The 54930-nt window shown below is 46.1% G+C and carries 68 protein-coding genes and 4 tRNA genes (2 of these 72 running past the window's edge); 63 read left to right on the top strand and 9 right to left on the bottom strand.

Annotated features, from left to right (window positions below; translation table 11 throughout):
- The 4 genes from IPJ70_02865 to IPJ70_02850 form a co-directional block, all read left to right on the top strand.
- Positions 1 to 252 carry the 3' portion of a hypothetical protein gene (locus IPJ70_02865; GenBank protein QQR82200.1) on the top strand. 303 nt of this gene lie to the left of the window's left edge, so only the last 252 of its 555 coding nucleotides appear in the window; its start codon lies beyond the left edge, outside the window; it ends in the stop codon at positions 250 to 252.
- Between the two features lie 2 nt (positions 253 to 254).
- Entirely contained in the window at positions 255 to 572 is a 318-nt protein-coding gene (locus IPJ70_02860) for a hypothetical protein (protein ID QQR82199.1), read from the top strand.
- A 42-nt stretch (positions 573 to 614) separates the two neighbouring features.
- Positions 615 to 932 (top strand): hypothetical protein, encoded by a 318-nt coding sequence (locus IPJ70_02855; GenBank protein ID QQR82198.1) that lies wholly within the window; start codon positions 615 to 617, stop codon positions 930 to 932.
- Positions 918 to 989 (top strand) — tRNA-Arg (locus IPJ70_02850). The genes IPJ70_02855 and IPJ70_02850 overlap by 15 nt, the downstream gene beginning before the upstream one ends.
- A gap of 306 nt (positions 990 to 1295) precedes the next feature.
- Here IPJ70_02850 and IPJ70_02845 read toward each other — a convergent pair.
- Positions 1296 to 1368 (bottom strand) — tRNA-Val (locus IPJ70_02845).
- A gap of 141 nt (positions 1369 to 1509) precedes the next feature.
- On the opposite strand from IPJ70_02845, the gene IPJ70_02840 reads away from it, so the two are divergent.
- The 12 genes from IPJ70_02840 to IPJ70_02785 all read left to right on the top strand — a co-directional run bounded on the left by IPJ70_02840 (position 1510) and on the right by IPJ70_02785 (position 8515).
- Positions 1510 to 1779: an acylphosphatase gene (locus IPJ70_02840; GenBank protein ID QQR82197.1), complete on the top strand. Its 270-nt coding sequence runs from the start codon at positions 1510 to 1512 to the stop codon at positions 1777 to 1779.
- Positions 1780 to 1883: 104 nt separating this feature from the next.
- Positions 1884 to 2609, top strand: a complete 726-nt coding sequence (locus IPJ70_02835) for an RluA family pseudouridine synthase (GenBank protein ID QQR82196.1) — start codon at positions 1884 to 1886, stop codon at positions 2607 to 2609.
- Between the two features lie 354 nt (positions 2610 to 2963).
- Positions 2964 to 3416, top strand: coding sequence for a hypothetical protein (locus IPJ70_02830; protein QQR82195.1), 453 nt, complete (start codon positions 2964 to 2966; stop codon positions 3414 to 3416).
- A gap of 89 nt (positions 3417 to 3505) precedes the next feature.
- Positions 3506 to 3949, top strand: a complete 444-nt coding sequence (gene rplS, locus IPJ70_02825; protein ID QQR82194.1) for a 50S ribosomal protein L19 — start codon at positions 3506 to 3508, stop codon at positions 3947 to 3949.
- A 220-nt stretch (positions 3950 to 4169) separates the two neighbouring features.
- Positions 4170 to 4409: a hypothetical protein gene (locus IPJ70_02820; GenBank protein QQR82193.1), complete on the top strand. Its 240-nt coding sequence runs from the start codon at positions 4170 to 4172 to the stop codon at positions 4407 to 4409.
- Positions 4410 to 4499: 90 nt separating this feature from the next.
- Positions 4500 to 4583: transfer RNA gene (locus tag IPJ70_02815), tRNA-Leu, on the top strand.
- Between the two features lie 478 nt (positions 4584 to 5061).
- Positions 5062 to 6144 carry a DUF2914 domain-containing protein gene (locus IPJ70_02810; protein ID QQR82192.1) on the top strand — a complete coding sequence of 361 codons (1083 nt, stop codon included), beginning with the start codon at positions 5062 to 5064 and terminating at the stop codon, positions 6142 to 6144.
- Positions 6145 to 6193: 49 nt separating this feature from the next.
- Positions 6194 to 6264, top strand: a tRNA-His gene (locus IPJ70_02805).
- A gap of 98 nt (positions 6265 to 6362) precedes the next feature.
- Positions 6363 to 6812 carry a hypothetical protein gene (locus tag IPJ70_02800; protein ID QQR82191.1) on the top strand — a complete coding sequence of 150 codons (450 nt, stop codon included), beginning with the start codon at positions 6363 to 6365 and terminating at the stop codon, positions 6810 to 6812.
- Positions 6813 to 6979: 167 nt separating this feature from the next.
- Positions 6980 to 7717 (top strand): inositol monophosphatase, encoded by a 738-nt coding sequence (locus IPJ70_02795; GenBank protein QQR82190.1) that lies wholly within the window; start codon positions 6980 to 6982, stop codon positions 7715 to 7717.
- Positions 7718 to 7747: 30 nt separating this feature from the next.
- Positions 7748 to 8146 carry a hypothetical protein gene (locus IPJ70_02790; GenBank protein QQR82189.1) on the top strand — a complete coding sequence of 133 codons (399 nt, stop codon included), beginning with the start codon at positions 7748 to 7750 and terminating at the stop codon, positions 8144 to 8146.
- A 48-nt stretch (positions 8147 to 8194) separates the two neighbouring features.
- Positions 8195 to 8515, top strand: coding sequence for a hypothetical protein (locus IPJ70_02785; protein ID QQR82188.1), 321 nt, complete (start codon positions 8195 to 8197; stop codon positions 8513 to 8515).
- Positions 8516 to 8558: 43 nt separating this feature from the next.
- Here the strand turns inward: IPJ70_02785 and IPJ70_02780 are convergent, their stop codons facing one another.
- The gene (locus tag IPJ70_02780; protein ID QQR82187.1) at positions 8559 to 8981 is read right to left on the bottom strand and encodes a hypothetical protein; all 423 of its coding nucleotides are present in this window, start codon (positions 8979 to 8981) and stop codon (positions 8559 to 8561) included.
- A 65-nt stretch (positions 8982 to 9046) separates the two neighbouring features.
- On the bottom strand, positions 9047 to 9595 hold the full coding sequence (locus IPJ70_02775) for an ATP-binding protein (GenBank protein QQR82186.1): 549 nt from the start codon (positions 9593 to 9595) through the stop codon (positions 9047 to 9049).
- Between the two features lie 273 nt (positions 9596 to 9868).
- Here IPJ70_02775 and IPJ70_02770 point away from each other — a divergent pair, with 273 nt between their 5' ends.
- From IPJ70_02770 to IPJ70_02740, 7 genes are all read left to right on the top strand, one after another.
- The gene (locus IPJ70_02770) at positions 9869 to 10393 is read left to right on the top strand and encodes a GrpB family protein (GenBank protein QQR82185.1); all 525 of its coding nucleotides are present in this window, start codon (positions 9869 to 9871) and stop codon (positions 10391 to 10393) included.
- An 81-nt stretch (positions 10394 to 10474) separates the two neighbouring features.
- Complete coding sequence (mltG, locus tag IPJ70_02765; GenBank protein ID QQR82184.1) at positions 10475 to 11470, top strand: endolytic transglycosylase MltG; 996 nt, start codon at positions 10475 to 10477, stop codon at positions 11468 to 11470.
- Between the two features lie 79 nt (positions 11471 to 11549).
- Positions 11550 to 13457, top strand: coding sequence for a cadmium-translocating P-type ATPase (gene cadA / locus IPJ70_02760; GenBank protein ID QQR82183.1), 1908 nt, complete (start codon positions 11550 to 11552; stop codon positions 13455 to 13457).
- A 39-nt stretch (positions 13458 to 13496) separates the two neighbouring features.
- Positions 13497 to 14012 (top strand): hypothetical protein, encoded by a 516-nt coding sequence (locus IPJ70_02755; protein ID QQR82182.1) that lies wholly within the window; start codon positions 13497 to 13499, stop codon positions 14010 to 14012.
- A gap of 264 nt (positions 14013 to 14276) precedes the next feature.
- Positions 14277 to 14693, top strand: coding sequence for an NUDIX domain-containing protein (locus tag IPJ70_02750; protein QQR82181.1), 417 nt, complete (start codon positions 14277 to 14279; stop codon positions 14691 to 14693).
- Position 14694: 1 nt separating this feature from the next.
- Positions 14695 to 15366: an SDR family NAD(P)-dependent oxidoreductase gene (locus IPJ70_02745; protein ID QQR82180.1), complete on the top strand. Its 672-nt coding sequence runs from the start codon at positions 14695 to 14697 to the stop codon at positions 15364 to 15366.
- Positions 15367 to 15395: 29 nt separating this feature from the next.
- Positions 15396 to 15743 (top strand): hypothetical protein, encoded by a 348-nt coding sequence (locus IPJ70_02740; GenBank protein ID QQR82179.1) that lies wholly within the window; start codon positions 15396 to 15398, stop codon positions 15741 to 15743.
- Between the two features lie 59 nt (positions 15744 to 15802).
- Here IPJ70_02740 and IPJ70_02735 read toward each other — a convergent pair whose 3' ends face one another.
- The gene (locus IPJ70_02735) at positions 15803 to 16285 is read right to left on the bottom strand and encodes a hypothetical protein (protein QQR82178.1); all 483 of its coding nucleotides are present in this window, start codon (positions 16283 to 16285) and stop codon (positions 15803 to 15805) included.
- A 114-nt stretch (positions 16286 to 16399) separates the two neighbouring features.
- Here IPJ70_02735 and IPJ70_02730 point away from each other — a divergent pair, with 114 nt between their 5' ends.
- The 3 genes from IPJ70_02730 to IPJ70_02720 all read left to right on the top strand — a co-directional run bounded on the left by IPJ70_02730 (position 16400) and on the right by IPJ70_02720 (position 17793).
- Positions 16400 to 16594: a hypothetical protein gene (locus tag IPJ70_02730; GenBank protein QQR82177.1), complete on the top strand. Its 195-nt coding sequence runs from the start codon at positions 16400 to 16402 to the stop codon at positions 16592 to 16594.
- The gene (locus IPJ70_02725) at positions 16594 to 17166 is read left to right on the top strand and encodes a LexA family transcriptional regulator (GenBank protein QQR82176.1); all 573 of its coding nucleotides are present in this window, start codon (positions 16594 to 16596) and stop codon (positions 17164 to 17166) included. Before IPJ70_02730 ends, IPJ70_02725 begins: the two co-directional genes overlap by 1 nt.
- Before the next feature lie 90 nt (positions 17167 to 17256).
- The gene (locus tag IPJ70_02720; GenBank protein QQR82175.1) at positions 17257 to 17793 is read left to right on the top strand and encodes a hypothetical protein; all 537 of its coding nucleotides are present in this window, start codon (positions 17257 to 17259) and stop codon (positions 17791 to 17793) included.
- 98 nt (positions 17794 to 17891) lie between these two features.
- Here the strand turns inward: IPJ70_02720 and IPJ70_02715 are convergent, their stop codons facing one another.
- Positions 17892 to 18272, bottom strand: a complete 381-nt coding sequence (locus tag IPJ70_02715) for a hypothetical protein (GenBank protein QQR82174.1) — start codon at positions 18270 to 18272, stop codon at positions 17892 to 17894.
- On the opposite strand from IPJ70_02715, the gene IPJ70_02710 reads away from it, so the two are divergent.
- The 11 genes from IPJ70_02710 (at position 18258) to IPJ70_02660 (ending at position 30204) form a co-directional block, all read left to right on the top strand.
- Positions 18258 to 18770, top strand: coding sequence for a permease (locus IPJ70_02710; GenBank protein QQR82173.1), 513 nt, complete (start codon positions 18258 to 18260; stop codon positions 18768 to 18770). The genes IPJ70_02715 and IPJ70_02710 overlap by 15 nt on opposite strands.
- Positions 18771 to 18878: 108 nt before the next feature.
- Positions 18879 to 19436 carry a disulfide bond formation protein B gene (locus IPJ70_02705; GenBank protein ID QQR82172.1) on the top strand — a complete coding sequence of 186 codons (558 nt, stop codon included), beginning with the start codon at positions 18879 to 18881 and terminating at the stop codon, positions 19434 to 19436.
- An 85-nt stretch (positions 19437 to 19521) separates the two neighbouring features.
- Entirely contained in the window at positions 19522 to 20367 is an 846-nt protein-coding gene (locus IPJ70_02700) for an SIMPL domain-containing protein (GenBank protein QQR82171.1), read from the top strand.
- Positions 20368 to 20617: 250 nt separating this feature from the next.
- A complete protein-coding gene (locus tag IPJ70_02695; GenBank protein QQR82170.1) occupies positions 20618 to 22366 on the top strand; it encodes a type II/IV secretion system protein in 1749 nt (582 codons plus the stop codon).
- 146 nt (positions 22367 to 22512) lie between these two features.
- Positions 22513 to 23781, top strand: coding sequence for a type II secretion system F family protein (locus tag IPJ70_02690; protein QQR82169.1), 1269 nt, complete (start codon positions 22513 to 22515; stop codon positions 23779 to 23781).
- A gap of 10 nt (positions 23782 to 23791) precedes the next feature.
- On the top strand, positions 23792 to 25639 hold the full coding sequence (locus IPJ70_02685) for a prepilin-type N-terminal cleavage/methylation domain-containing protein (GenBank protein ID QQR82168.1): 1848 nt from the start codon (positions 23792 to 23794) through the stop codon (positions 25637 to 25639).
- A gap of 59 nt (positions 25640 to 25698) precedes the next feature.
- Positions 25699 to 26340 (top strand): prepilin-type N-terminal cleavage/methylation domain-containing protein, encoded by a 642-nt coding sequence (locus IPJ70_02680; protein QQR82167.1) that lies wholly within the window; start codon positions 25699 to 25701, stop codon positions 26338 to 26340.
- A 49-nt stretch (positions 26341 to 26389) separates the two neighbouring features.
- Positions 26390 to 27790 (top strand): hypothetical protein, encoded by a 1401-nt coding sequence (locus tag IPJ70_02675; protein ID QQR82166.1) that lies wholly within the window; start codon positions 26390 to 26392, stop codon positions 27788 to 27790.
- 30 nt (positions 27791 to 27820) lie between these two features.
- A complete protein-coding gene (locus IPJ70_02670) occupies positions 27821 to 28576 on the top strand; it encodes a triosephosphate isomerase (GenBank protein QQR82165.1) in 756 nt (251 codons plus the stop codon).
- 9 nt (positions 28577 to 28585) lie between these two features.
- Positions 28586 to 29710 carry a phosphoglycerate kinase gene (gene pgk / locus IPJ70_02665; protein QQR82164.1) on the top strand — a complete coding sequence of 375 codons (1125 nt, stop codon included), beginning with the start codon at positions 28586 to 28588 and terminating at the stop codon, positions 29708 to 29710.
- 119 nt (positions 29711 to 29829) lie between these two features.
- The gene (locus IPJ70_02660; GenBank protein ID QQR82163.1) at positions 29830 to 30204 is read left to right on the top strand and encodes a hypothetical protein; all 375 of its coding nucleotides are present in this window, start codon (positions 29830 to 29832) and stop codon (positions 30202 to 30204) included.
- A 93-nt stretch (positions 30205 to 30297) separates the two neighbouring features.
- On the opposite strand, the gene IPJ70_02655 is transcribed toward IPJ70_02660, so the two are convergent.
- On the bottom strand, positions 30298 to 30702 hold the full coding sequence (locus tag IPJ70_02655; protein ID QQR82162.1) for an HIT family protein: 405 nt from the start codon (positions 30700 to 30702) through the stop codon (positions 30298 to 30300).
- A 111-nt stretch (positions 30703 to 30813) separates the two neighbouring features.
- Between IPJ70_02655 and IPJ70_02650 the strand changes: the two genes are divergently transcribed.
- From IPJ70_02650 to IPJ70_02610, 9 genes are all read left to right on the top strand, one after another.
- The gene (locus IPJ70_02650) at positions 30814 to 31221 is read left to right on the top strand and encodes a helix-turn-helix domain-containing protein (GenBank protein QQR82161.1); all 408 of its coding nucleotides are present in this window, start codon (positions 30814 to 30816) and stop codon (positions 31219 to 31221) included.
- 59 nt (positions 31222 to 31280) lie between these two features.
- Positions 31281 to 33005: a single-stranded-DNA-specific exonuclease RecJ gene (gene recJ / locus IPJ70_02645; protein ID QQR82160.1), complete on the top strand. Its 1725-nt coding sequence runs from the start codon at positions 31281 to 31283 to the stop codon at positions 33003 to 33005.
- An 80-nt stretch (positions 33006 to 33085) separates the two neighbouring features.
- Complete coding sequence (locus IPJ70_02640) at positions 33086 to 33676, top strand: hypothetical protein (protein ID QQR82159.1); 591 nt, start codon at positions 33086 to 33088, stop codon at positions 33674 to 33676.
- 108 nt (positions 33677 to 33784) lie between these two features.
- The gene (locus IPJ70_02635) at positions 33785 to 34207 is read left to right on the top strand and encodes a ribonuclease HI family protein (protein QQR82158.1); all 423 of its coding nucleotides are present in this window, start codon (positions 33785 to 33787) and stop codon (positions 34205 to 34207) included.
- A 96-nt stretch (positions 34208 to 34303) separates the two neighbouring features.
- Positions 34304 to 34597 carry an MscL family protein gene (locus IPJ70_02630; GenBank protein QQR82157.1) on the top strand — a complete coding sequence of 98 codons (294 nt, stop codon included), beginning with the start codon at positions 34304 to 34306 and terminating at the stop codon, positions 34595 to 34597.
- Positions 34598 to 34752: 155 nt separating this feature from the next.
- Positions 34753 to 35259 carry a hypothetical protein gene (locus tag IPJ70_02625; protein QQR82156.1) on the top strand — a complete coding sequence of 169 codons (507 nt, stop codon included), beginning with the start codon at positions 34753 to 34755 and terminating at the stop codon, positions 35257 to 35259.
- Between the two features lie 118 nt (positions 35260 to 35377).
- Positions 35378 to 35890 (top strand): hypothetical protein, encoded by a 513-nt coding sequence (locus IPJ70_02620; protein ID QQR82155.1) that lies wholly within the window; start codon positions 35378 to 35380, stop codon positions 35888 to 35890.
- Between the two features lie 670 nt (positions 35891 to 36560).
- The gene (locus tag IPJ70_02615) at positions 36561 to 36959 is read left to right on the top strand and encodes a hypothetical protein (GenBank protein QQR82154.1); all 399 of its coding nucleotides are present in this window, start codon (positions 36561 to 36563) and stop codon (positions 36957 to 36959) included.
- Between the two features lie 80 nt (positions 36960 to 37039).
- Positions 37040 to 38518, top strand: a complete 1479-nt coding sequence (locus IPJ70_02610; protein ID QQR82153.1) for a ComEC family competence protein — start codon at positions 37040 to 37042, stop codon at positions 38516 to 38518.
- A gap of 59 nt (positions 38519 to 38577) precedes the next feature.
- Here the strand turns inward: IPJ70_02610 and IPJ70_02605 are convergent, their stop codons facing one another.
- The gene (locus IPJ70_02605; protein QQR82152.1) at positions 38578 to 39177 is read right to left on the bottom strand and encodes a hypothetical protein; all 600 of its coding nucleotides are present in this window, start codon (positions 39175 to 39177) and stop codon (positions 38578 to 38580) included.
- Between the two features lie 262 nt (positions 39178 to 39439).
- On the opposite strand from IPJ70_02605, the gene IPJ70_02600 reads away from it, so the two are divergent.
- From IPJ70_02600 to IPJ70_02545, 12 genes are all read left to right on the top strand, one after another.
- A complete protein-coding gene (locus IPJ70_02600) occupies positions 39440 to 40030 on the top strand; it encodes a cell wall hydrolase (protein ID QQR82151.1) in 591 nt (196 codons plus the stop codon).
- A 195-nt stretch (positions 40031 to 40225) separates the two neighbouring features.
- Complete coding sequence (locus IPJ70_02595; GenBank protein ID QQR82150.1) at positions 40226 to 40597, top strand: hypothetical protein; 372 nt, start codon at positions 40226 to 40228, stop codon at positions 40595 to 40597.
- A gap of 21 nt (positions 40598 to 40618) precedes the next feature.
- Positions 40619 to 41191 (top strand): hypothetical protein, encoded by a 573-nt coding sequence (locus IPJ70_02590; GenBank protein QQR82149.1) that lies wholly within the window; start codon positions 40619 to 40621, stop codon positions 41189 to 41191.
- Between the two features lie 183 nt (positions 41192 to 41374).
- The gene (locus IPJ70_02585) at positions 41375 to 41908 is read left to right on the top strand and encodes a hypothetical protein (GenBank protein QQR82148.1); all 534 of its coding nucleotides are present in this window, start codon (positions 41375 to 41377) and stop codon (positions 41906 to 41908) included.
- 85 nt (positions 41909 to 41993) lie between these two features.
- Entirely contained in the window at positions 41994 to 42218 is a 225-nt protein-coding gene (locus IPJ70_02580; protein QQR82147.1) for a hypothetical protein, read from the top strand.
- A gap of 237 nt (positions 42219 to 42455) precedes the next feature.
- Positions 42456 to 42659: a hypothetical protein gene (locus IPJ70_02575; GenBank protein QQR82146.1), complete on the top strand. Its 204-nt coding sequence runs from the start codon at positions 42456 to 42458 to the stop codon at positions 42657 to 42659.
- Between the two features lie 219 nt (positions 42660 to 42878).
- A complete protein-coding gene (locus tag IPJ70_02570; GenBank protein ID QQR82145.1) occupies positions 42879 to 43154 on the top strand; it encodes a hypothetical protein in 276 nt (91 codons plus the stop codon).
- 259 nt (positions 43155 to 43413) lie between these two features.
- Positions 43414 to 43962: a hypothetical protein gene (locus tag IPJ70_02565; protein QQR82144.1), complete on the top strand. Its 549-nt coding sequence runs from the start codon at positions 43414 to 43416 to the stop codon at positions 43960 to 43962.
- A 35-nt stretch (positions 43963 to 43997) separates the two neighbouring features.
- Complete coding sequence (locus IPJ70_02560) at positions 43998 to 45095, top strand: hypothetical protein (protein ID QQR82143.1); 1098 nt, start codon at positions 43998 to 44000, stop codon at positions 45093 to 45095.
- Between the two features lie 69 nt (positions 45096 to 45164).
- Positions 45165 to 46988: an OmpA family protein gene (locus IPJ70_02555; protein QQR82142.1), complete on the top strand. Its 1824-nt coding sequence runs from the start codon at positions 45165 to 45167 to the stop codon at positions 46986 to 46988.
- A 250-nt stretch (positions 46989 to 47238) separates the two neighbouring features.
- Positions 47239 to 48030 (top strand): nitrate ABC transporter permease, encoded by a 792-nt coding sequence (locus tag IPJ70_02550; GenBank protein ID QQR82141.1) that lies wholly within the window; start codon positions 47239 to 47241, stop codon positions 48028 to 48030.
- A gap of 2 nt (positions 48031 to 48032) precedes the next feature.
- Positions 48033 to 48866, top strand: coding sequence for an ATP-binding cassette domain-containing protein (locus tag IPJ70_02545; protein ID QQR82140.1), 834 nt, complete (start codon positions 48033 to 48035; stop codon positions 48864 to 48866).
- A gap of 71 nt (positions 48867 to 48937) precedes the next feature.
- On the opposite strand, the gene IPJ70_02540 is transcribed toward IPJ70_02545, so the two are convergent.
- Positions 48938 to 49219 (bottom strand): hypothetical protein, encoded by a 282-nt coding sequence (locus tag IPJ70_02540; protein ID QQR82139.1) that lies wholly within the window; start codon positions 49217 to 49219, stop codon positions 48938 to 48940.
- A gap of 58 nt (positions 49220 to 49277) precedes the next feature.
- On the opposite strand from IPJ70_02540, the gene IPJ70_02535 reads away from it, so the two are divergent.
- Together IPJ70_02535 and IPJ70_02530 are read left to right on the top strand one after the other, a co-directional pair.
- Entirely contained in the window at positions 49278 to 50144 is an 867-nt protein-coding gene (locus IPJ70_02535) for an MBL fold metallo-hydrolase (GenBank protein QQR82138.1), read from the top strand.
- A 195-nt stretch (positions 50145 to 50339) separates the two neighbouring features.
- Positions 50340 to 53039, top strand: coding sequence for a PD40 domain-containing protein (locus IPJ70_02530; GenBank protein ID QQR82137.1), 2700 nt, complete (start codon positions 50340 to 50342; stop codon positions 53037 to 53039).
- 142 nt (positions 53040 to 53181) lie between these two features.
- Here IPJ70_02530 and IPJ70_02525 read toward each other — a convergent pair whose 3' ends face one another.
- On the bottom strand, positions 53182 to 53436 hold the full coding sequence (locus tag IPJ70_02525; GenBank protein ID QQR82136.1) for a 50S ribosomal protein L28: 255 nt from the start codon (positions 53434 to 53436) through the stop codon (positions 53182 to 53184).
- An 83-nt stretch (positions 53437 to 53519) separates the two neighbouring features.
- Here IPJ70_02525 and IPJ70_02520 point away from each other — a divergent pair, with 83 nt between their 5' ends.
- The 3 genes from IPJ70_02520 to rpsL all read left to right on the top strand — a co-directional run.
- Positions 53520 to 53909, top strand: coding sequence for a four helix bundle protein (locus tag IPJ70_02520; GenBank protein QQR82920.1), 390 nt, complete (start codon positions 53520 to 53522; stop codon positions 53907 to 53909).
- A gap of 41 nt (positions 53910 to 53950) precedes the next feature.
- A complete protein-coding gene (locus IPJ70_02515) occupies positions 53951 to 54568 on the top strand; it encodes a site-2 protease family protein (GenBank protein QQR82135.1) in 618 nt (205 codons plus the stop codon).
- Between the two features lie 295 nt (positions 54569 to 54863).
- Positions 54864 to 54930: the beginning of a 30S ribosomal protein S12 gene (gene rpsL, locus IPJ70_02510; protein QQR82134.1), read on the top strand. It continues 350 nt past the right edge of the window; the window shows 67 of its 417 coding nt (coding positions 1-67); the start codon lies at positions 54864 to 54866; its stop codon lies beyond the right edge, outside the window.

Here is a 54930-nt window from a genome sequence, read left to right as displayed (position 1 = left end):
ACTCCCGTTTCCGTGCTACAAGTTCAAGTAGAAGGGGAAGACCCGCTCACACGTGAGGGGACGTTTGTGGCAAGCATTCTTTCTGAGGGATCGTGGAAACAAATGACACAACTTCTTGGACTTCTTGATTCGCTTCCGTTTCATGCACGGGTGACTCAGGCAACACTTGAAACAGTGGAGCGTGTAGATGGAGCGAAAGGTGCTCCGTTGTGGGTTGTGCGTGCAGCACTCTCAATAGCATTAAAGAAATAATCATGGCATCTCTTCACGACTTAGAACAACATATAGAAAAAAAGGCGCGTACCTTTTTTACAACGCAATCATCAGATAGCGTGTGGGTGCGTGTTCTGTGTTGTGTGATACTTGTTGATAGCGTAGGAATTGCACTCTCGTTAGTATTTTTTCTCCAAGTAAAAAATATGAACAAAACGATTACACCTCCCGTGGATGTTCCAAGGACAGAAGAAGTTGATAGAACAAACATTCGAACAACACTCGAAGTATTTTCTCGTCGAGCGGTTGAATTTGAATACAGAAAAATACATGGCGTCGCCATTCCAGAACCAAGATAGACGCTAGTGGTAGGGTTAGAACTTTGTAGTATAATCCTCCATATGCCTTACAAGCATCGAGAAGACCTCTATAAAGCACAAAAACGTCACCGAATTGGTGTGCGAAGAAAATTATTTGAGTTTTTGTCTACAAAGTCGTGTGTTGACTGCGGTGAACAAGATCCTATAGTATTGGATTTTGATCATAAAAACCGTGCAGAGAAGTTTAAATCGGTATCAAAAATGCTTTCAGGACACTATTCTTGGGAGTCGGTTTTGAAAGAAATAAAGAAGTGCACTGTGCGTTGTGCAAATTGTCATCGAAGAAAAACGTACAAAGAGTTTAAATTTTTTGGCAAAAGCATTCCTCCCGTAGTTTAATGGATAAAACAGGAGACTTCTAAGCTCTTGATGTAGGTTCGATTCCTGCCGGGAGGACAAAAAACAAAAAACCTGCTTCTGGTCAATATTTTTTGTTCGTTTCAAAGAAATTTTCTTTGTCGAATCCCTCAGCGCTACACAAACCAATAGTTGCAGAACACTGCATGCCTCGTTTCTTTGTTTGTGTGGGGGATTCGGTTATGAATCACTAAGCTTTTTGTCGCATGCGCGCCAAAATGTAAAGTGTTCGCGACCATGGCTCGGCATTTCATCTTTCACAGGAGGTGTGTCTGCGCCTTTTGAATCCCTTAGCACGAAAATAATAAAATCTGGCCGAGTAAACTCGACCAGATTTTATCACTGTGGGCGCTGAGGGATTCGAACCCCCGACCTTCTCTGTGTAAAAGAGTTGCTCTACCAACTGAGCTAAGCGCCCAAATATACTTGTTCTATCAACTGACGTGCCCAGCCGAAGCTTTAGCGCAAGCGGGGCCAAGCGTCCAACGACACAACATGCTTGCTGTGTCCGTACACGATACCTTATTTACATTTCATATTCAACAGTCACAATAGAGGTATGCATGAAATAGAGGTATTGGTGTTAGGGAAGGTCCAGAATGTTGGATTCCGAGAATTTGTTAAAAGGCACGCAAGTGCCCTCTGGCTTCAAGGCTTTGTACAGAATCAAGGTGTTGGAGAATTAAAGGTTGTGGCACAGGGACCAGAAGACAAGCTCAAACGACTCGTTGAGCACCTGCACAAAGGTCCATTTCTTGCGCATGTTCGAGATGTACAGGTAGAATGGAGAGAAGCAACAGAAAAACTTACAGAGTTTTCTATACAGTAAAAACTCTGTAAAAAATCCAAAATCTAAAGCACAAAATCCAAAAAAGTCAGAACACCCAGTTTATTTTTTAAGCTTTGGACTTTGAGCTTTACACTATCATTGTTATGAACATAAAAATTCTATACGAAGACGACGATGTTGTATTCGTCAACAAACCGAGTGGTGTCATGGTGCATGAAGATGGGTATACAAAAGGGCAAACACTTACCGATTGGGTGATTGAACAGTATCCAGAAAGTGCAACGGTAGGTGAACCACAAATGCTTTCAAACGGCATGATGGTGGATAGACCTGGTATTGTGCACCGTCTTGATACCGATACATCTGGTGTACTTGTGATTGCAAAAACAGAGGATGCATTCGTGCATCTTAAGTGTGTTTTTCAAGAACGAGAGGCAACAAAAATCTACCGTGCGTTTGTGTACGGTATTGTAAAAAAAGAAACAGATGTCATTAATCGTCCGATTGGAAAAAGTAGAACTGATCCACGTTTGTGGTCTGCACAACGAGGTGCGCGCGGTGTTATGCGTGACGCAATAACACAATACAACGTACTGGAACGTGGGGCGCAACATACCTATCTTGAATTACGTCCAAAAACAGGACGTACACACCAAATTCGTGTACACCTCAAGGCAATTAATCATCCCGTGCTCTGTGATCGTCTCTATGCACCAAAACAAGAAAGGGCACTCGGCTTTGAGCGTCTTGCGCTGCACGCATGTTCGCTCTCACTCATCCTTCCTTCAGGTAAACAGATAACTGTGGAGGCTCCGTTGCCACCTGATTTTGTCCAAGCGGAGAAACTTCTCAAAAAAGAGGAAAAGTAGGAGGTATTGATAAATACAAAGTATTACTTTAATATTCTCGTTGGTAGTTGCAATTTCGCGGACCAACCACAAGGGAGAAACCTAAAGTGAAATGGGTAATCGCCGGTCTCGCGTTAGTTGTCGTTCTTCTCATCATTGCGCTCTGGGTGTTCATGAGGTGCGCGGGCGAAACTGTGGTCAAGCCCTGGGTCAAGGGCAACTTTCTCCAGCGCGGCAAGTGAAGACTCAGCGACGTAACAGGCCCCAGTGTGACAATTGTTGACTGTCACATTGGGGCCTGTCTTTTAAAATACTTGCAAAGTTTTAGGAGCTTGGTATCTTTCGCACCAGGGGTAGTTCTTAAGGAGGTCGTTTATGCCGCTTCCGGATCAAGTACTCGAGTGGCTTGATGCAGATCCAGAAAATATTCGCATTTGGAATGCTGCGCTCAATGGTGCTATTGCCGGCGCGCTCGGACTTTCACTTCGTGAGCGGGCTAAGGAGCTCGGGTACAAAAACCGGACTCCAAAGGGTGACGCATTCGAGGAAGCGTATCTCTACGCGGTGTCTCATGCGGGTAACCAAAAAAAGGAGAAGATACCGATGGAACCTGAGCAGAAACTTGTCTGTAGGATTCTAGACGAGGCGGCGGGTATGTTTTCGCCGCATATCGGCGGGCCAGGCTTTTGGCGCTACGTTCATGAAGTTGCGACCATAGAGGGGATCAAGATCTTCGAGACGGGCATTGGTCCACATCCTCACTCGACACTCATCTCGTTTCAGGTGGGCGAGAAGGAACTGTCTGTGGAGTGGGTTTCTCCTCAGTAGAACAACAAGGCCCGTCGGAGTGGTGGCACTCCGACGGGCCGTTTGCGTATACGATTTTATCGTGCTAGAGTATGGTCTCTTCACAAAATATGGCACAAAAAGCAACAAAAATATCACCGGTAAACATGGACGAACGAAAGGCACTCCCTCTCCGGGCGGGTGATACTGTTCGTGTGTGGGTTAAGGTTGAGGAAAAGGGAAAAGTACGTCTTCAGGCATTTGAGGGTACTATTCTTGGCCGAAAAGGTGGCACAACACCAGGAGCAACATTTACTGTTCGCCGAGTATCTGGCGGATACGGTGTTGAGAAAATTTTTCCACTTTACTCTCCTGCAATTGATAAAATTGAGATTACTCGTCGTGTAAAAACACGTCGTGCAAAGCTCTATCACATCCGTGACAAGGCAGCACGTGAGATTCGCCGACAGATGCGTAAAATGCACACCGTCAATATTTCAACAGGAAATGCAAAGGAAGAAATCGCAGACGAAGTGGTTGCAGAAGAAACAACAACTCAAGAAACAGCGGCATAAGCCGCTGTTTTTCGTTCGCTAGGGAAGTCATTGACCACGTTAGAGATGGTGTGTTTTTGCAAAATAGTTATGTTTTTATAATTTAATCTCAAGATATACACTTTTGTGGCAGATAAAATCTGATTCTCTAACGTGGTTGACCACAGATGTTTTTTGGAGCAATATGACCCCAGAGTAGCAAACAACGCGACCCACCCAACCGTTCAGAAAGGAGCTGTACATGAAAGTTGGAATCGGATTCATACGGGGTGATTGGGCCATCTTCGAGGAGGTTGGGACCGAAGCCGTCTGCGTCGTGATCGACCGCAGGGAGCACGGTGGGATGGTCTTCTATGACCTCTCTCCGATTATCCAGGCGAAGTGGAACAAGAGGGGACTCAGTCCCGGTACCCCCTTTACTGTCGGCATTCGTCTGGACTGCGCCGACAACGCTTCGTGGAGCCTCCGCAACGTCTTCTAACGGCGTCGCCCACGGTGCGATGGCACTCCTGCGCAAGCGGGGGTGCCATTCTCTTTTCTATATGACAACTTTGGTTTATACTGCCCTCACGCGCAGGTGGCGAAATTGGTAGACGCACTACCTTGAGGTGGTAGCGCCCGCAAGGGCTTGGAGGTTCAAATCCTCTCCTGCGCACAGAATCAAAAAAGAATGGCCTATGCCATTCTTTTTTGTATTCAGTATGTAACGAGCAGGAGAGGATTTGAAAGGCGGAGGCCGACGGGCCGAGCCGGGGTCGCGTGAATTTTCAGCAGAAAATTACACGTGACCAAATCCTCTCTTACTGAGTAAAGTTAGACAAGAAGAAGGTCCTACACCACTGCGGCATAGGACCTAATCCGTCGAAGACGGGTACCCGGGCTTGGTGGCCATGAGCACGATGTCGTAGAGAGCCGACAGCACGGTCATTTTGACGAATAGCCAAGCCGGAAAGTCCGGGTTTCGAACAGTCTTCTCCCAGAAATCCCAGGAGAGGAGGCGTCCAAAGTTCTTGAGGATTGCCCAACAGAGTTTGCGCTTCATGGCCGCCTCCTTTCTAAGGCAACTCTATACCTTACGTTTACACAATGCAACGAAGTCGCGTAGTTCATAGTTCTGGTGTTATTCTACATATATGCGCGAAACGTTTCATAAAGTAAAAAACTACCTTGAACAGCATGAGCGACCTCTGTCGGCCGTTGCGCTTGTGTTTGGTTTTATTATGGACTCACTCACGCTCAGTCGTATAGATCTCTTATCAAACCAACTTGTTCTCTTTGTGTATCTCTGTATTGTTGGTTTTTGTATCATCGTTCTCGCACTACAAGAAGCACGGGTTGCTCAGCACAAGGTATTGCAGTGGGCCGTTACAGTTGCACCGCTCACAATGCAGGTGGTATTCGGTGGTTTGTTTAGCGCACTGGTCGTGTTCTACTTCCGCAGTGCCTCGTTTTCTGCAAGTTGGCCATTCATGTTATTTCTTGTAGGAATGCTTATCGGAAATGAAACATTCCGCGCACGATATGAGCGGATGGTGTTTCGTGTGAGTATCTTCTTCATTGCACTCCTTTCGTTTAGTGTGCTTCTTGTGCCTGTTATTCTGCACTCAATTGGAGTGTTTCAATTTTTGGTGAGTGTGTGTATCAGTATTATTCTTGTCTACTGTTTCATCATACTACTCACGTTTTTTTCACGAGAACATGTGTATGAAGTTCGCCATGTGCTCATGCAGAGCATTGGTATGGTCACGATTGTGTATATGATTGCATACGCTACTAATATCATTCCTCCCGTACCACTCGCATTGAAAGATTTTTCCGTAGCACATAGTGTGGTTCGTGTTGACGACGGGTACAGACTTTCCGTTGAACCACACACTCTTTCTGACTACATTCGATTATCTGAAATATACCACCGTACACCTGCAGAACCTGTGTATGTATGGACGTCGGTATTTGCTCCCACAAAGCTTTCCACGGCAATCGTTCACAACTGGCAATACAAAGAAGGAAACACGTGGAAAACAATGAGCAGTGTCTCGTTCCCGATTACTGGTGGAAGTGATGGTGGCTATCGAGGATATTCCATGAAGGAAAATCTTCAAGCGGGTAGTTGGCGTGTGTCGGTTGAAACTGCACGTGGCCAAGTCATTGGTCGTGTACGTTTTGATATTGTTGATGTTGGAACAACCGAAGCACAGACGCTTATTGAAAAGTAAGTGCTTCTGTCGCTTTACTCGGACTTTTTTGGTACAGTATCTCCGCATGGTGCCCATGGTGTAGCGGTAACACTGCAGCTTGTGGAGCTGTCATCTCGGGTTCGATCCCCGATGGGCACCCAAACGAGAAAAGAACCAAAACATCCTCTAAACAGGCGATGTTTTGGTTCTAGCCAGGTGGTACCCTAGTGAGAATTTGGAACTGATATACTTGCTGTATGAAAGAAATCACACTTCACAATAGCTGGCTCATTAAAGCACCTGTTAAGGATGTTGCTGAAATAATGACTGATTTTGAAAAGTTACCAAAGTATTTTCCAAAGGTTGCTGAAAAAGTAGTGGTTAATAAACGGGATGGAAATAATTTGGAAATGGAAGCAACGGTAAAATCTTTCGGTAGAAATTTCCAGGTTCGTATGAAAACTCAGATATTGCCTGGAAAAGGATTTATTTCTGATAATGATAGCTATCAATTTGGAACTTCTGGGCACGAGGAACTAATGTTGTCTGAACATTCCGAGGGGACTTTGATTGATTACACGTACCAAGTCACAATTCATAAAAAGTGGTTGCGTATTGTTGCAACACCGTTGATTAAATGGTATTCAATGAAATTCTGGGAAAAGGCAGTTGTAGATGAATTGAGGAAGCTAGTTGAAAATCGCTAGTAGAATGTCGGAATATGGATGCTTGTATCGTTCAGGTGTTGGAAGACAGTTCTAACATCCTTTACTACGTCACCCTAATGAGAGATAGGTTTTAGCGCGAGAAGGGTCGGAACATGTGTTTGATAATGAAAAATGAGATGCAAAAAGAAATAAAGAATATCGCCAGTATGGCAGTAAAAGCAGGAGGTGATGTTTTGATGCGTTATTACGGGAATGTAGACACAGAATTTAAAGGTCAAGGGTTTGACGCTGCTTCAATGGTGAGTAGGGCAGACCGGGAATCCGAAGATGTGATTGTAAAAATCATCAATGCCAATTTTCCTGGTCATGGAATTTTTGGAGAGGAAGGGACCAACGAGAATATGTCTGCTGAGTATGTGTGGTACATAGACCCACTCGATGGTACTTCTAATTTTCTCAGAAACATTCCCCTTTTTGGTGTGTCGATTGGTGTGACAAAAGATGGTAGCCCAGTGTGTGGGGTGCTCTATTTTCCTGCTCTCAATTTACTCGTCGAGGCGTCTTTGGGGGAGGGTGCATATGCAAACAACAAGCAGATTACAGTTTCGGAGAGGAGTCTCTCACAGGCCCTTTATTATTCGGGTGGAAAATATAAATCGGACCATTTTAATCAGATACACTCAGGCCTTGCTGCTACATCTGGAATCATAAAAATTATTGACGCGAGTAGCTATGAATTGGCGCAAATTGCCATGGGGGATGCTGAAATCTATTTTTTGGATAATGTTCCGCACGACGTGGTGGCGGGGGTGTGTATTGTGCGTGAGGCTGGTGGTGTAGTTACAAATGAAAAAGGGGAACCCTGGACACTTGATTCAAAAAAGATTCTTGTGACTACGGAAAAATTACACAAGGAATTGCTGTCGATCATTAATAAATCTTAAAAAGCAGGAAGCGTAAATGGAGGAAGTAAAATGAAAAAACATACCTGGACAAAGAAACAAACACAGAGCGCGAGTGTCATCAACTACGGGAAGAAATATGTTGGTGAGCCGGCCTTTTTGAAGTTGTTGGGGACCGTGAAGGGCAAAAAGGTTCTTGAGCTTGGAAGTGGAAATGGATGGTTTGCAAATGAAAGTGAGGCGGGAATTGTTGAGGTGTCTGATGCAAATGGAAAATCACTAAGTAATAAAGAGATTCTTAAGGCAACAACTGATTGGCTTGTATTACCAACACAATTCAGTGCTGTTGTGGGAGATAGACAAATGATGTCGTACATACAAACTGATACAGGAGTGATACGAATCACAAGTAAGGGTGCAAAAAATGGAGAAACCACCCAAACAATAGAGATTCCTGTTAGATTTCGTTAAGAGAAAGCAAGGTCAGATACCTTTTTATTAAACTGGCATACTTTTGACATGGAAGGACCTCCAAAAAACGAAAAGGTAGAAAAGAAGAAGGTTCTCGAAATGCTCCGTGATAGAGGACCTCAAGATTCTGAAACAATGGAAGCCGTTTTTCAATGGACACAACAACAGGAGGCACTTGCTGTACAAGATGGAACAAGTAGAGGGCACATACTTTTTGAAATAGAACGTGCTGATTTATATGTTGCGATTAGTGACATTGAAGGAGCTCTTGAATGTCTTGACGATGCTCGGCTACAAGCTCAACAAGAGAATTTCCTCGATCTCTATGATCAGATTGTGAGGAAGATGAATGAGATAGAGGCGTCGTGAAAGTAGATGTGTAGAAAAACAAAGCCAGATACCTTCTTGTCACTTATAACGAAACAATAAGATTTTGGATGAGAGGAAGTATCTGGTCGAATGTTTTTTGCGAAACTTCTTTTGTCGCGACTGGGGGATTTTCTACTGTCCACCAAATAACATTTTTTGCAGTACGTAGGAATTCGGGGACAAATGGTTCTTCGGCCATGGAGACAGCAATGTCTGCCTTACTGAGCATTTCTGGTAAGAGTTTTTTTGTGCGCATGTCGCGTATGTACATGCCGTGGTGCTCCATCAATTCAAAGAAGTCTGCGCTTTGAAAAAACTTTTCAATAGGAACATTTTCAAGCGCGTCAGGGGCACCAACGTAGGTACCTGCAGATGATGCATCGTTGGTGTTGGTCAGTATGTTGTAAAGAGCCGCAGCCATCTGGCTTCGAAATTGGTTGTTTTTGCAGATAAATAAAATTCTCATATGTATATAATTATACCGATAATAAGGAAACTTCGGTGCCGCCCGGCACCGAAGTTTTTGGAGAGTTACCCCCGATGCATCTTTTCCAAGATACAAACAACTACTTCTTCAATCCTCCCAGACCCTGTGTTCTCAACCACTATATGTCCGTCGCTGAGCGTTGGAAATGGTTCGAAGATGTTTTCAAACAGACGATTCATCGCGAGTGCTTCTTCGGTCGACAGGATGTGCCCGATACGAGGCTTGGATGACAACCGCTGTGCAACAACATCGTACGGGCAGCGTACTTCAACCCAAGTGATTGTGATGTGTTGTTCGCGACAGAAGTTGGCTATCTTCCGCCGTAGTTCCGCCAGATGAAATACTTCATCAATGATGATGGTGTGTGTGCCGGTGGCAAACAATGCAAGAGCCGCACGCAGACCCTTCTGGTAGTAGGTCCATCGAACCTCCGGCGGATCTATCTCGCTTTTCACGAGTAGTGGGTCCACGTCCGTTTTCTTGAACTCGTCTAGATCGATGAGTTTTCCCCCTGTGATTCTACAAAGCTCCCTCGAGATTGTAGTCTTTCCACTTCCAGGCAGACCACAGAAGAGTATTAACTGTTTTTGCATGAGACAGCTCCTTTCTGGTAAGAGGTTGTAGATGTAGTTGTAAAGAACAAAACCGACCTGTATGGGGTCGGTTTTGAGAAGTTGAAGAAAAGATTCAGCGCCTTAAACAAGCCCCACGAAAAAAGAGGTGTTGTAGCGATAATAGTTTGCGGTTGTGGCATGCTGTTTTTGCATATCCCCACAATATATCAGACCTGGATTTTGTCAATAATATGTATATAGGTACGTTGTTTGGAATCAGACACGGCTTTATTAAACTGGTATACTTTTTGTATGAGTGAAAACAAATATCCGTATAAAGATAGAAAATATGATGTAGTTTCATATGACCCAAAATGGCCAACTCAGTTTGAGATATACGCTGGTAGGGTAAGAAAAATATTCGGAGAGGGTGTACAAATAGAACACATAGGCAGTACCGCGGTGCCTGGAATGTCGGGCAAATCTTGCATAGACATACTCGTTCTTGTTGACAGCTTAAAAACTGTTGAAGACCACATGCGTGAAATGTTGGACGTTGGTTTTGAATATGCTGGTCAATTTGTTATGGATGATTCGCGACTTTTTCGGGTTGTAAAAGATAATACACTGTTAGCTAACATACATTTTTTCCCTAAGGAACACTCACACGGTAGGGAAATGATTCGCATGAGAGATTACTTGCGGTCCCACCCTGATGAAGTACATAAATATTCGGCTATAAAAAATGAGCTATATGTAAAGTATGTTGATGATTATGCATCGTATAGAAAATACAAAGATGAGTATATAAATGCTTTAATACAAAGAATATCTTGAGTGGTAATGAGAAAGGGAAGAAGTATGAGTGTGATGTGCCTTTTTTGGCCATACAGTCTATTTCCGATATACTATCTAGTAATGGCGCTCACAGAACGTAACAACACATATCGGCAGGTGCGGACAATAGTTCTTTCCTGTGCGCTAGTCGTACTCATTATGCCGTACGTGTTTGTGGGGTACGTGCGATTTCAGCAAACTCACAGACCTGCGTTTGCTGTAGAATTTCCGGTGACCGTTAATCCGCGCACGAAGACAATCATTGATGACAAGAGGGTAGAGGCATATCTGCGAAGTAAGACATCACCACTGCAGGCGAGTGTTCTTGTGGCGTTTTCAAAATTGAGCGAACTGGGCGCCTCGACGGTTGCATCATTCTCAAATTTTGCGATGGAGCACAGTTTGGCACTTGCGGGGCAGGAAAAAATTATAACGGTTGCCCCCGGCGCTCGAAAGGAAGAAATTGCTGCCGCCTTTGCGCGAGTGCTTTCGTGGAGTGCTGAAGAAAAAAAAGAATTTTTGAATGCAGACGAAGGGTTTTTATTTCCAGGAATGTATATTGTGAATGCAAACGCGTCACCGAGTGAGGTGAGAGGTGTGGTAGATACAAAATTTAATGAAAATATTGCATCTCGGTACAGTACAACAATTGAAGAGATTGTACCGCTCACGACCGCCCTCACGATCGCGTCACTTATTCAGAAAGAGACGGTGGGCACTCGGGATATGCGACTTGTGTCAGGTATCATTTGGAATCGTATTTTTGCGGGACAGAAATTACAACTGGATGCGACATTACAATATGCCAAGGCATCAAAGGTACAGAACGGTCAGTGGTGGCCAAAAGTTCTTTCAAAAGATAAATTTATCGAATCTCCGTACAACACATACAAGTACCAAGGGTTGCCACCAACACCAATTGCAAATCCGTCTGTTGCAGCAGTGATCGCTGCCCTTAATCCTGTAAAAACAGATTGTTACTACTACTTCCATGATACCAATGGTGAGATGCACTGTTCGCCTGATTACAAAACGCACGCGGCACTCATCAAGCAATTTTTTACAGGCTCTTTATAATAAAAATTGTGTCTGTTGTGGGTGAAATATTAAGGTACCGACAAGCGAAATTTCTAGAAGATAGGGTATATTGTGTGTAATGAAAACAATAGGCGTATCATCGATGGTTAAAGCAATGAAGACGAACGTGCTACCCTACATGGATTACGGGTTTCTTACTGTTTTGGTTATTTCACTCGTATTGTATTACGTAGGACTCCTTTCATCAGAAGCAGGTATTGCGTTTTCGGTGATTATTTCTATTCTCGCAACGATTCCCGTTGTAGTGAGTGCGGTGCACGCACTACTACACAAAGAAGCATCTGTTGATTTGTTGGCAAGTTTTGCGCTCGTATTTTCTTTACTAAGTGGACAGTGGGCGTCTGCACTTTTTATCAATCTCATGCTCACCTCTGCGCGTATTATTTCTGCACATGCTGATGCGCGAGCGCGACGAAACATTACAAGTTTACTCAAAATGCGCCCAATGCATGCGCACGTGCGTCGTGGGAGCGATATTGTGCAAGTGCCACTCTCCGAAGTGGCGCGAGGAGATCTCGTTGTGGTAGAGCTTGGACAAATGGTGCCCGTAGATGGAATGATTGTTGAAGGAGAGGGTAGTCTGGATCAGTCGTCGCTTACCGGTGAGTCGCTCCCTGTAGAAAAAAAGAGTGGCGATCAGGCGTTTTGCTCAACCGTCGTTGTTTCAGGTGGTGTGGTTATACGAACAGAGAGAATCGGTACTGAGACAACACTTGAAAAAATTATTGCACTCGTTGAAGACGCACAGCTTAATAAAGCAGAAATAAATACAACAGCTCAACGATTTGCACAGTGGTACATCATTCTCATGTTTGTCGGGGTTGCACTTGTGTATTGGTTTTCAAGAGACGTGGCGCTCGTTCTTGCGGTAACGCTTGTCGTGTGTGCTGATGACATTGCCATCGCGATACCACTTACGTTTATCACAGGTGTTGGGTATGCTGCGAAGCGAGGTATTATCGTTAAGGGTGCCGATTTTTTAGAAGCGATGGAACACGTAAAGATTGTTCTTGTTGATAAGACGGGAACGCTTACAAAAGGACATTTGCGTATTGAGCATGTTGCGTTGTTTGGTGATATGCGCGAAACAGAACTCATATCTCTTGCGGCGGCAACATCAGCACTGTCAGACCATCCTGTGTCAAAAGCAATTGTGGCGTATGCCGAAGAAAAAAAAGCACCACATGTTCAAGTTGAAAACTTTAGGGCGTGGAGTGGAAAGGGTGTTACCGCTCAGCACAACGGAGTAGAAGTTGTTATGGGGAAGGTGGCATTTTTCCATGAATTACAGATTCCTATTGATACAGAAATAATGGCACGAATTGTACATGAAGAAGACGAGGGAATGAGTAATAACGTTATTGCCGTTGGTGGCACAGTGCAAGGTATTTTTAGTCTTGCTGATGCGCTGAAGTCACACATTGCAGAAGATATTGCTGAATTGAAATCACTCGGTATTACAAAAGTAGTTATGCTTACGGGAGATAATGAACGCGTCGCGCGTCGTATTGCCCGTATGACGGGAGTTGATGAATTTCACGCCAACCTGTTGCCGGAACAAAAACTAGATCGACTTCGTGCGTATCTTTCTCCAAAGTACAAAACAATTATGGTGGGGGATGGTGTGAATGACGCCGCGGCGTTGTCTCTTGCAGATGTTGGAATTGCGATGGGTGCAATTGGGTATGATGCGGCAATTGAGGCCGCGGATGTGGTGCTTATGAAAGATGATTTTAGTAAAATTCCTGAACTTATTCGTATTGCGCGATACGTGAATAAAATCTCACGCCAAAATTTTGTGATATGGGGAATAGTAAATTGTATCGGTCTTGTACTTGTGTTTGGTGGCATACTTGCTCCGACCGGCGCAGCGGCGTATAACTTTTTGACAGACTTCCTTCCTCTTGGAAACGCATCACGAGTTGCGGGGTTGTTTATGCGTCATCGACGAGGGAAGGTTGTATAGTAGAATAAGGTGGCTTGGTATTAGAAAATATATTTGTATATGACATACGACATTCATCCCATTGTTGTGCACTTTCCTATAGCGATGCTTATTTTGTATTCGCTCATGACACTACTCCCGTTTCAAAAGTGGATGCCAAATATTTCGTGGAAACATATTGAACGAGCACTGCTCCTTGTTGGGTTTGCTGGTGCAGTTGTTGCGAGTGGAACAGGAGAAACTGCTGAACACCTGATGCGACCAAATCATGCACTTGTTGAAATGCATTCACTCTTTGCCGGTGCTGCAACATGGATATACGGAGTGTTGCTGTTGGGCGAGTGTATTGCTGTTGGACGTAGATATATTGAACGGTATATCCGCTGGAATCCGCTCAAGCGAGTCTTGTTTCGTATTGGTGCGCTTCTCGAAAGGCGTGGCGTTGCGTTCATACTTTCCGGCGTAGGGCTCATTGCGATTTCAGTGACGGGCATTTTAGGTGGTGTACTTGTTTATGGAACATCAAAAGACCCATTTGCACTCATCCTCCTCAATCTTTTTGGAATTCATTTGTAAGTGCGGAGGTTTGTGTGGACAAGGTTCGACACGTTAGAGCATATTTAAAAGTGCGCATAGCGACTAGTTACTATTGTTTTTAAATAAAGGTTTGTGGTATTTCTCATCACGTACACCATTTATCACATATCTGAATTTTTGTTCAAAAAAGATAGAGAAATGTTTTTTCTGGAGTGTAGTTTGTATATTGAATATACAAAACATACGCCAGGTAGCGTTCTTTTGTTGATTATAAAAATAGTTTTAGTCATGTATACTTTTGGTATGGAAAAACAAATGCCGAAAGTCGCAGTTAATGTATTTGTCATAAAAGATGGCATGCTCCTTCTTGGAAAAAGGAAGAAAGGAGCCGGAAATGGTTTCTGGGCTCTGCTAGGGGGCCATTTGGAATTTGGTGAGTCTTTGGTAGTTGGGGCGAAGAGAGAGCTTGAGGAAGAAACTGGACTAACGGCGCGGGCGATGTTTGAAAACATGGTAAACGACTATTCTGTGGGAGATGGAACACACTATGTTCACATAAATTTTTTGGCACACGATGTATCGGGTGAGCCGGAAGTCAGGGAACCTGAGAAATGCTACGAATGGAAATGGTTTTTACTCGATGTATTACCGGAGAATATTTTTATTGGACACAGGCGGGTCATTCCTGCTTTTTTGAATAAAACATCTTTTATCTATTGATATGTCAAAGACGACCCTCATTACAGGAATAGGAAAAGGAATTGGTAAGGCGCTCGCACAGAAGTTTCTTGCGGAGGGGTTTCGTGTCATAGGCACATCGACTACAGGTAATGTTGATTTTTCTCATCAAAATCTTTTTGTGTTCAAACTCGATCTCCGTGATGCAGACAGCATTGAACACTGCGTTGAAGAAATTAAAAAAACAGAAAATACCATTGATATTCTCATCAACAATGCCGGAGTGCTTCTTGATGAAGACGAAAGCGTTGTTGTGCCGCGTAAGTTGCGAGACACTCTGGAGGTTAATCTTATTGGAACGGCCAATTTTACAGAACACATGATTTCATTGGTGAATACCCGAGGACATATCATCAATATTTCTTCAACCGCTGGATCTATTCAGGGGACGGCCCATGGGGATCATTTTCCAGGAAAGTATCCGGCATACAAAATTTCAAAAGCTGCCCTCAATATGTACACACGAACGCTTGCACGAAGATTGGAGGGAAGTGTGGTTGTGTCGTCGGTTCATCCTGGGTGGGTCAAAACAGACATGGGCGGACAAGAGGCGGATCTTACTCCAGAACAAGCGGCGGAAGGAATTTATACTTTTACTCTCTCTCGGCCTGAGACCGGGCAATTTTGGTTTAAAGGGGAACAACTTCCTTGGTAGGGATTATTTTTTAAAAACTCATTATAGGTATGAATACAATTATTTCTTCAGATATTGTGGTGCCCTTTATTGGGTTTGTTCTCTTCTTTATTGTACAAGCGACTGGCCGCACAAGTGAAAAAGCACTGACGCTTACCATACTACTTCTCAGTGGAGGTATTTTTGTATTGCATTACAACGCTGGGGAGACGGCACTTTTTCTACTCGGTCTTGCGTTTGGTCTTATTATTGAAATTGGATTACGAAAACTTGGATCTCAACAGAAATGGTCACGCGCATCTCTACTAGGCATTCCATATTGGTTGCCGTTTGCGTGGGGAATTGGTTTTGTAGTCATCACACGACTTGGTCTTTTTGTTCGCACTCTTTTTTTGTAAAACACAAAATTTTTTCTACAAAAGCTTAACGAGAGAGTGAGTGTATACTTAAAACTCACTTAATATTTCAGTGTCTTTGTATCAAAAATAAGTCCAGTGAGGTACGTCCGCTCTCCGGGCTTAAATCGTTTCCAAACACGTGTTACCAAAAACATTTCGGATGCATTGTGTGGATACACAATGAAATCCCACAAGGTGTGTCCGATGAGTGTCAGAGCAAGTGCAAGTCCTACTGTGTTGGTGCTGTAGAGTGCTACAAGAATACCCACGAGCAGTGCAACATCAATTCCGTGGAGAATTTTTGGTGTGTATCCTTTATCAGCTCTCGTGATAGTCCCGTTGTATCCAGGCACTTTTAGAATCCTCTTGCAGATAAATGTGTTGAGTAGGTGATCAACGTCAACTGCGTATGTTATAACGACACACAAAAAAATTTCCGTGAGGTTGAGTTTTGAGATAATAGGGGAGAGGAGAAGTGCTGTTGTTGTGAGATGCCCCACAAGATCTATGTACGGATTATATGGTCCAAAGAGACTTTTCATTGAGGTAGAGTATAGCAAAAAGTGAGTTTTCCACATACATAGTTTGACAGGTGAACGGTCGTTCACTTATACTTATATCCATCAAAAGGGTTATACGTTTTAACAACTATTTATATGAAGTACCAAGAGTACATACAATACATCGACAAGGAGATTGATCATCTCAACTGGGTTATTGATGAAAAAATAATGCAAGGAATTTCATATCGCGCTGAAGCAAAGCGACACAAAGAGCTGATACAATGGGCACGACGGAATCGACGACCGTCACTTTTCAAAAGGTTGGGGTCGGTTATGGCACTCTTCTAATGTTGACTTCCTACACACAAAAACTGCACACGTTTTACGAACGTCATCACCGCATGCCAACATACGCGGAGATGGCCGGACTCTTTGGGTTTAAATCAAAAAATGCAGTATTTAAGGTTGTCGAAAAACTTGTTGAAGCGGGTACTATTACAAAAGATCATCTCGGGCGCCTCACCCCCACAACGCTCTTTGGTGAAGTAAAGATGCTCGGGTTTATTGAAGCGGGTATCCCATCACCAACAGAAGAACACGAGTTTGATTCACTAACTCTCGATGAGTGGCTCATTAACGATCACAATGCAACATTTATTCTCAAGGTGAAGGGCGACTCTATGGTTGATGCTGGAATTTTTGAAGGCGATTTTGTACTTGTTGAACGTACCAACAAATGGAAGGCGGGGGACATTGTTGTTGCCGATGTCGATGGACTCTGGACGCTCAAATATCTTCGTCAAAATGCACAAGGATATTACCTCCAGCCGGGAAATAAGAAATATCAAAATATTTATCCTCAAGAAGACCTTTCTATTGGTGCAGTTGTTCGTTCGGTTATTCGGCGATACGCACAATAGGGCTCTTTTGTGCCCCTTTTTTTGAGACATTTTACAGTATTTTGAGTGTGATATACTCTTGATATTGTTATTTAATAGTAGCTCGTTTTTATGAATACTTTTTACGCAAACAACCAAAAGGGTTTTACTAACAATCCTTCAACAGGCACACAGAATTTTGGTGGAACAACTCCTCCGTTTGGCGCATCTCCGGCAAATCAGGGGGATAAAAAGAATATTGTGCTATGGGCCGTCGTTATTGTTGTGGTACTTGCTCTTGTTGTGTTTGTTCAACGCAGTAGAAGCACACCATCCTCTACCGGTGCGGAAGCAACGACAACCGTTGAGACAACAGAAAAAATTGGCGCGGATATAGAAACATCACCTGCTGAAGTGGTAACTGGCACGATCACAGGAGTTTCTCAAGGAATTACAAAGATTGTTGTTTCTCGACACCCAGATCTAACAACTGATGTAGAAGTACTCGCCGGAGCAACAACACTACGAAACTTTTCAGTTGTTCTTCAGGAACGTTCAAACATCACCCCTGTGTTGATGTACGTTAAGAAAAATATTGATACCACATTGTCGTACGATGACGTCCTCAAGCTCGTTGTATTTAAAGACGCCACCACAAACGTACAATAAATTCATTCATTGTATGGCACTACAAGCCCACTTCGTACGAGGTGGGTTTGTAGTATGACGTGAGTACGCTTTTGAAAAAATGGTGCTCGGGGTATACTTCAAATGTATGCAAAAAATAGCCCCGTTTCTTCTAGGTATTTTTCTTTTTGTGCTTCTCTTGTGTCCTGTGGTGATGATTCACACGGAACATATGCACGATCGTTTTGACGCTGCTGCATTGCATACACAAAATGTTTTTGAATTGTCTTCGGCCATTTTTTTCTTTTTGGTGTACACCTTCGTTGCACTCTTTTTTCTTTGGGCGTATCACGGAGTATTTCTTTTGCAGAAAAAACTAAGTTATCAAATTCTAGAAGAAGTATTTGATCAGCCGCCGCCTTTTGTACTTGTGTGGTTGTCGCATATTTTTCACGCTCCTCCATATCAACGTCATTAGTTTTATTCGTAACTAAAAAACTATTGATATGTTGATGACTCATTACATGGAACTTCTGGCTACTAATCAGCCATGGAACCTTCTTATCTTTATGGCCGTTCCGGTTATCTTAGCGGAAACAATTGCAATTACTGAGCTGTATCTCTTATTTACTAGAAATGTGCACACGTGGGTAAAAACACTGTCTCGCATCGCAGGTGGTATTGCTGGTGTTTACTTTCTTGGGGTAACTCTCTATCTGTTACAGGTCGCAGTAATTCCACTCACTACATCTAGAGGATGGCGGGGAATTGCAGATGTTGTGGCGGTAGGTTCGTACCTTCTTGGTGTCGTACCTCTTGGAGCAATTACACTTCTTGAACTTGGGGTTGTTGGTGCGAAGTATGATGAAGAAACGAGAATGAAGTGGCACGCACTGTGGGTTGGGGTATTTTTGATTGTTGCACACATCGCGATGATCTTTGGTATGCTAAATCCGACAATTCTTGGGTATCAAGCACCTGTTGAGGGGCAGCCATTACAACAGGAAATGGGAATGTAGTGCAACGTGCAGAATTAATTATGTAAAAATAAAACATCCGACAGTGTGTCGGGTGTTTTACGTTTGTAAGTGACGATGGTGAGTGTTGGTGATATACTCTCCCTACCTATGGAAACAATCCCACTCTATTGGCTCATGAATCCGCTTATTATATGGAGCGTTCTTGCCTTGCAGATTGCGTGTGTGGTACTCCTTCTTGGTATAGTGCGTGTTTCTCCCTTTTCAAAACTTATTCCATTTGTTGGTCGTCAAGCGATTCCGATATCTTTTCTGGTGTTGTTCGCGTCAGTTGTGGGGAGTCTCTATTACTCTGAAGTTGCCGGGTTTGCAGCGTGTTCGCTGTGTTGGGTTCAGCGAGTGTTCATTTATCCTCAGGTGATTATATTTGGCCTTGCACGGTGGTATGATCGTCGTGATGTATTTTTGTACACAAGTACACTTTCTTTTTTCGGACTCAGCGTTGCGCTGTATAACGTCTTTATTCAAACATTCAATACAGCATCAGCATTTTGTGAACCGGGTAGTGCGGCTTCGTCGTGTTTAGAAAAGTATGTTGAAGGGCTCGGGTACATAACAATCCCTGTTATGTCAGTAACTCTGCTCGTGTTCCTCCTTATAGTGGCGTGGTCAAAAAAAGTATCTAACATGTCAGTGTTCGTAGCATAGTGCGTTGACTCGCTGCGGTGTAACGTTTTCTAGTAGGTGGCGTATACTGGAGTAGTACCTCGTATTACAAATATAATTGTACTCTATGGAAACAAACGTAACACAAAAAACAATACAGTATGTAGGATGGCTCTGCATCGTTCTCATACTTTTTGTCGCTGTTTTGGCGATTAATGCATTAAAAGAAAATCGATATATTGGTGGCGGTGTTTCTGCCTCGAACGTTATCGCGGTGAGCGGAGAAGGAAAAGTATTTGCTGTTCCCGATATTGCGGAAATTGGTTTTTCAGTTGTTGCTGAGAAAAAAACATTGACTGAAGCACAAACAGCATCGGCAGAAAAAATTAATGCAATCATGACATACCTCAAAGAACAGGGGGTTGCTGAGAAGGATATTCAAACGGCAAACTACAGTGCAAATCCAAAATACGAATATCGCGCGTCTGGTACATCGGTCCCAGCAGCAGCCTCAGGAATGTCGGCGGGTTCTTCTGCTGGTATTGAAATGATGCCTGTGTACTATCCTCCACAGAATCAAGTACTTGTTGGGTATGAAGTAAGTCAGACCATTACGGTAAAAGTTCGTGATACAGAAAAAGTAGGCGCATTGGTTACAGGTATTGGCGCAAAGGGTGCAACAAACATGTACGGGCCAACGTTTACTATTGATGACGAAGTCGCACTCCAACGAGAGGCACGACAGAAAGCAATTGATGATGCAAAAACAAAAGCACAACAACTTGCAAAAGATCTCGGCGTGAAGTTGGTACGCATTGTGAGCTTCTCAGAAAATGGTGGTGGGTACTATCCGGTCATGTACAAGGGTATGGAAGCAACTGTTTCAAGTGATAGCGCATCAGTTTCTCCACAAATCCCTGTCGGACAAAATACTATTACGGCGAATGTGTCTATTACGTACGAAATTCGCTAGACGCGGACAGACGCAGGCTATACGCAAAATTATGCGGAAAAGAAAACACCCAGCAAACATGCTGGGTGTTTTTGTATGTATGTGTGCTTCGTACCCGAACTTTTGTTGTTACAAAAATTCTGTAAAATATAGAAATGACTTTTTTGCGAACAAAAAATGCTACAATAGAATCTAAAGTATTGCATCTTTTCTAATCACCAACTCCTCACGTTTCCAACATCTCACTTCTAATTTCAAATTCCCACGTTACATGCAATTTGACATACAACAACTCATTCAGTTTCTGGTTGATACCAAAATGCTCTCTCTTGGAAAAGCCCAAGAGCTTGAAGCTGAGGCGACAAAGAAAAAAATCTCGTTTGAGGATTTGATTGTGTCAGAAGGAATTATTCCCGAAGACGATTTGCGTCGTGCGAAGGCGCACGTTATTGGCATTCCGTTTATTGATTTAAAAAATGAAACGATAGATTTTAAAACACTCTCACTTATTCCCGAACCGATTGCTCGTTCAAATAATATTATTGCGTTTCGGGTAACAGAAAAAGATCTGGAAGTTGCCATGCTTGACGTGCAGGACTTGAAGGCAATTGATTTTGTCAAAAAGAAAACAGGGCTAACCATTCTTCCACGATTAACGGATGTTGACTCGATTAAGCATGCGCTCATTCAATACCAGCGAAGTTTGAAGTTGGAATTTGGCGATATTCTCAAAAATGAAGCCACTGCGCTTTCCGTATCATCTGAAAATGTGGGAGAGAACGCGTCTGGAGAAGCACTCAAAAAATTGGCCGAAGATCTTCCGGTGATTCGTATTGTTGAAACACTTATTCGTCACGCCGTTGTTGAAAACGCTTCAGATATTCACATTGAACCAATGGAAAAAGATTTGTTGATTCGGTATCGCATTGACGGCTTACTACATGATGCGATGACGCTTCCGAAACAAGTAACGGCCGGAATCGTTGCGCGTATTAAAGTGCTTTCAAATTTGAAACTGGACGAAAAACGACTTCCGCAAGATGGGCGATTCAAAATGAATATTGAGAGCGAGCGTGTGAGTTTTCGTGTTTCAACCCTTCCAATTTACTACGGTGAAAAAATTGTGATGCGTATTTTGCATGAAGGAGCATCAGGCTTTACGTTGGAGACGCTCGGATTTCATGGAGGAGGACTTGAGGCACTCCACTGGGCAACAAAGCAAGCAACAGGATTAATTCTCGCAACTGGTCCAACGGGTTCAGGAAAGACCACGACGCTGTATACTGTTCTCGATATTTTGAATACGCCCGATGTCAATATTTCTACTATTGAAGATCCGATTGAGTATCAGATGCCACGAATAAATCAGACGCAGGTAAAACCAGAAATAGGTATGACGTTTGGTAATGGACTACGTGCGCTTGTTCGACAAGATCCTGACATTATTATGGTTGGAGAAATTCGTGACGGTGAAACAATTGGGCTCGCGATTAACGCGGCGCTTACTGGTCACCTTGTGCTCTCAACAATTCACACCAACTCGGCTGCGGGTGCCGTGCCACGAATGTTGGACATGGGTGCAGAGCCATTTCTCATTGCATCAACACTCAAGGTTATTGTTGGACAGCGTTTGGTGCGAGTGCTTGCACGAAAAGAGAAGTACACACTTTCGGCTGATGAGTTGAAAGCACTAGGAAGATCGGTTGATCTTGATCGAATGATGGGCTTTTTGAAGACAGAAGGATTGGTTGCAAAGAATGCGACATGGAAAGATGTCCCGTTTTATAGACCAAAAGATGTTACAGACACAGATGATGGGTATAAGGGGCGTATCGGTATTCATGAAGTACTCAAGGTTTCAAGCGCACTACGCGAACTCATGATTAAGCGTGCGTCGATGGAAGAAATGGAAGAGCAAGCAAAGAAAGAGGGGATGATGACGATGATTGAAGACGGTGTGTACAAGGCCGTGCAAGGACTTACAACCCTTGAGGAGGTGTTGCGTGTGGTCACGGAGTAGCTCTACGCTCGCCTCTATTTTGTAGAAGCACAAAAACCGCCCGTTGGCGGTTTTCTTCTTCCGGCACCGTCGTGCCTGCAGGAGCTTCTACAAAATAGAGACTCGCTCTGTATCACGAATTTTTGTTGTTACAAAAATTCTCTAAAATGCACACAAATCCACTTCATGTGGAATTTTTTTATGCAAACGTGTGCGATAATAGAAACATGCATTTAAAGTACAAGGCGGTTTCTACAACAGGTGAAGTGTACGAAAAAACCGGAGAAGCGGAAGATTCATTTGCACTTGCCAAACAACTTTCTAGTGAGGGAGAAACACTTATTTCTGCAAATGAAATAAAAGAGAAGTCGTGGCTTCAAAAATTCAATTTGGATTTTAGTCGTATCAAGCTTACTGAAAAGATTACCTTTGCAAAAAATCTTGCAACAATGGTTGATGCAGGTCTCACTGTGTCGCGTGGCATTTCAATTATGGAGAAGCAATCAGAGAGTCGTAAGTTTCGCGAGACACTCTCAGTTATTAGCTCGGAAGTTCAGAAAGGAACACCTCTTTCTGCAGCCTTTGAAAAATTTCCAGATGTGTTTTCAACACTCTTTATTGCAATGGTTCGCGCAGGAGAAGAATCGGGAAAACTCGGAGAGTCGTTGCGCATTACTGCAGAACAGATGGATAGAAGTTTTGCTCTGCGTCGACGTATTCGTGGGGCAATGATGTACCCAACGATTATCATGACGCTCATGGTAATCATCGGTATTCTCATGCTCATGTACGTTGTGCCGACACTTACCTCAACATTTAAAGAAATGAATGTTGATTTGCCAATGACAACGCAATTTATCGTTACTGTTTCAGACGGGCTCGCTGCGCACCCACTTCTGTACATAGGTGGAATGATTGGGTTTGTTCTTGTGTGTGTGCAAGTATTTCGTACGAAAAAAGGGAAACGACTATTTGAAACCGCCATTATGCACATGCCGGTGATTAAGGGACTTGTTCAACAAACAAACTCTGCGCGTATGTCGCGAACATTTGCATCACTCCTTTCTTCTGGTGTGGATGTTGTGTCTGCAATTACTATCACAACTGAAGTGCTTCAAAATTCCTATTACAAAGCGGTGCTTTTGGAAGCGGAAACAGAAATTCAAAAAGGAACCCAGCTTTCTGCTGTTTTTGCACGCTACCCACACCTGTATCCACCTATGGTGACTGAAATGGTTGCGGTTGGAGAAGAAACAGGAAAGGTGCCAGACATGTTTTTGCAGATTGCCACCTTTTTTGAAACAGAAGTGGACCAGCGAACAAAAGATATGTCCACAATTATCGAACCGGTGCTGATGGTTATCATTGGTGCGGCGGTTGGATTTTTTGCAATATCAATGATTTCACCAATCTACTCACTTTCATCAGGAATTTAAAGAATAGTACATGAAACTTGAAGCATGTAACAAAATAAAAAAAGGTACGAATACATATTGCGTGTTACGTGTTGTGGGGTACACAAAAAAAGGATTTACACTTGTTGAAACGCTCATTGCGTCGGCACTTTTTTTGATTATTGCAGTTGGGTTATACCAAGCATACATAACACTGTTTAATGTTATTGATTCATCGCGGGTCAACCTCGTTGCGTCGTCACTTGCAACTGAGCAGTTTGAAATTATTCGAAATATGCCATATGCAAAAGTCGGTGTGGTGAACAGTATTCCCTCAGGATTGGTTCCACACATACAAACACTTGTGCGTGACGGTATTACGTTTACCGTGACGACAACAGTTCGAAACATTGACGATCCGTTTGATGGAGTGCTCGGCGGAACTCCCAATGATATTTCTCCTGCAGACTATAAGCTCGTTGAAGCAAAGATCACGTGTGCGGCATGTAGAAATTTTTCTTCAGCAATATTTACGACTCGTGTGAGTCCAAAAAATCTTGAGATGGCGTCAACAAACGGGGCGCTCTTTATTCGAGTATTTGATGCCAACGGGGTACCCGTACAAGCTGCTGATGTGCGCGTTGAAAATAATCAAGTAACTCCACACATTCGTATTGATGATGTGACGGACGCCAATGGGGTGCTCCAACTTGTGGATATTCCTCCTGGTGCGGGTGCATACCAGGTGTTTGTGAGCAAAGAAGGGTACTCTTCGGACCAAACGTACGAAGGAACAACAGGTAATCCAAACCCAACAAAACCTTTTGCAACAGTTGCACAACAGCAGGTAACGCAGATTAGTTTTTCAATCGATCTTTTGAGTTCGCTGAGTATACAAAGTGTTACGCAAACATGCACGGTTGTTCCAAGTGTGAGTGTTGGTGTGCGGGGAAGTAAATTAATAGGAACAAGTCCAGACGTGAACAAATACTACCAGACACACACAACAAATTATGTTGGGGAAAAAGTTATTAATGATCTTGAGTGGGACACGTACACACTCTCGGTTAATGATGGGACTCACCAACTTCTCGGACTTATCCCGCTTCTTCCTCCTATTATTGCCCCAAATTCAAATCTTGACGTTCGTGTTGTTGTTGGTCCAGCTGACCCCAATGCGTTGTTGGTGACAGTAAAAGATAGCGGTACGGGATTACCAATTTCTGAAGCTGATGTTGAAATTTCTGGAGGAGAAACACAGACAACTGGTCGTGGATTTTTGCGACAGACGGATTGGTCGGGTGGTTCTGGTGAAGAGTTGTGGTCCGGGGGTTCAAATTATAGTTCACATGACGCTGGTATAGAAACAAGTGCGCCCGCGGGCGTGTTAACGCTCGTACGTTTTGCGGGAACATATACACCGTCAGGAAACTTAACATCATCAATTTTTGACGTTGCTTCACCAAGTAATTTTTATCGAATTGCATGGCAGTCCGAAGATCAGCCGCCTCTTGCAGGGCAAAATGCTGTTCGGTTACAAGTTGCCACTAGTAATGATGCGGCGACGACAACGTGGAATTTTTTGGGTCCCGACGGAACAACAGGTACGTACTACACGCTTGCGGATCAGAATATTAATCCAATACACAACATGAACAGGTATTTTAGGTATAAAGTTTTTTTGGCAACCGATGATGTTTCGGTTACGCCGACTATTTCTGATATCTCGTTCACGTTTACTTCAGAGTGCGTTCCTCCTGGTCAGGTGACATTTTCTGGTCTTTCAGACGGCGTGTACACCGTATCTGTTTCAAAATCGGGATATCAGCCGTACACGAGTGCACCACTTTCAGTAACTAGTGATTTTGTATCGTATGAAGCAACACTTACTCCAGAATGATATGACTATGAGCACACGTACTGCAAAAGAAGTTATCCAGCATTAAGCAATATGTTTCTATGGTACTTTCTTTCATTATAAAAAAATATTACAGAAAAAGACGATCGTTTAGTACCGGATTCAGTCTTCCTGAGATACTCGTGGTTATTGCTATTAGCGTGGTGATTGGTATTTCAGTGTGGACGCTGTTTATTGATATTTTTTCTTCGTCACGAACGGCACAGGGTCGGTTACAAATTCAGCAAGAGTTGCAGGTGATACTGAGACGCGTGAGTGCGGAGCTTCGTTCTGCGTCAGCAAGTAGTGTTGGATCATACGTGCTTGCTACAACGACTGATTCTACATTGTCGTTTTATGTTGATAGAGATAACGACGGGCTCAAAGAGCAAATACGATACTTTCTTCAGGGAACAGATTTAAAGAAGGGAATACTCAAGCCGTCGGGGACCCCGCTTGGATATACGGGTAGTGAAACGGTGCGGACTATGGTCAAAAATGTACGAGCGACAAGCACACCGATCTTTTCGTACTATGATACAAACTATGCGGGAACAACAACACCACTTACACAACCAGTATCTGCTTCAAGTATTCGTCTTGTAAAGATAACTGTTGTGGTGGATGATGATATCAACGATGCGTTGCCACCACTTGTTGGTACCACACAGGTTTCTGTTCGGACCATTAAAGATAACTTATAATACGATGCACTTTTTTTCTACACAGCACAAAGGTCGCGCTCTACACCACATGTCAAAAGGAGAAATGCTGGTGACTGTTTTGGTTCTTGCGTCTCTTGGTATTGTAATGCTCACAGGACTTGTTTCGTGGGCTGGAACAAATGCGCGTGTATTGCGAACGGCAACGTCTCGAGAACTTTCTTTTCATATTGCGGAAGCTGGTATTGATTATTATCGTTGGCATTTAGCACATGCGCCTACTGATTATCGAGACGGAACGGCAACATCAGGACCGTACATACACGAATTTCGTAACAAAGAAGGTGATGTTATTGGGCATTTTTCACTTACCATTACACCGCCGACAGTTGGTTCGACGATTGTGCGGGTGCGCTCGACAGGGTCTACACTTGCAGAACCAACAATTTCTCGAACTGTTGAAGTTCTTTTTGCAATTCCATCATTTGCAAAGTACGCGTGGGTGCTGAATAGCTTTGTAAACTTTGGATCAACGGCAAATGTGTACGGCCCGATTCATTCAAACACAGGACTTCGTTTTGACGGTGTCGCGTACAACTTAGTAACGAGTGCGACGTCGACGTTTGATGACCCTGATCATACGGGAGCAAAAGAGTTTGGGGTACATACCCACAGTACGCCTGTAGACCCACTTCCTCCGTCGGCGGTTCCAAATCGTTCAGATGTATTTAAGGCGGGACGACAGTTTCCGGTACCTGCAGTTGATTTTACGGGAATTGTTTCTGATTTGTCTCTAATAAAAAGTGCAGCGCAATCAGCGGGACGATATTTTGCAGCATCGGGGGTGTTGGGATATCACATTGTTCTCAAGACAAATGACACGTTTGATTTGTATAAGGTAAATACCATGTACTCAAAGAATGGTTGTTCGTGTACGGGGACAGGGTGTGGAACATTGAGTATTAAGAGTGGTGGAGAAACCTTTGTCGCCAATTATGCATTTCCAACGAATGGTCTCATTTTTGTTGAAGATCATGTGTGGATAAATGGAACAATTGATGGCGCGCGTTTAACTATTGGCGCTGCTCGTTTTCCAGATAATCCGTCAACAAGAAAAAATATTAATGTTACCAATGATATTCGGTATACTCGCTATGATGGATCTGATGTCATTGGTTTGATTGCACAAGGAGACTTCAATGTTGGTTTGGTAAGTGAAGATGATTTGCGTATAGATGCTGCGATTATTGCTCAAAACGGGAGAATTGGTAGATATAGTTATTCTACAGGGTGTTCTCCAAACCACGCGCGTACACTTCTTACCACGTATGGTATGTTGGGAACAAACCAACGTTCGGGCTTTTGGTATGACCCTGACGGGTATGCGACTCGTAATTATATTTATGATGCAAACCTTCTCTATGCACCACCACCATCGTTCCCATTGACGGCCGACCAATATGTGACTATTTCGTGGGAGGAAATCGAGTAGGATGTGGGCTTCGTGGTACAATAAGTGCCTATGAAATTACTTTTTGTAGCAAATTGGAAGATGAATCCTTCGTCAGCGCGTGAGGCAGTTGCACTATGGAGTGCAACAAAAAAATATGCTCGAAAAATAAAAAAGACAAGTGTTGTTGTCTGTCCACCAACACCGTTTTGTGTGAGTTGCTCGAATAAAAGTGACGGTTTTGTTTTTCTTGGAGCACAAGATGTTTCTGTTTTTTCTGATGGGGCACACACAGGAGAAGTTTCAACGGCAATGCTGAAGAGTGTTGGTGTGCGATACGTCATTGTAGGGCATTCAGAACGACGCGCGGGTGGTGAGACACCCACACAGGTTGCTCATAAGACGCGTGAAGTACTTGCTGCGGGACTGACGCCTATTGTGTGCGTTGGAGAACATGAGCGCGGAGAACATGGAGAGCATCTTGCCGTTATTGAAGAGCAACTCCGAGAATCCTTGAAAGGTATTTCAAAGGCAAAAATAGCAAAAGTGATTATTGCGTACGAGCCAGTATGGGCAATTGGTAAGGCTTCATTGTATGCCATGAATCCAAGTGATGTGCATGAATCAACACTGTTTATACGAAAAATACTTTCACGCATGTATGGTCGTGCGACTGGGATGACGGTTCCCATTTTGTATGGCGGTTCAGTTGAGCCACATAATATTGCACGTATTGTTCATGAGGGAACGGTACAAGGTGTTCTTGTTGGGCGAGCAAGTCTTGTTGCACGTAATGTTGCGGATATGCTTGCCGCGTTAGAACTGTAGAGTATTCATATGTTGAAATCTATTACCGAAGCAACAATTTTACCGGGCACGCGTGTGTTGGTTCGTGCAAATTTAAATGTTCCCATGGAGCGGGGAAGTGTTGCTGACACGTCGCGAGCTTTAGGAAATCTTCCAACACTCCGTTTTTTAAAAGGAAAGGGTGCTAAAACAATTCTCGTAGGACACGTGTCTGTAGAAGGTGAATCATTAAAACCAGTCGCAGATATTCTTGCACAACACGTGCCGGTCTCGTTTCTGGAATCGCCATTTGATGAGGTGGGAAAAGAGAAGCTGGAGCATATGCAGGATGGAGATATTGTGTGTCTTGAAAATATTCGTCAATTTCCAGAAGAAGAAAAAAATGATGAAGCGTTTGCACAAAAACTTGCTGGGCTTGCTGATATATTTGTAAATGATGATTTTACCTCTGCGCATCGCGTGCACGCATCAATCGTTGGCGTTCCACACTACATTCCAAGCTATATGGGTATACGTTTTGCAGAAGAGTATGAGCACCTCTCTGAAGCATTTCATCCACAGCACCCAGCTGTTCTTATTGTGGGAGGTGCAAAACCTGAAACAAAACTTCCGATTATTACCGCTCTTGCTCCACATATGGATAGTGTTTTTGTGTTTGGTGTGTCGGGAAACTCGCTACTTAAAACAAAAGGATTTTCTGTGGGAACATCTCGAGTTGCGTCCGTGAATGAGGAAGTACTTCGAACTATTGTGGCAATGCCGCACGTGTCGACGTACACAGATGTCCTCACACTTGGTGTAGATGGGAAAGAGCACGTGCTTACGCCGGAAGCACTTGGCCCAGATGACACCATTGTGGATGCTGGCCCAGAAACACTCGCACACCTCGCACAGGTGGTTTCTAGTGCTGCATTTGTATTGTGGAATGGCCCACTTGGATTGTATGAAAAAGGATTTTCTGTTGGAACACAAGAGTGTGCTCGTGCTATTGCGTCATCGCGCGCCGAAAGTATTGTTGGTGGTGGCGACACAGATGCAGTACTTGCTGAGGGGCATATTTCGGGAACGTTTACATTTACATCATCTGCGGGTGGGGCCATGTTGGAATTCTTGGCACAAGGAACACTTCCCGGAATTGACGCACTCAAAGATTGACTTACAAAAAGGAGAGCGTAGTATCTTTTATGGAAGAAGGGCAGGTGTGGAGTACGACGAAAGGAGCATGCTATGCCCCGTGAAGATGTCCGTTTCAAGGCCCTTCGGGGCCTTTCGCTTTGACAGGATTTTATTTTTCAGGTATTCTCCGCAACAGAAGAGTCGTATACAACAGCGCACACCAGTGCGGTGTGCAGAAAGGGGGTGGAATGAAATTCGCGATTACCCTGTGTCATTCGTCGGATTGTTGTCCGACACTCGCGTATGACGAAGGCTTCTTCGTGATCGCGGACGACAATGGTGGAACTGTCCGCCTGAGTCGCGAGGAGCTCGGCGTCCTTCTTGCCGATGCGCCGGGACTGCTTCGGAAGGTTGAGCAGCCGGTGACAGGCGAGAGTGTTCTCGATACCATTTGCGGCGTCGAGGTTCCGGAGAGGTCTCCCATTTTTTCCGATGGGGGTTCGCCGAACAGGGAGTTGTCCAAGGAACCTTAGGTGGTTCTGGGTGACCTGCCTTCGAGATTCCAGACCTGTTGAATACAAAGCCCCGTTCCGCATTCGTGCGGAACGGGGCTTGTTTGTACCTACCTAGAGAGCATTCCGTATTTTTTCTCCCATCTTTTCTATTTCACCTTCAGGATATGGTTTTCCATGCCATAGTGCGAGTCCGTCATCTGTGTAGCGGGGAATGATATGCAGGTGTGTGTGAAAGATTACCTGGCCTGCAGCGGTTTCATTATTTGAAATGATATTGACTCCTTCAGCTCCAATATTTTTTAAGACCACGGCAATTTTTTGTGCAGTATGAATCATGTGTGTAAGGGTATCTGGGTGACTATCCAACACGTTGCGTGAATGTTCTTTTGGTACAACAAGTGTGTGACCTGGATTGCTCGGGTGAAGGTCCAAAAAGGCGAGAGTGTGTTCGTCCTCATACACTTTTTCTGCAGGAATCTCTCCCGAAACGATTTTGCAAAAAATACAGTCTGTCATATACCGATTAGTATAGTCTTTTTATATGGTTCAATACAAGACCACGTTCTTTATATTTCCTTTAGTTTACTACTTTATATTAGTCTGTACCGATATATCGGTACATTATGTATGCCGCACGTTTCAAGAAAAAAGATTTCCGAGAAAGTTCTTCAAACGATTTTTCGTGATTTGGTGCATAACGTATCTCGTGCCAATGAAACAAAGGATGCGCTTTTATTAGTGCACGGACTGCTTACAAAAACCGAACGAATTATGCTTGCAAAACGTCTTGCCGCAATTCACTTGTTATCAAAAGGTGTTCCGGTGAGAAGGGTGAGTGAGATTCTTGGTCTGAGTATTTCAACGGCCCAACGGTTTTCTGCAGCAACGGAATTTAAAAGAATCGCTCAACTTGTTTGCTTTCTTGAAAAGAGAAATTTGCATTTTTGGAAAGATATTGAATATATGTTACGTGCAGGTCTTCCACCGCAAGGTCGGGGTCGATGGCATAGAATATACCGGTTAACTGAAAAATAACTTTGTACCGATATATCGGTACAAAGTCTAGAGTGGTGGGGTGGTATACTAACAATTCCATGAATAACCAACAGGTACAGAAGTATATAGTTGCTGAAAATCCAGACAAGGAGACACGGGGGCAACTTGCTGAGTATTCCGAGCTTATTCAAAAACTCCTATTTCACCGTGGTATTAGGACAAAAGAGGGTGCCCATGCTTTTCTTTCACCGCGATATGACCACGATGGGCATGATCCATTTTTGTTGCGAGACATGAAAAAAGCGATTGAGCGTATTCTGTCGGCTGTAGAGCGTAACGAACATATCGCTCTCTTTTCTGATTTTGATGCCGACGGTATTCCGTCTGCTGTGGTGATGCATGACCTCTTGAAGAAAATAGGATATGAAAATTTCTCTGTCACCATCCCACACCGCAACACAGAAGGGTTTGGACTCAATGAAGATGCTATTTCAACATTCATTGACAAGAAGGTTGGGCTCGTTATCACACTTGATTGTGGAATGGGAGATGTGGTGCACGTTGCTCGGGCGATGGATGCGGGTATTGATGTCATCATTACCGATCACCACATGCAAAATCACGACGTGCCAAAAGCGTATGCGATTGTAAATCCAAACCAAGAGGGAGACGAGTATCCAAACAAAAACCTTTGTGGAGCAGGTGTTGCTTTCAAAATTGCGCAAGCGCTCTTATTGAAGGCAAAAAAAGACATTCCTATTGGTTGGGAGAAATGGTTACTCGACATGGTGGGTATTGCAACGCTCTCTGACATGGTGTCACTGACAGGAGAAAATCGTGTCTTTGCGCACTACGGACTTTTAGTGCTAAAAAAATCACCACGCCTTGGTATTCGCACACTGTTGTCGCACCTCCGAATGAAACAGTATTCACTGACTGAGGATGACGTTGTATTTATGATTACCCCGCGTATTAACGCTGCATCGCGTATGGACGAACCTGAGGCGGCCTTTCAACTTCTCTCAACAACGAACCTCACTGAGGCAGAAAATCTCGTGCGCCACTTGGATTCTATTAACAACGAACGAAAGGGCGCGGTGGCGCAGATGAGTAAAGAGATAAAACAAAAGTTTGAAGAAACACCGCATGAACTTCCGGTTATTGTCGTGGGGAATACACACTGGCGTCCGGGATTGCTTGGGCTTGCTGCAACACACGTAGTGGAAGCGTATGGAAAAAGTGCCTTTGTGTGGGGGCGAGGCGATGCGTCAGTGATTAAAGGTTCAGTACGATCTGATGGTCGTGTTGGTGCGATGGAATTAATGAGTGAGGTGCGACACTTGTTTCTTGAATTTGGAGGACACAAATACTCGGGCGGGTTTTCTATTACAGTTGAAAATCTTATGCTTCTGGAGGCCGCACTTTCAGATGCACATACAAAATTGGCGTCTAAGGAAGTATCTGAGGAAAAAATGACCGTTGATGCAGTGCTTTCTCTCGATGATGTGACACGAGAAGTATACGAAAGTATTTCTCACCTTGCGCCATTTGGGGCAGGTAATCCAAAGCCTGTGTTTGCATTTGAAAACATACTTGTTGATAGGATTGAAATGTTTGGAAAAGAAAAACAACATCTCAAATTACTCTTTAAGACCTCGGGAGGAAAAATGATTTCTGCTGTGAAGTTTTTTGCAAAGGGAAACGAAACCTTGGAACGTGTGTCGGCAGGGCAGTCCATTACACTTCTTGCTTCTATGGAAAAAGAAACATTTGGATACACGAACGGCATCCGATTGAGGATTGTTGACATCCACAAAGAATAAATGTAGATTTTCTGCAGAAGTACCCGACGGCGTTCCGCTCTCGGGATAGAGAAAAGGAGCAGACCGTGTCGTATCATGACATGCTCGGCCGTCTCATCGAATGGATCATGAGAGTCCCGAAGGAGTACCTCGGCACGCTCATGACTCTCGCGGAGAAACTTGCGGGCTCCGAAGGAGTGCGCGTCATAGAGGAGCTCAAGAAGTTCAACCGCGGTGAACTGTGTGGGGTGAAGGCGGTGAAGGTTTTTACCGTCTGGAAGACCATCCGGATCGGCGACCACTTAGGTGTGAAGGGATACCTCGATGCACTCGGTGTTGCTGATCGGAGTGTCTATGATGGAGCGGAGGACATCCACCTCGTAAGGGTTACTCCGCGGAGTGTCGGCTTTACCAAGTCGCCACGCTTCGACATGTTCATCGTGCGTATCCTGAAGCTCGGATTAGAGCCTTGTCCGACCGAAGTCGGTTCGGCACTTCGTCTGGCCTACGACGATCAGCCCAAGGGCGAGTCGATTCGAGTCGCGACGAAGAGCATTATTATCTCGATGGGCGCTTCGTTCGTGCACATCGTCGAGCTCGTCGGGGACGGGCTCGGGCACGTCGACTCCTGGTACAGCCCGAGCAAAGAGCTCAACCTCGACGACGAGTGGGTCCTTCGATATCGCAAGTAGTACTCAATCACTAAGTCCTGGGCCTCAAAATCTTAGGACATAGTCCTCCCGCCCTGCGCATCGCTGTACAGGGCGGTTTCACGTTTTTGGGCATGCTAAAATAGAAAAATGAAATACATCGTATACACAGACGGCGGAGCGCGAGGCAACCCAGGACCTGCGGGAATCGGTTTTGTTATTGTTGAGGACGGAAAAACAATAAAGCGTGGCCACGCGTATATTGGAGAAACAACAAACAATCAGGCTGAATACGAGGCGCTCATTCGCGCGTTTCAAGAGCTTGAATGTATTGTTCCACAGCAGAAGCGGGGAGACGTGCATGTTGAGGTTCGCATGGACAGCGAACTCGTTATCAAACAGCTTCGCCGCGAATACAAAGTGAAAGATGCGGGTCTCAAGCTCCAATTTGCAAAAGTCGGCGCGCTTATTTTGCCGTTTCCAAATGTTACATTCAAACATATTCCACGTGCGCAGAATGCTGAAGCCGATGCACTTGCAAATGAAGCGATGGATAATAAAAATTTTAAATAATTATTAAAAATTTAAATTAGAAGCTCAAAGCACAAAGCTCAAAAAAGAAAGAAATTTTTTGGATTTTGTACTTTGGATTTTGAGCTTATGCATACTATGACTGGATTTATTACATTCATTCGAGAGCAAGGAGTTATTGGTTTGGCTATCGGGTTTATTCTTGGGGGAGCTGTTGGAAAAGTAGTTACATCACTAGTGACAGACGTAGTGAACCCACTTATTGGATTGATATTCGGAAATGTCGCAGGACTTGCCGATATGTCCATTGGGGTCGTGAAGTTGGGAAGTTTCATTTCGGCGCTCATCGATTTCGGCATCATCGCCGCTGTGGTGTATTTTGTGTTTAAAGGATTGAAGATTGATCGGTTTGATGCGAAGAAGGAAGAGTAGGAGGGTAGAAAGTAGTATGTAGGAAGTAGGAGGTAGTATGTAGAAAGTAGGAAGCATATTTTGGAAGAGTGTTGGGTGTCATTGACACCCAACACTCTTTGCTGTATAAAACAACCAGAACATAACGCCCGTCTGTGAACGGGGAAAGGAAAGCCATGAAAACTACGACGAGTCGGGTGTTGTTCTGGAGATTGTGGAGTGTCTTTGCGGTGATGGCTTACATGCAAACAATGATGCCAGTGGAAGAGTTCGGCGTTCTTGGATTGGCGGTGTTAATCTCACTGGCACTCGTATTTTTCTCCTCTCAGACTACGGTCGTGCTTCTGCCGGCGTTTGTGCTGGCTGGTGCACTCATTGGGGGAGTGTTACGATTCGTGCCCTACATTGTAACCACGGACTTGCAGCTGTTCGGGACTCAGGGTAGTTTGGTACAAATTATCACAGCGCTCTTGCTTCTCGTGGCCCTTTTGGTGGATATCACGACCTTGGCGGGCTTCTTCATAAGAGTGTGCTTTTTATTTGGCGCACTCTGGGGGAGTTTCTTGGGTGACTCGAAGATTGTCACTGGTTGGTTAGGTGTTCTCTTGGGCTTCTGGTTACTACTGAAGTTCAGGGAGCAACGCACCGCCAAGCATTCACTTCCAGCGACCTCCACCACCTGACCTCTCGCTCTTTCTGCACCTCGCCCGGGCTCGCTCGTGGCGGGGTTTGTGTATATCAAGAAGAACTTGACACACAGCGCTTTTCTGGCACTGTACATCCAGACCATATACCCCGTCTTTGACGGGAGAGAGGAAGGAAAACGTGAAGATTACGAGTCGGTCGATGTTCTGGGCGTTTGTCGCTGTCGTCCTGATTGCCTGTATGCAGGCGACACTCCCAGTGGGGGAGGTTGTCGCTGTGGGGATGCTTGCGAGTGTCCTCATTCTCGTGGCCGTCATCGAGTTTTGGCTAAGGGAGGGATTTGTATTTGCGCTGGTGTCAGTAATGGGTGCATTTGCCGGGTGGTTCTTTTTGCATCAGGAATTGAGTGATCTGATGCAAATCAAAGCAATGGCATCGATTACATTGGCACTTCTCTGCACCGCCCTTATTGCGGGCGCAATCGATGGCTCTTCAAGGTTTTTCCTGATGACTGGTCACATGTTCGGGTTGTTGTGGGTTACTTTTCTGAACAATCCGAAGATTACTGCAGGTTTGTCGGTATTGCTTCTGTTCGTCTGGGCTGTTCTCCGGCTCAAGGGGTTGCGCGCTGCAAAGCGCCCACTCCCCACGGCCTCGACCACCACCTAACCTCTCGTTCTTTCTTCACCCCGCCCGAGCTCGCTCGTGGCGGGGGTTGTGCGTACCGAGGTGAGCTTGACGTGTAGTTTTGGAAAAGATACTGTGCACGCAGATTATATACCCCGTCTTTGACGGGAGAGAGGAAGGGAAGTCATGAGGATCAGTTGGACGTTGTTCTGGGCGTTCGTTGTAAGCGCTTGCATCACTGCCGTTCAGTTCGCGTTTTCTACTGTTGGGTTTGGAGTGGTAATCGCAATCTCCACTGTACTCGTGGCGGCGGCGTTTCTTTTTCGTTCCAACAATGACTTTCGTGAAGTTGCCTTGGTGTCAGTTGGGGGGCTACTGTTTGGGGTGTTCTTCAGTAGCTTCCCAGACCTCCATGGAGTTGTGATGGCGACTTTAGTGACAGCGTATTGCCTTTACGCAAGTGTATTTTTATTCTTCAGAGACGAGGAGGATGTTTCCTCGATCGTCTCTTGTGGACAATTATTCTCTCTCATGTGGGGGATTATTTTCTCCAGTTGGAAGGTAGCGTTTTTCTGGACTGTGGGGGTTCTTGTTCTTTTGGTGGTGACGCTTTCTTGGGGGTGGTTTGCTTCCAAGTGCTCGCTCGCTACACCGTCCACCACCTGACCTCTCGTTCTTTCTTCACCCCGCCCGAGCTCGCTCGTGGCGGGGGTTGTGTATATATATTTTAAAAAAATATGATTGGAGCAATGCAATCAAGGAGTCGGTACAGGTGACGTTCGTGAAGGTTTGGTCGCCGATTCTGAAGATTGATGGTGTTTGGCGCGATGAGGGATATTTCACCACTCGTGCTGGTGCCGAGATTTACGCGATCGGTATTGGACCCAACGGAACCGATGCAAGCGTTGTCGACCACAACGCTATCAAGTTGGACCACTTGGTTCTTTTGTTGGCGGACGGGAGCAATGCGTTCCCGAAGGACGGAAGTACAATCATTGAGGTTTTTGATCTTCATCATGAAAATGAGGAGCAAGTGAGGGCTGAGCGCCTCATTGAATCGGCAAAGGCAAAGCTTTCCTTGCGAGAGTTCAGTGCCTTGGGAATCAAGTAAGAAAAGTTGTTCGAACACAGAACCGCGGAGGGGTCCGCGGGTTTATTTTTTCTTTATAGCGCGTGTGTATGGTGTGAAGTATGTCTTCGATTTTTGTATATGCAAGTGTTGTTGGGTTTCTTGTTGGTGTTGCTGTGCGATCCCTAATGGTTGTTTCCCTGTGGGTGTACATTTTGTGTGGCGTCCTTGTGTGCATTGCACTTCTCATTTTTTGGCTGAATAGAAAAAAATCGTGGGTACTTGTTGGGTTGTTTTGTTGGGCACTCCTGCTTGGTCTCATTCGTACGCAGTATGCTTTTGCTGAGAGCGCTTCTTTTTTAGATACACAAATTGGCCAAACGACGATTGAGGGAGTGGTGATAGATGAACCAGCGTTTTCTGAGAAATCACAGAAGGTCGTAGTAGAAGTTGCTCACGATACAAAAAAAGAAAAAGTGCTTCTCATTACATCGTTGTACCCTGATTTTGTGTATGGAGATGCCCTCCGTGCTTCGGGCGTACTCAAAACACCAGAAGCATTTATGACGGATACAGGGACGATGTTTGACTATGCTTCATATCTTGCAAAGGAAGGCATTGCGCACCAGATGTTGTATCCGAAGGTTGAAACCATTTCTCGTGGTGGCGGAAATTTTCTCTATAAGGTGTTGTTTTCTTTGCGAAGAACATTTATCAAAACTCTCCACGACCATCTACCCGAGCCACAGGCGACACTTGCAGGCGGTATTTCTATCGGGGCTCAAGATGGGATGGACAAAGAAACAAGTGATATGTTTCGTCGTGTTGGTTTGATTCACATTGTCGTGCTCTCTGGATACAACATTACTGTTGTTGCAGATGGCGTAATGCGGATGCTCGCGTTTCTTCCACGATCGCTCATGCTTTCCGGCGGTGCGCTGGTTGTGGTGTTGTTTACGATAATGACTGGTGCGTCAGCGACGGCGGTGCGTGCGAGCATCATGGCACTTATTGCAATACTCGCACGTGTACTCGGAGAAAAGTATGATATTTCTCGAGCTCTCGCACTCGCGGCGGGAGGGATGGTTGCGTTCAATCCGCGCATTTTACTTTTTGATCCGTCATTTCAACTTAGTTTTTTGGCGACGTTCGGTCTCATACACCTTTCTCCGATCTTAGAGCGTATGTTTGTTCGATTACCAACAGTATTTGCGTTGCGACAAACAGTTGCATCAACGCTCGCAACGCAGACGTTTGTGGTGCCGATGTTGGTATGGAAAACAGGGCAGGTGAGTCTCATTTCGTTACTTGCAAATGTATTGGTATTGCCAAGTATTCCTATTGCAATGTTTTTTTCTGGAGTTCTTGGTGTGATAGGAAGTTTTGTTCCAATACTCGGTGTGGTACTTTCATTTCCAACAACATTTTTTCTTTCTTATGTTGTGGGTGTTGCTCGCGTGCTATCAAAAATCCCATTTGCATCAGTTGAAGTAGGTGTACCGTCTGCGATGGTTGTTGGTGGGGTGTATGTGGTTCTTCTTTTGTGGATATGGATGACCAAAAGCTCAAAGCACAAAACTCAAATTTCAAAAAAGTTTTAAAATAAAATGCCCCGCGTTCGTAACCGAACGCGGGGCACCCTTGTCAAATTTTGTGTTACCTACGCCGTTCTCGCATGTACAAACCACTCGTTTATCTTTGCCCAGTTAAAGTTCTCAAAGTAGGCGTCAACGTACTTTGCCTTGTCGGCTGGTGCGTAGTCCAAAAAGTACGAGTGTTCCCACATATCAAGCATGATAATAGGATGAAGTCCGACGAGATGGCCGAGATGTTGTTCATCAACCCACTGCATCAAGAGGCGATCACCAGCAGGATCGTACAAGAGAGCTGCCCATCCAATACCTCGGGTAAGGGTAAGTGCTTTAAATCGAGCCATGAACTGAGGGATGCTTTCCCATGTCTTAGCTATTTCGAGTGCGAGAGGTGAGTCAGAAGGGAGGGGTTGAGCACCGCCTTCAAGGGCACCAAAGTAGTACTCGTGGTTGCGCATGCCATCAAACTCAAAGGCAAAACGCCTCTGGAGCTCTCCAAGAGCGTAGGCATTCTTCGCAGAATCCTGTGAATACTCCTCAATTTGACTCAGAATCAGGTTTACGTTCTTCACGTATCCTTCGTAGAGCTTAATATGCGTCTCAATTGTCTTCTGGGATAGACCAGAAAGGGTAGGGAGATTGAACTTTTGTGGTTGATAGTCGGTCATAGGGGGTAGTTGGAGGAATATTTTGGCATTTTGCCGAAAAAATTTCCTCAGGTTACTTTTAATAGAAAGAGTATAGCATAATCCAAAAAATGGCTTAACCACAACATTTAATAGGGTATATGTTGACATTACTAAAAAAGTATTTTCTTGTATTGACAAAACGAGACCTGTTGTTATAATGGAGGCACTTCCTTCGGAAGGGCCGTCCCATTGGGCGGCCTTTCGCATTTATGGAAATAAGTGTCAGAAGCGGAGCAATTATATGAAATCAAAAATTCTAGCAAGATACCCAAATATTACAGCTAAAGTATGTGCTTTTGGTCTTATTCATGCCTTAACGTTTGGTACAGGTGTTAACGTTCTCTCTCATCCATCTGTTGTTACAGAAGCAATGGCGGGGGATGAAGTGGTGTCTGCGGTTGATGCCCAAGAAGAAATTCTTTGGTTTGCTCGAGCTATTTACTCGGAAACAAAGGTTCCCTCTGAACAAACACTTGTTGCGTGGGTGATTCGTAACCGCGTTGAATCAAAATACTTCCCTAATACATATAAGGAAGTGGTGTTGCAACCCGGTCAGTTCTCAGGTTTCTCTCAGAACGATGCTCAGTACAGCATTAACTCGACACTTGATTTTGAGGATAGCAATCCTTCGTGGGATAGTGCAGTGGCAATTGCTGAGGCGGTGTATGTTGCCGATCCGGTTCTTCGCCCACTTTCCAAGGATGTATTGCACTTCTATTCACCGATTAGTGTTGTGTACACACCTTCATGGGCGCAAGGACGTGATGCAGATCATGTGGTTCGCGACTCAAAAGGTAACGCGCGCTTCGCTTTCTACGCCGACATTAACTAAACACTCTATTTGAAACCACCCCGCACAGAAATGTGTGGGGTGGTTTTGTTATAGTTACAACACGTAGGTGGGTTGACAAATGTTTTATACTTGCTATAATAGTCGTCAGTTTTGTTGTTTGTAAACCCGATTTCATTCCAACCCATAAGTTCTCCCGTTCCGGGAGAAAGGAGAAGGAAAGCCATGTTCGACACCATGAAGGACGTGCTCAAGTTCATCGTATGGATGTTCCTCGCAGCGACAGTCGTCGCCGTTCTCGGCGCCTACCTGAGCATCTGGAATCTTCCACTCATGAACATTCAGCGGGAGGTCGTCCAGCACAGCCAGCAGTACATCGAGGCTAAGGTCTCGCTTCTGCAGGAGCTACACAACGAGTGGCTCAAGCTCGAGTCGGAGTGCATTGCGCTCTCCGCCAGCATTGACGACTCCATGAGCGTCAAGATCATGGCGGCGAAGCGCGCTCAGCAGAAGGCACTCGTCGACAAGATGCGTTCGGAGGCCGACCTTATTCCGGAAAGTGAAGTTCCGCGTTCCATCACGGTGTTCCTCGCACAGAACGTCTCATAGAACCGTACACAAGGAGAGAACATGAACATCAAGAGACTGTTCGCTGTACTCGCCTGTCCGTTTTTCTTCGTCCTTCTCGCCGGCAACGAAAGCTGTGGAGGCGGTCAGGAGCGGATGGATCGCAAGGTGGTGGATGACCAGCAGGCGCACTACGCTAAGGTTCAACCCATCCCCTTCTTCGATTACTCGATGCCGCGAGACGTGCTCATCCAGATCTACAAGGCGACCGTCTCGGGCAACCGGAGCACCTACACCGTGGTCACTGCGATCACGGGTGAGCTACTCTTCGAATGTCCGTCGGTTGGGCTCGCCATTCCGGTGGATACCCAACTGACGAACCCGCTCAAGCCGGCCTACGAGGACAATCGGCAGAGCGGCATCATCGAGCAGCCGGAACCCAACGGACTCTTCAGCTCGAAAAACACAGACGGAACGTTCGTCTTGTGTGTGGATTTCGATGGTAGCCTTGCCCCTGTTTACACTGAACAGAAGGTGACCACCTTCCCGTTCGCCGTCAAGAAAACGGCGAACGGGTGGGTACGAGCCGACCAAAGGCCGGCGTCAACCATCGTGGAGATTTCCAAGGGTAGGTAGGGATGAAGAATCGGGTGTAGCAGTTCTGCCGGCGAGGGTTTCCCTTGCCGGCAGTTTTTATATACAAAAGAAAAACGGATAGATTATAATGTTGACAAACGCTATATTTTTATATATAACTTAGACCAGAAAAGAAATGGAAACACCCGAACTCTAACAATCAATCAAAGAAAGTGAGGGAGCATGTTACATAACGGAACAGGTAGGTTGAAGTGGAGACACTTCAAGATTCTCGCGCAACCTCTTCTGGTTACTCTCATTGTCTTGAGTGTGTGGTTGTGGCTACATAACCACGGATACTATCAGTCGAAGAACGATAGTGATGAGACAACGAACTCGCTCATTCCATTGCTTGGAACATTCTACGCAATTGTTGCAGGATTCATTCTTATTCGAGTTATCGAAGAAGACGGGCGAATTCATGAATGTGTTGCCGACAATGATGTTGAGCGACTCAATCGTGAGTTAAAGAAAAAGATTCCGCCGTTTGTTCGTGTTCTGCTGGGCGCGTTCACGGGCCTGATTATTGGGGCAACAATCTTCCTTCCGTTTGATAGTGTGTGGAGTGGTATCGAACATGTTGGTGGTACCACCTTTGCGCTCTCTCTCTACTGGATGACAGCACTGACCCTCGACAATCCATTTGCGGTTCCTGGACTACGAAACGTCATTCCAGATGAAATGCGCAAAATGCTTGAAGAGATACGAGACAAGTGAGGTGTGTTGCCGAGGTTTCCAATAGGGAATCTCGGCTTTTTATATAAGATTTCAAAATATTATAATGTTGACAAATACTTTATATATGCTATATTTCTTTTGGATTGTTCCTTATCAACTAGTGACCAAGGAGGAGTTAATGAACAAGAAAGTGGATGGGCCGGTTCTCGAAGAAGGGCCGAACCAAGAAGTTGTTCAGGCGGAGTTGGAGGGGTTCGACAAGACTCTTGTCATCGTGGAGGAGAAGATCGCCGAAGCAGAGATCGAGCTCCAGAAGTTCCTCGGTGCTGTCCCTCTCACGAAGTCATAAGGAGAAGTCAATGAACCGACTCACAAGATTGGTTGCACCCGCGGTACTGTGTTTCGTAGGGCTCCTAAACCTGGGGCTCACGTGGTGGCATGGTGCTTTTCACACGCATCAACTCGAGCATGCGCAATATGTGGAGACGCTTCGTCAAGAGGTGATCGCGCGTGCTTCAGGGAAGTACAGCACTCGAGCGGATGGAGACTTCAATGTCTTCATCCACGCAGTCTCCAATCGACCGAAGTGTTGGATGGAGAACGCGGCCGACTTCGGGGGACGAGTGGTTTGTCCGATTCTGGTGTTTCTCTGCGCTCTCGTCATTACCATGACGCCGAGGAGCTCACCTCATCTTCCGCACCAACTCCAGACAACTTAGTTACTACACCCGTCAAGTTGGCGGCACGCATCGACGAGATTCGCTTTCGCAACGCGAAGCGAGTCGGCTGAAGCATCACCCTACGCGAGATACACAGGCCCCAAACGAACGAGCCCCACAGGCCGATTTGTTCGGGGCTTTTTCGTATTTTAAATCAACACAAAATAGCATGTGTGTCTACTTGACGAATGTTTTAAATTTGCTATACTTGCGACCAGTGAAAAGGCCCGTAACATCGTGTTGCGAGCTTTTTCTTATTCACTGTTCTTTGTCATTACAATGGAAAGGAGGTGATTACTATTCCGCCACCGCAGAAGAAGCGATGGGTGTGTATCGTCCAACGGGTGTACCTCGAAGGACCACATGGCCCGTACGCAGTTGCACAGGCAGAGGAAGACACTCCCGAACTTCAAGGAAGCGTTACTTTTTCTCTCACGCCACCGGTGTGGAAGGAGAAGTCGTTTCCAGAAAGCGGAAGTGCCGTGATTCTCTCGGATGTTCGAGGAAAACGTCGTGGTTGGCGTGCATTCAATGCGCGGCCGAAGCGACCAACCGATCGACTCTGAAGAAGCACGTCAGAAGTCACCGTTCACCAGCATACAGAAACAGCAACAGAATCAGAAAGGAGTAATGAGCGTGAAACTCAGAGATCTCATCCTGGCTCCAACCCCGGAGGAGTTGGAGCGCCGTAAGAGGGAATCGGAGACGCCGTCTTCGACGGTGCCTACACCGACCCCTCGAGCGGCGTCTCCGTCTGGACGCGTGCCGACTTTCGCAAGTCATGCGTCGTCCAGTCCTCCTCCGCCAGTACGTTCCGAGCCGCTCTTGCCGCTCGGAATCGCACCGGCGCGCTTTCAGCAGAAGACATCATCGTCGGTCGCTCCCAAGGAGCCAGATCCGACGTTCTCCGCGAAACTCCGAAAGGACATCGCGGAGAAGGTGACGACCGCAGGACTCGAGGAGTTTCTCACACAGCTCGACGTTATCGACGACGATGTCGCCGACAGACGACAGGCTGTGTCGATGACGCTCAAGTCTCTGGAGCGTGTCCAGAAGATCAGTCGTCAGCAGGTCATCGCATCCGTGCGTGAACGGCTGGCGGTGCTCGAGAATGCGCGTGTCGTATTCGAAGAGCAGATCGCCGAAGAGTCGCAACAGGCGACGGTCAGTCGACGGCAGGCGTTGCAAGACGCTACGTCGCACGTCGCCGATCTCGAGCGTCAGCTCGAAGAGGCGAAGCGGGCGCGAGCCCTTGCCGAGCAGAGCGTCAACGAGCTCTCGAACATGGTCTCGGAAGTCCGGGCCAGATTCGAGAGCGCTCACGAACCGCTGATGTCGGAGTTCTCGCGGCTTCTGTCGGAAGTCAACCAGTAACTAGGTCAACGAAAGCACTGCAAGAAAGGATATTCATGAACCTGCCCTCAGTTCCACAACTCTCCTCGGGCTCGTCGTCCATGAAGGACTTCGTGGCCAAGAAGGAGAAGGTCGTCGGTGCACTCACCCTCGCGGCAATCGTCGCGGCGGTCACCTTCGGCATCGGCCCTCTGGTCCTGCCGAGCATCGTCTCGACGCTCGGCCTCATCAGCACATCGTTCAGCTACATGACGGCGATCGCTATCAAGGCGGCGCTTCTCGGTGGTGCGGTGTGGGTCGCAATCCAACCGGGGACAAGGACTCTCGGATGGCACATCTACCGGCGTCTTGCCAAGAAGATGAGCCTCTGGATTCTTCGTATGAACCCGGCGGAACACGCCAAGTTGTACGCGCACGAGTACCTCGGTACCCAGCTCAACAATTTGGTCAGTGCACTCAGCCGTCTCGTCGCAATCGTCAAAGAGCGTGAGCGAGCGATCGCAGTGACCAAGGAGCAGATCGAGACCGCTCGCAGAACAGCGGAGGCCCTCAAGTCTCGTCACTACGACGATAAGACGGGCCGTTGGAGCAGTGAAGAGAAGTCAGCGCAGTTTCGCGAGGCTTCCTTCGAGTACGAGATGCGGTCCAAGTCGCTCAAGAAGTTCGAGTTCCAACTCGAGCTTCTCAAGAAGCGGCAGGTCGTCCTGGAGAAGTTCGTCCAGGCGTACAAGTTCTACATCAGGATGATCCAACTCACCGTCGAGATCATGACGGCCGAGTTCAAGGCCTCGGAGGAAACCCGAGAGGCCGTGAACATCGTGTCGAGCACGCTCGGTGGTGGGAACAGCCAGGCGGAGTTCTTCGCTCTCTCCATGGAGTACATGGGTGAGCAGATCGCCCAGTCCGAGGCCGAAGTCGAGGTCTTCATGCGGATGACTCCGGAATTCACGGGGTCGTACGAGCTGGAGGGCGACATGGCCGAGGACAAGATGTTCGCCGAACTCTCCAAGATGGACGAGTTCGACGCGAGGGCAACGAACTTGCTGGATCGCGCGGCGTCCGAACAGCGCCTTCTCACCGAAGGTGGTGTCTCCGGTCTCGCGCAGGTCATCACGACCCCGCAGCAACGCGAGCCACTTCTCGTGGCGCGCTGAACAGCACCTTGATCGCGTTGATCGGGTGGCAGTGAACCAACAGAAACAGAGACCAGAAAAGAGGATACAATGAACGGAAACGATCAGCGCAGTTTCTGGGCCCGTCTGGGCCCGCTTCCCAAGCTCGGCATCATCATCGCCGCGTTCTTCGTCGGCTACCTGGGGCTCGATTACTTCGGGCTCATCCCCGGCAGCAATATCATGAAGTCGATCCTGCCCAAGCAGGTCGATCTTCCGACGCTGAGCACCGCCAGTTCGTCGGCGACGCAGGGATTCGTCCCCTCGTCGGCGCCGAGCAACACCCCCGCCCGTATGTCCGGCCCGCAGATGCGGATCGCCGGATGGGCGTGGAGTTCGCAGATGGGTCTTTGGTACGCGATGGGCGGGAACGTCCCCATGGACGGTTCGCTCATGGCGAAGTACGGAAGCAACGTCTACTGGTACCGCCAGGACGACGTGAGCCAGATGCAAGCCGACCTCGTCACCTGTGCGACGGAGATGTCTTCGTCGGGCGGCTCGGAATGTAGCGGTGGCGCAACTCATGTGTCCATCATGTGGGACGGTGCTCCCGCGTTCGTTACGACGGTCAACAATACGCTCGGCCGGCTCGGCTCGGAGTACACGGTGGAATATGTGGGCTCGCTCGGCTACAGCCGCGGCGAGGACAAGTGCATGGGTCTGCCGGAATGGAAGCACAATCCGCAAGCCATGCGTGGCGCGCTTTTCGCTGGTGTCATCACTGACGGTGACTGGAACGTCTGCTTGAAGTTCCAGGGGGACAACGGCGTCATCAACAATCGCGACGAAACGACGTACGATCCGGACGCAGTCAACTGGGTCCGGGCCGCCAGTTACATGGATGCCGCGGAGAAGTACATCACCGGCTACTGCGAAGACCGTCCGGTCGTGAAGAACGGTCGGCGTACGGGTGACGCTAAGCACGTCTGCGTCAACGGTGTTGCAACGTGGACGCCGGGCGATGTGATGGTTGCACAGAAGAAGGGTGGCTTGGTTTCGCTGGCTTCTACCAAGGAGTACAGCAGCCAGATGCCCAACGCAATCATCGGCATCAAGAAGTTCGACACGGCTCACCCTGAGCTCGTCGTGAACTTCCTGCGTGCGGCGCTGGAAGGTGGAGACAACATCAAGTTCAGTCCCGCCGCTCTGGACTTCGCTGCAAAGGTGAGCGCCGACGTCTACCGCGAGGAGACGGCGGCCTACTGGAAGAAGTACTACACCGTCGTGCGCGAGCGCGACAAGAAGGGAATCGAGGTCGAACTTGGCGGAAGTTACGCCAACAACCTCGCCGACAACCTGCGCTTGTTCGGCCTGACCCCTGGTTCGGCGAAGACCGCCAAGCTGGTGTATGAGAACTTCGGTTCGCTGCTTTCGCAGCAGTACCCGAAGGATTTCCCGATGTACACTCCTGTGGATCAGGTGATCAACACCCGGTTCATCGAAGAGCTTCGGGATCGGGTGGGTGTCACAACGACGGCCGATGCGCCGACATTCACGTCATCCACCCGCATTCGTGACGAGGTGTCGCGCAAAGCATGGCAGATCAACTTCGTGAGTGGCTCGGCCCAGTTCACGCCAGATGCACTCGCGAAGCTTCAGCAGTTGCTGAAGGATCTCGTCATCGCCGAAGCGCTAGCCGTGGAGGTTCACGGACACACCGACTCCGATGGAGACGACGAGAGTAACATGCTGCTCTCCGAGCAGCGTGCATTCGCCGTCAAGGAGTGGTTGGAGCACGAAGCTCCTGCCAACTTCCCGAACGGCCGAATTCGCATCCGTGCGTTCGGCGAGACCGAGCCCAAGGCGTCCAACACGACGTCCGAAGGCAAGGCACAGAACCGTCGTGTGGAGATTGTGCTCGGTTCGACGAACTGAGCCCCGTCATCGGGTAAGTAACACCGTTCCATTGTAATACCGTCGCTCGTGCATCGTATGGGTTCAAACCCTCCGGTGCACGGGCATCTTTCAGAGCTCTTGTATTGTGCGAGAGCTTTGAGAAGGTGCCTAATCTCAGACAGATTCTGCACGCGTTCTCGCGTGTTCCTTGATAACTCGTTGCATTACAGAAACAGAATTAGCGCATTCCGCGCTCAGCACACAGCAATCAGAAAGGAGAGTACGACAGATGAAAACCGCACTCGCGCGGCTGTTCACGCCGCACGCCACAGTGCCCAGGAAGGACGCTGCCATCATGGTAGCGTTCCAGGTACTGGTGGCTCTCGGAATCTGGATCGCCTGGCCCATGAAGGTCATTCCCAAGCCGATGGAGGTCATCGGTGCCTTTGGGCACCTATGGATCAGCTACGGTTTGGGTCAGGCGATGAAGGCCAGCTTCGTGACCTGTGTGGAAGCGATTCTCATCGCAACCACATTCTCACTCGGGCTCGGCTACCTTCGTGTCCTGCAATTCTTCAAGCCTGCTGGACAGCTCGTCTCCAAGATGCGCTTCCTCGGGCTCGTCGGACTCAACTTCATCTTCACCCTTCTCACGGGGGGTGGACACCTGCTCAAGCTCACGGTTCTCGTGTTTGGTTTGTCTGTTTTCATGGTTCCGAGCATTCTGTCAATCGTCGATTCAGTGACGAAAGACGAGCTCGACCATGCGCGGACACTCCGCATGGGACCGTGGCGAACAGTCTTCGAAGTCATCGTGCTCGGCAAGGCCGACTTGGTGCTCGAGGCCATACGGCAGAACGCGGCAATCGCGTGGATGATGTTGACGGTAGTGGAAGGACTGGTGCGATCGGAGGGTGGCGTCGGGGCATTGCTGCTTACACAGAGCAAGTTCCTCAAGTTGCCTGAGATCTACGCAATCCAGTTTTCCATCCTCTGTATCGGATTGTTGTTCGATCAGGTGCAGGTGATGTTCAAACGCGCGGTCTGCCCGTGGTCCCAATTGGGACTGGAGAAGAGGTAGCCATGATTCCCACCTACACGTTCGGCGAGATCCTTCTTCACATCGACGGTGTCGGCTTCACCCCAGAAGGGATGGATGTTCCGATTCTCCGCGACGTGACGACGGCTGTCTACAACATCAAGCAGGAAGGTTTCGTTCGCGGGCAGGTTGTCGCACTTCTCGGCCCCTCGGGCGTCGGCAAGACGACACTCTTCCGCATCATGGCGGGCCTTCTCCATCCAACTGTAGGACAGGTCGTTCTCAACGGAACCGGCATTCCCGTTTCGGCGGGACAAGTTGGTGTGGTGTCTCAGGACTACCGTGTTCTGATGCACCGGACAGTGCTCGGCAACCTTGTTGTGGCGGGGAAACAAGCTGGCCTTAACGACCAGCAGTCCCTGGTGAAAGCCAAAGGTCTGCTCGAGAAGTTCGGTCTCACCGAGCACTCGGGGAAGTACCCCAAGCAGCTTTCTGGCGGCCAGCGCCAGCGTGTTGCCATCGCTCAACAGTTGATGTGTTCAGAACACTTTCTTCTGATGGACGAGCCGTTCTCGGGACTCGACCCTCTCGTGAAGAACCGTGTCTGTGATCTCATCATGGAGGTTTCCTCCATGAATGAGCTCAACACCACCATCGTCGTGTCGCACGACATCACGGCAGCAGCGAAGATCGCGGACACGATTTGGCTGATGGGTCGTGATCGCAATCCAACGACCGGCGACATCGTTCCCGGTGCCTACATCAAGGAGACGTTCAACTTGGTGGACATGGGGATTGCGTGGGAAGCCGACATCCAGAAGAAGCCCGAGTTCCACCAGTTCGTCAACGATCTGACGGAGAAGTTTGCCCAGCTCTGAGACGAATGCAACGAGACGCCCAGCGCGGCTGACATCAACCCTTCGGGGAAGATGGAAGCCGCGTTTTTCTTTTACCAAAAAAGTGTAATGTAGTATGCAATTAAAAAGAGGGAGCACAATAATCCAACCCAACTGAAAATAATACGACCAGCATCCGTCATTTTTTCTAAAAATGTTTCTGTGTTTTTATTTTGCATGTAGTCGTCCATGATGAGATACATTGCACCGAAGACAATCCAGTTTATTCCCATTTCGAAATTTGTTTGAAAGAGATTTAAAACTCCACTTACGACAAGAAGAAGTCCAGTTATGAGATTGAGAAGTTCAGTTTTTATTCCAAAAAAATTGTTCATAAAAACAGTGTAACGCTGTTTTAACTAAAATTCATCAAGACGCGTATATACTACCTACATGCGTTCATGGAAACTGTATATGTTTGCACTTGGACTTCTCGTGTTTATAGCGGGAAGTATTTGGTATGTTGCGCGTCAATTTGAACGCGAGAGTGTTTTAACTGTTGCATTTTTAGATGTGGGACAGGGAGACTCTATATTGATTGTTAGTCCATCAGGAAAACAAATGCTCGTTGATGGAGGTCCTGACAAACGTGTCATACAAAAACTTTCAGACGTGATGCCGTTTTTTGATAGAAGTATAGATGTGGTCCTCAATACACACCCAGATAAAGATCACATCGGGGGACTGCCTGAAGTGTTGCGACGGTATGATGTATCGTACGTTATGGATCCTGGTGTGAAGTCGGACAGTGGAACGTACGGATACTACACACAACTTGTTGAGCAAGAAGTACAAAAGGGTGGAACGTATATTGAAGCGCGTCGTGGGCAAACTGTTAATTTTCAAGATGGTGCATATGTGCGCATTTTGTATCCGGATCGCGACATGAACGGTGTAAAAAATGATAATAATGCATCTGTTGTGTTGCAGGTTGTGTACGGAAGTACTACGGTGATGTTGACAGGGGATGCGCCTCAGGGTGTTGAAAAATATGTTGTGTCACTTGATGGAGCAACGCTCAAAAGCAACATTTTGAAAGCAGGACACCATGGTTCGCGTACTTCGAGTGCGCCAGAATTTGTCCGGGTGGTCTCACCAATGTATGCCATTATTTCAGCAGGAAAGAACAATCAGTACAATCATCCACACAAAGAGGTGATGGATTTGTTCGCTTCCTCAAGTATCCAAACGTTCGCCACGTACGATCTTGGTACGATTATGTTTGAGAGTGATGGCACAACTATTAAAAATAGAAAGTAGCGGCCTGTTAGGGGTGAGGTGTGTAGTAAATAAAAACACCCAGCTCTGTGCCGAGTGTTTTTGTATGTGGGTGAGTAAAACCATGAAAAAATAAAAACCTGATATACTGAAGCGATAGGTATGATACATGTAGGTGTTATGTTTTTTATTTATTTACTGTCGCTTCAAAATAGGTGGCATGGCAAAAACATTCATATGATACAAAAAATAATTACAACAGTACTTATATCGTTTGTAGTACCGCTGTGTGTATACGCACGAACCGTTGAGCATGTGAGTGTGCCGACATCAACATTCACCGTTTTGGGGGCGGAAGGTAATGCATCTTCTGTAAACAGAGCGCATTTCTCGATTTCATCTGATGGCCGATATGTTGCATTTGAGTCAGATGCAACAAATCTTGTCGCTGGCGATACAAATGGAGCGACTGATGTGTTCGTGTATGACCGCATGCTCAATGCTATTGAACGAGTGAGTGTTGCTACTGACGGTACTCAAGGTGATGACGCATCTGACAAGCCGTTTATTTCTTCAGATGGTAGATATGTGGCATTTCAATCGGATGCAACAAATCTCGTTGCTGGTGATACAAATTTGGTACAAGATATTTTTGTGTATGACAGAGCACTTGATACGATTGAGCGGGTAAGTATTGATGCTCTTGGAAATGAAAGTGATGGTTCTTCTCGGGATGCTTCTATTTCAGATGACGGGCAATACGTTGCATTCAATTCTGGTGGGGCAAATCTTGTTGCCGACGATACAAATGGCGTAACAGACGTGTTTGTGTATGACCGCACGCTCGATACTATTGAGCGCGTGAGTGTGGATAGTGAGGGTGTTGAAGGAAATTTTGCATCAAACGAACCATCCATTTCTTCAGACGGTCGCTATGTCGCATTTGATTCAGGGGCAACAAATCTTGTTGGTGGGGATACAGGTGTTGCGGATGATATTTTTGTCTATGACAGAACCTTCGATATCATCGAGCGTGTGAGTGTGGATAGTGATGGTCTGGAAAGTGATGGCTCATCACGAGACCCTGCTATTTCTGGTGATGGGCGATATGTTGCGTTTGACTCGGAGGCAACAAATCTTGTCGCTGGTGATACAAATGGAGCGACTGATGTGTTCGTGTATGACCGCACGCTTGATACGGTTGAGCGGATGAGTGTTGATAGTGAGAGTGTGGAGGGGGATAGTCATTCAAGTAATGCCTCTATTTCAGATGATGGACGGTATGTGGTGTTTGATTCTGAAGCAAGTAATTTGGTGGCGGGTGATACAAATGCTGTTGCGGATATCTTTGTGCACGATCAATTATCTGGAGTCACGGAACGTGTTAGTGTGAGTGCCGCGTCAGTTGAGGGTACTGGTGCGTCTGAGTATCCAACTATTTCAGATGATGGGCGATATGTTGCGTTTAATTCTTCAGCAACAAATCTTGTCACTGGGGATACTAATGGATTTGCTGATAGATTTGTGTACGATCGTACGCTTGAAACAATTGAGCTTATCAGTCGTGCGTCGGACACGCCTTCGGGGAGTGAAGGGGACGCTCGTTCGATAATGTCTGTCGTTTCTTCAGATGGCCGATATGTTGCGTTTGAGTCAGATGCAACAAATCTTGTTGCCGACGATACAAATGGCGTAACAGACGTGTTTGTGTATGACCGCACGCTCGACACTATTGAGCGTGTGAGTGTGGATGATGAGGGTGCCGAAGGCAATGGAGCTTCAAAAAATCCATCCATTTCTTCAGATGGTCGATATGTTGCTTTTTATTCTGGGGCAAGTAACTTTGTTGTCGGTGATACAAATAGTAAGGATGATATGTTTGTGTACGATCGTAACGCAGATGTTATCGAACGAGTGAGTTTGAGTAGCGAAGGTGCAGAAAATAGTGAACATGTAGTAGGGGGCACCATTTCTGGGAACGGACAGTATGTTTTATTTCAAACAAGTGGGCTTTTGACGGCGGAAACAACCCGGGGATACAATCATGTTTTTTTGTACGATAGAGATGCTGAGACTCTTGAGCTTATTGATAAAACAAGTGGTGGTGTCGAAGGGGATTCGAATGCTGGAGCATCTGATATATCTGACGATGGTCGATACGTGCTGTTTTCTTCGAGTGCAACAAATCTCATTGAAGGGGATACAAACAGTTCCATGGATGTATTTGTCTACGATCGCACACTCAATACTATTGAACGAGTGAGTGTAGATGAGGCGGGGTTAGAAGCAGATGAGGATTCATACGAAGGGATTATTTCATCAACGGGTCGGTATGCCGTCTTTGTATCCAACGCAACAAATCTTGTTGCGGGTGATACAAATGCTCAAGGAGATCTTTTTGTGTATGATAGAACACTTGATACGATTGAACGAGTGAGCGTTTCTACTGCAGGAGAAGAATCGTTGGCTCAACCTTGTGAGGAAGAGGTGGCTTCATGTTTTTCAATATCAACAGATGGACGGTACGTGGTGTTTGATTCAAGGGGGGTGCTCACTCCAGATGACACTGATAGTGAGCGGACGGATGTGTTCCTTCGTGATCGTACACAAAACACAACAACGCTTATTAATGTAAATGATGCAGGGAATGAAGTTTCAGAGTATTCGGCGAATCCTTTTATTTCTGATGATGGAAATGTCATTTCATTTACGTCGTTTGCAACAGATCTTGTTGCTGGCGATACGAATGAAGTCGAAGATATTTTTGTGGTTGATATAACTCCGAACGAAGTGGCTGTTGAGGAAGCGATTACTGGAGGTGGTGCATCTGGGCGAGCACGAATAGCCACTAATACTAATGTGTTTCTCATTCAACTCCAAACACAACTTATTGAACTCCTGAAACAACTTTTGGCTGAATTGATGAAAGGAAGATAGCTGCATAGTATGTGGTATCTGGAATGTGGGAGGAGAAAAATCAAACACTAAAGAAGTAGAAAATAGCGTGCTCTGCTGGAGGGTGGGGATATGTAGTAACTAAAAACCCTCGGCATTGTGCCGAGGGTTTTTAGTATTGAATCTATTTGAGAGCGCCGACTTTCTTGAGGGCTGAATATGCGCCATTCTTACGAATTGTTTTCATGCCGCGGTTTGAGACAACAACATGAACGCTTTTTCCGAGTTCAGGAATAAAAAGCTTGCGCTTCTGTAAGTTGGCCTTTCGGCGCTTCTTACCTCGTTTTACGCCAGGGTTAAACTGCGTCGCGCGCGTTCTATTACTGTAGCGACCAGCGGTGAGTGTTGTTGCTCCTGTTATAACGCATTCTTTGGTCATATATATAACTTTATCGAAACTTGATACTAGCACAGTAAAATATGCTAGTCAAAGCTCAAAATCAAAAGCACAAAGCTCAAAAAATGACAAATGAAGATCAACAAGAAAGGAAAATATTTGATTTAGAAGAACGGAGCAGGACATTTGCAATGAATGTCCGACATTTTACGTCCATTCTTCAGAAAACCCAGGCCACTATTGAGGATTGTAAACAACTCATTAGGTCGTCGGGATCAGTGGGGGCTAATTATATTGAGGCAAATGAGTGTTTAAGTCGCAGGGATTTTGTGCATCGCATACGAATTTGCCGTAAAGAAGCGCGAGAAAGTGCTTATTGGCTTAGTCTTATTTCGGTACACACCGAAGAAATCGAACGTGTTCGTAAACGTTTGTACGGTGAGTCATTGGAACTTGCCCGAATATTTAGTACTATCATGTGGAACACTGAAGCCAAAATAAAATCTTCTAAATAATTTTTTGGATTTTGTACTTTGAGCTTTGTGCTTTCCTCATCATGCCCGATATCGCAACAACCGCCATTGTCATTGCCATTGTTATGCTTTCCGTCGTCTTACACGAGGTTGCGCACGGCTATGCTGCAAACGCGCTGGGTGATCCAACGGCTCGACTTGCTGGACGTCTGACACTCAACCCAATTTCTCACTTGGACATGATAGGTTCCATTATTGTTCCGGCCATTACATGGTTGTCAGGGGGATTTATTTTTGGATGGGCAAAACCAGTGCCGTACAATCCATACAATTTACGCCCGGGGAAGTGGAGCGAGGCGTACGTTGCGCTTGCTGGTCCCGGTACCAATCTTCTTTTGGCACTTATTTTCGGTTTCCTTATTCGCTTCGCAGGAGGCGTGCTTCCTGAAGGGGTTCTTTCTATTGCCGTTCTTATTGTAGTGACAAATATTGCCCTTATGGTATTTAACCTTATTCCTGTTCCACCACTCGATGGCTCGAAGGTCTTGATGGCGGCGCTTCCTTTACGGTATGCCGCACGTCTGCAAAGTATGGATAGATATGGTTTTATCTTTGTCTTTATTGTTGTTCTTGTTGGGTGGAAGTTTATTGCCCCTCTTGTAAGCGTCCTTTTTACCCTCATTACTGGTATTTCCTTTTAAGTCAGGTAAGGGCTCGATGGGGATTGCGATTCGACCCTGCTACGCAGGGACAAATTGGGAACTTGCACGAGAGGCTTTTCTATAGTATTCTCTTGAAAGCCGCGTTTGCGGATTTTTCTTAGAGTTGTTGTCGCAGGGCGACGTACAACTCTTAGACCCAGCACTTAGTTATCAGATACCTACGCGTGTTGGTAAGTCGGGTAGAAGCCCATAGCGGATGAAGAAAAACGGTTCTCAGCACTAAGTGCTGGGTGACGATTTTTAAAACTCACTTCGTTCGCTAAAAAAATCAATCATGTCGACAATCAACCAGCTTATTCGAAAAAATCGAAAGAAGTCAGCTCGCAAAACAAAGACGACCG

The organism is Candidatus Campbellbacteria bacterium, from assembly GCA_016699465.1.
In the GTDB taxonomy this organism is placed as follows: Bacteria; Patescibacteriota; Minisyncoccia; order Phycocordibacterales; family EsbW-18; genus EsbW-18.
This window is presented reverse-complemented; position numbering and strand designations above follow the sequence as displayed.

Excerpts from the sequence above, each read along its gene's own strand:
- IPJ70_02860 (QQR82199.1), top strand. The coding sequence starts at position 255 with ATGGCATCTCTTCACGACTTAGAACAACATATAGAAAAAAAGGCGCGT.
- IPJ70_02855 (QQR82198.1), top strand. The coding sequence starts at position 615 with ATGCCTTACAAGCATCGAGAAGACCTCTATAAAGCACAAAAACGTCAC.
- IPJ70_02840 (QQR82197.1), top strand. The coding sequence starts at position 1,510 with ATGCATGAAATAGAGGTATTGGTGTTAGGGAAGGTCCAGAATGTTGGA.
- IPJ70_02835 (QQR82196.1), top strand. The coding sequence starts at position 1,884 with ATGAACATAAAAATTCTATACGAAGACGACGATGTTGTATTCGTCAAC.
- IPJ70_02830 (QQR82195.1), top strand. The coding sequence starts at position 2,964 with ATGCCGCTTCCGGATCAAGTACTCGAGTGGCTTGATGCAGATCCAGAA.
- rplS (QQR82194.1), top strand. The coding sequence starts at position 3,506 with ATGGCACAAAAAGCAACAAAAATATCACCGGTAAACATGGACGAACGA.
- IPJ70_02820 (QQR82193.1), top strand. The coding sequence starts at position 4,170 with ATGAAAGTTGGAATCGGATTCATACGGGGTGATTGGGCCATCTTCGAG.
- IPJ70_02810 (QQR82192.1), top strand. The coding sequence starts at position 5,062 with ATGCGCGAAACGTTTCATAAAGTAAAAAACTACCTTGAACAGCATGAG.
- IPJ70_02800 (QQR82191.1), top strand. The coding sequence starts at position 6,363 with ATGAAAGAAATCACACTTCACAATAGCTGGCTCATTAAAGCACCTGTT.
- IPJ70_02795 (QQR82190.1), top strand. The coding sequence starts at position 6,980 with ATGGCAGTAAAAGCAGGAGGTGATGTTTTGATGCGTTATTACGGGAAT.
- IPJ70_02790 (QQR82189.1), top strand. The coding sequence starts at position 7,748 with ATGAAAAAACATACCTGGACAAAGAAACAAACACAGAGCGCGAGTGTC.
- IPJ70_02785 (QQR82188.1), top strand. The coding sequence starts at position 8,195 with ATGGAAGGACCTCCAAAAAACGAAAAGGTAGAAAAGAAGAAGGTTCTC.
- IPJ70_02780 (QQR82187.1), bottom strand. The coding sequence starts at position 8,981 with ATGAGAATTTTATTTATCTGCAAAAACAACCAATTTCGAAGCCAGATG.
- IPJ70_02775 (QQR82186.1), bottom strand. The coding sequence starts at position 9,595 with ATGCAAAAACAGTTAATACTCTTCTGTGGTCTGCCTGGAAGTGGAAAG.
- IPJ70_02770 (QQR82185.1), top strand. The coding sequence starts at position 9,869 with ATGAGTGAAAACAAATATCCGTATAAAGATAGAAAATATGATGTAGTT.
- mltG (QQR82184.1), top strand. The coding sequence starts at position 10,475 with ATGGCGCTCACAGAACGTAACAACACATATCGGCAGGTGCGGACAATA.
- cadA (QQR82183.1), top strand. The coding sequence starts at position 11,550 with ATGAAAACAATAGGCGTATCATCGATGGTTAAAGCAATGAAGACGAAC.
- IPJ70_02755 (QQR82182.1), top strand. The coding sequence starts at position 13,497 with ATGACATACGACATTCATCCCATTGTTGTGCACTTTCCTATAGCGATG.
- IPJ70_02750 (QQR82181.1), top strand. The coding sequence starts at position 14,277 with ATGGAAAAACAAATGCCGAAAGTCGCAGTTAATGTATTTGTCATAAAA.
- IPJ70_02745 (QQR82180.1), top strand. The coding sequence starts at position 14,695 with ATGTCAAAGACGACCCTCATTACAGGAATAGGAAAAGGAATTGGTAAG.
- IPJ70_02740 (QQR82179.1), top strand. The coding sequence starts at position 15,396 with ATGAATACAATTATTTCTTCAGATATTGTGGTGCCCTTTATTGGGTTT.
- IPJ70_02735 (QQR82178.1), bottom strand. The coding sequence starts at position 16,285 with ATGAAAAGTCTCTTTGGACCATATAATCCGTACATAGATCTTGTGGGG.
- IPJ70_02730 (QQR82177.1), top strand. The coding sequence starts at position 16,400 with ATGAAGTACCAAGAGTACATACAATACATCGACAAGGAGATTGATCAT.
- IPJ70_02725 (QQR82176.1), top strand. The coding sequence starts at position 16,594 with ATGTTGACTTCCTACACACAAAAACTGCACACGTTTTACGAACGTCAT.
- IPJ70_02720 (QQR82175.1), top strand. The coding sequence starts at position 17,257 with ATGAATACTTTTTACGCAAACAACCAAAAGGGTTTTACTAACAATCCT.
- IPJ70_02710 (QQR82173.1), top strand. The coding sequence starts at position 18,258 with ATGTTGATGACTCATTACATGGAACTTCTGGCTACTAATCAGCCATGG.
- IPJ70_02715 (QQR82174.1), bottom strand. The coding sequence starts at position 18,272 with ATGAGTCATCAACATATCAATAGTTTTTTAGTTACGAATAAAACTAAT.
- IPJ70_02705 (QQR82172.1), top strand. The coding sequence starts at position 18,879 with ATGGAAACAATCCCACTCTATTGGCTCATGAATCCGCTTATTATATGG.
- IPJ70_02700 (QQR82171.1), top strand. The coding sequence starts at position 19,522 with ATGGAAACAAACGTAACACAAAAAACAATACAGTATGTAGGATGGCTC.
- IPJ70_02695 (QQR82170.1), top strand. The coding sequence starts at position 20,618 with ATGCAATTTGACATACAACAACTCATTCAGTTTCTGGTTGATACCAAA.
- IPJ70_02690 (QQR82169.1), top strand. The coding sequence starts at position 22,513 with ATGCACACAAATCCACTTCATGTGGAATTTTTTTATGCAAACGTGTGC.
- IPJ70_02685 (QQR82168.1), top strand. The coding sequence starts at position 23,792 with ATGAAACTTGAAGCATGTAACAAAATAAAAAAAGGTACGAATACATAT.
- IPJ70_02680 (QQR82167.1), top strand. The coding sequence starts at position 25,699 with ATGGTACTTTCTTTCATTATAAAAAAATATTACAGAAAAAGACGATCG.
- IPJ70_02675 (QQR82166.1), top strand. The coding sequence starts at position 26,390 with ATGTCAAAAGGAGAAATGCTGGTGACTGTTTTGGTTCTTGCGTCTCTT.
- IPJ70_02670 (QQR82165.1), top strand. The coding sequence starts at position 27,821 with ATGAAATTACTTTTTGTAGCAAATTGGAAGATGAATCCTTCGTCAGCG.
- pgk (QQR82164.1), top strand. The coding sequence starts at position 28,586 with ATGTTGAAATCTATTACCGAAGCAACAATTTTACCGGGCACGCGTGTG.
- IPJ70_02655 (QQR82162.1), bottom strand. The coding sequence starts at position 30,702 with ATGACAGACTGTATTTTTTGCAAAATCGTTTCGGGAGAGATTCCTGCA.
- IPJ70_02650 (QQR82161.1), top strand. The coding sequence starts at position 30,814 with ATGCCGCACGTTTCAAGAAAAAAGATTTCCGAGAAAGTTCTTCAAACG.
- recJ (QQR82160.1), top strand. The coding sequence starts at position 31,281 with ATGAATAACCAACAGGTACAGAAGTATATAGTTGCTGAAAATCCAGAC.
- IPJ70_02640 (QQR82159.1), top strand. The coding sequence starts at position 33,086 with ATGCTCGGCCGTCTCATCGAATGGATCATGAGAGTCCCGAAGGAGTAC.
- IPJ70_02635 (QQR82158.1), top strand. The coding sequence starts at position 33,785 with ATGAAATACATCGTATACACAGACGGCGGAGCGCGAGGCAACCCAGGA.
- IPJ70_02630 (QQR82157.1), top strand. The coding sequence starts at position 34,304 with ATGACTGGATTTATTACATTCATTCGAGAGCAAGGAGTTATTGGTTTG.
- IPJ70_02625 (QQR82156.1), top strand. The coding sequence starts at position 34,753 with ATGAAAACTACGACGAGTCGGGTGTTGTTCTGGAGATTGTGGAGTGTC.
- IPJ70_02610 (QQR82153.1), top strand. The coding sequence starts at position 37,040 with ATGTCTTCGATTTTTGTATATGCAAGTGTTGTTGGGTTTCTTGTTGGT.
- IPJ70_02605 (QQR82152.1), bottom strand. The coding sequence starts at position 39,177 with ATGACCGACTATCAACCACAAAAGTTCAATCTCCCTACCCTTTCTGGT.
- IPJ70_02600 (QQR82151.1), top strand. The coding sequence starts at position 39,440 with ATGAAATCAAAAATTCTAGCAAGATACCCAAATATTACAGCTAAAGTA.
- IPJ70_02595 (QQR82150.1), top strand. The coding sequence starts at position 40,226 with ATGAAGGACGTGCTCAAGTTCATCGTATGGATGTTCCTCGCAGCGACA.
- IPJ70_02590 (QQR82149.1), top strand. The coding sequence starts at position 40,619 with ATGAACATCAAGAGACTGTTCGCTGTACTCGCCTGTCCGTTTTTCTTC.
- IPJ70_02585 (QQR82148.1), top strand. The coding sequence starts at position 41,375 with ATGTTACATAACGGAACAGGTAGGTTGAAGTGGAGACACTTCAAGATT.
- IPJ70_02580 (QQR82147.1), top strand. The coding sequence starts at position 41,994 with ATGCTATATTTCTTTTGGATTGTTCCTTATCAACTAGTGACCAAGGAG.
- IPJ70_02560 (QQR82143.1), top strand. The coding sequence starts at position 43,998 with ATGAACCTGCCCTCAGTTCCACAACTCTCCTCGGGCTCGTCGTCCATG.
- IPJ70_02555 (QQR82142.1), top strand. The coding sequence starts at position 45,165 with ATGAACGGAAACGATCAGCGCAGTTTCTGGGCCCGTCTGGGCCCGCTT.
- IPJ70_02550 (QQR82141.1), top strand. The coding sequence starts at position 47,239 with ATGAAAACCGCACTCGCGCGGCTGTTCACGCCGCACGCCACAGTGCCC.
- IPJ70_02545 (QQR82140.1), top strand. The coding sequence starts at position 48,033 with ATGATTCCCACCTACACGTTCGGCGAGATCCTTCTTCACATCGACGGT.
- IPJ70_02540 (QQR82139.1), bottom strand. The coding sequence starts at position 49,219 with ATGAACAATTTTTTTGGAATAAAAACTGAACTTCTCAATCTCATAACT.
- IPJ70_02535 (QQR82138.1), top strand. The coding sequence starts at position 49,278 with ATGCGTTCATGGAAACTGTATATGTTTGCACTTGGACTTCTCGTGTTT.
- IPJ70_02530 (QQR82137.1), top strand. The coding sequence starts at position 50,340 with ATGATACAAAAAATAATTACAACAGTACTTATATCGTTTGTAGTACCG.
- IPJ70_02525 (QQR82136.1), bottom strand. The coding sequence starts at position 53,436 with ATGACCAAAGAATGCGTTATAACAGGAGCAACAACACTCACCGCTGGT.
- IPJ70_02520 (QQR82920.1), top strand. The coding sequence starts at position 53,520 with ATGACAAATGAAGATCAACAAGAAAGGAAAATATTTGATTTAGAAGAA.
- IPJ70_02515 (QQR82135.1), top strand. The coding sequence starts at position 53,951 with ATGCCCGATATCGCAACAACCGCCATTGTCATTGCCATTGTTATGCTT.